The sequence below is a fragment of the Burkholderia pseudomultivorans genome (genome assembly GCF_902499075.1).
Lineage (GTDB): Bacteria > Pseudomonadota > Gammaproteobacteria > Burkholderiales > Burkholderiaceae > Burkholderia > Burkholderia pseudomultivorans.
In genome coordinates, this window is the sequence record NZ_CABVPP010000053.1 from 1 (window position 1) to 51759 (window position 51759).

Sequence of the window (51759 nt, forward strand, 5' to 3'; positions counted from 1 at the left end):
GGCCGCGGCGTCGAACGCGATGACGGTGCCGCGGCGCGGCGTGCCGTCGCGACGACGACCGCGCCACGCGAAGCGGGTTTCGCGAGGCGGCGTGCTCATGCGTCCGGTGTCGCGGCCAGTGCTTCCGCGACGCTCGTCGTGCCGTCGCGCACGCGCGCGAGCGCGGCGTCGCGCAGCGTGCGCACGCCTTCGGCTGCCGCGCATCGCGCGAGTTCGCCGACGCTGGCGCGCGCGACGATACGCTCCGCCAGTCCCGGCGAAACCGGCATCGTCTGGTGCAGGCCGATGCGGCCGCGATAGCCGATCCCATGACACGCGGGGCAGCCGCGCGCGACGAACGGCCGCCACCCCGATTCGAGCGCCGACCCGTCGCAGCCGGCTTCGCGCAGCGCGCGCGGCGGCGCGTCCGAATGCGTGCGGCACGCAACGCACAGGCGCCTGACGAGGCGTTGCGCGGTCACGAGGCGCAGCGCGGCCGCGAGATTGTAGGGTGCGACGCCGATGTCGAGCAGTCGCGCGACGGCGGCCGGTGCGTCGTTCGTATGCAGCGTCGACAGCACCAGATGGCCGGTCTGCGCGGCCTTGATCGCGACGTCCGCGGTTTCCGCATCGCGAATCTCGCCGACCATGATGACGTCCGGGTCCTGCCGCAGCAGCGCGCGCAGCGCGGTGGCGAACGTGAGCCCGGCTTTCTCGGCGACGCCGACCTGGTTGATGCCGTCGAGCTGGATCTCGGCCGGGTCCTCGACCGTGCAGACGTTGTGCGCGTCGCGATCGAGCATCTGCAGCGCGCAGTAGAGCGACAGCGTCTTGCCGCTGCCGGTCGGTCCGGTGACGAGCACGAGGCCGTGCGGCGCACGTATCGCGGCTTCCATCGCACGGGCCTGCTGCGCGTCGAAGCCGAGGCGTTCGAGCGTGAGATCGGGCGGCAGCGTTTCGAGCCGGCGCAGCACCAGTTTTTCGCCGAACAGCGTCGGCAGCGAACTGACGCGGTAGTCGCCGCGCGTGCCGCCGTCGAGCGCGATGCGCAGCCGGCCGTCCTGCGGCAGCCGGCGTTCGGCGATGTCCATCCGCGCGAGTACCTTGATCCGCGTGACCAGCGCGTCGCGCAGGTGAGCGGGCGGCCGCGCGTGCTCGTGCAGCACGCCGTCGATGCGCACGCGAATGCGCCAGCCGGTCTCGAACGGTTCCACGTGAATGTCCGATGCGTCGCGCGCGTCTGCCGCGTGCAGCGTATCGGTCAGCAGCCGTACGGCCGGCGCATCGTCGAGCTGGGCGGCATCGAGCGAGCGGGATGCCGCGGCATCGGCGAGGGTGGGCGGTTGCGTGTGCAACGGCGCCCCTGGAGCGGAAAAGTGCATGTGAGCCGGCGCGTCGGCCGCCTGTTGAGCGTGACCCGTCCATGGTCGCGCGTCGCGGGCGGCGTGGGCAGTCGGCCGTTCGGCTATGGCCCCGTTAGCGGCGGGAGAGGGCCTTCATGCGCGGTGCCGTGCCGCGCGGCTTGAACAGCTTGACGGTGCGCACCGCCTGATCGTCGCTGCGCATCACTTCGAGCATCACGTCGCCGATCTTCAGGCAGACGTCGTCTTCGGGGATTTCCTCGAGGATTTCGAGGATCAGGCCGTTCAGCGTTTTCGGGCCGTCGGTCGGCAGCTTCAGATGCAGCCAGCGGTTCAGTTCGCGCAGCGGCATGCTCGCCGCGACGATGCATTCGCCGTTTTCGTCCCAGCCGCCCGCGCGCTCGCTGCGCGGCATCGACGTCGTGAATTCGCCGATCAACTCCTCGATGATGTCCTCGGGTGTGACGAGCCCTTCGAGTTCGCCGTACTCGTTGACGACCAGCGCGGTGCGTTGCCGGCTCTCCTGGAAGTACTGAAGCTGCTGGACGACCGGCGTGCCCGACGGCACGTAGTATGGCTCGGCGAGCAGCGCGCGCAGCGTGTCGCGGTCGAAGTCCTGGTTGTGCAGCGCGGTCAGCGTCTTGCGCACGTGCAGCACGCCGAGCACCTTGTCGATGTCGCCCTCGTAGACGACCAGGCGGTTGTGATAGCAGGTTTCGAGCTGGCGCAGCACGTCGTCGAGCGGCGCGTGGAAGTTCAGCGATTCGATCTGGCGGCGCGGCACCATCACGTCGTCGACAGTGATGTTCTCGAGGTCGAACAGGTTGAGCAGGATGCTGCGGTGCTTGGTCGGCATGAAGCTGCTCGACTCGAGCACGATGGCGCGCAGCTCGTCCGCCGACATCCGCTGGTCGCGCCCCTTCTTCGTGTTGATGCGCAGCACCCACAGCACGCCGTTCGCAAGCGCGTTGACGAACCACACGACCGGCTTGAACACGCGCATCAGCGGTGCGATCACGAGGCTCGCGGGCAGCGCGATGCGCTCGGGGAACGTCGCACCGACGATCTTTGGCGCGATTTCCGCGAACACGATGATCAGGAACGCGACGATGCCGGTCGCGATCGACAGCGCGAGATTGTTACGGCCGAACGTATGCAGCGCGAGCGACGTCGTCAGGACCGGGATGATCGTGTTGAACAGGTTGTTGCCGATCAGGATCACGCTGAGCAGCAGGTCGGTCCGCGCGAGCAGGCCCTGGGTGGTTTTCGCGCCGAGCGCGCCCTGGCTTGCGAGATGCTTGAGCCGATGGCGGTTGAGCGCCATCATCGCGGTTTCGGAAATCGAAAAGAAGCTGGAACAGAGGAGAAGCAGGAAGACGGCGCCGATTTGCGCCCATAAGGGAATTTGGTCCACGCGTCGGAAAGGGCAGTGAAGGACAGGGATGGGGGGAATATAGCAGAGGCCGGCGGCGGGGATGTGTCGCCCCCGGTCGGGCGGATGCTGCGAACGGACAAGAAGCGGACGAAAAAAAACCGTGCACGTCGTGCACGGTTTTTTGCAAATCTGGTCGGGGTGAGAGGATTCGAACCTCCGGCCTCTACGTCCCGAACGTAGCGCTCTACCAGGCTAAGCTACACCCCGATTTGGACTCTTCCGATTTCGCCGTCTTCTTCAAGACCGCTGCGTCGTCGAGCAAGAACATAACTATAACAGCGCTTTTTCGAAAAAGGAATACTTTGTTGAAGAAATTTTTTCGAGACGGGTGCGATACGCCGATGGCTGCCGCTTATGACTGCCGCGACGTCGAATACGAGCACAGCCCGAGCAGGCTTTCCTTGTAGATCGAATCCGGGAACGCGGCAATCGCGCTCGCCGCGGCCTGCGCTTCCTGGCGCGCGCATTCGAGCGTATGGTCCAGCGCACCCGAGCGCGTGATCGCGTCGAAGATCGTGTCGAAGCGGTCGGTGCCGCCCTGTTCGATCGCCTCGCGCGCCAGCGCCGACTGCTCGGGCGTGCCGCGCTCGATCAGATAGATGAGCGGCAGCGTCGGCTTGCCTTCGCGCAGGTCGTCGCCGGCATTCTTGCCCATCGCCTCGGCGGTGCCCGCATAGTCGAGCCAGTCGTCCATGATCTGGAAGGCGGTGCCGATCCGGCGGCCGTATTCGGCCGCGGCGGCTTCGGTCGGCGCGTCGGCGCCCGCGAGCACCGCGCCCAGCCGCGCCGATGCCTCGAACAGCTTGGCAGTCTTGTAGCGGATCACCTGCATGTAGCGCGTCTCGTCGACGTCGGCGTCGTGCATGTTGAGCAGCTGCAGCACCTCGCCTTCGGAAATGATCGTGGTCGCTTCGGACAGGATTTCCATCACACGCATCTTGCCCACGCCGACCATCATCTCGAACGAGCGCGAATAGAGGTAATCGCCCACCAGCACGCTCGCCGCGTTGCCGAACAGCGCGTTGGCCGTCTGGCGGCCGCGGCGCAGCTCCGATTCGTCGACGACGTCGTCGTGCAGCAGCGTGGCCGTGTGGATGAACTCGACGACGGCGGCCAGCACGTGCCGCTGGTGCGAGGTCTCGCCGAGCGCGCCGGCGACGAGCAGCAGCAATGCCGGACGCAGCCGCTTGCCGCCCGCGCCGATGATGTACTCGGCGATCTGGTTGATCAGCAGCACGTCGGACGCGAGGCTTTGCCGGATAACGCGATTCACCTGCTCCATGTCGCTGGCGATCGGGGCGAGCAGGTGGGCGGCGCTGAGGGTGGGGGAGGCGGTGGACGACGACATGATGATGGAATTGGGTGATGCCGCGGATTATAAGTCGAATCCGCCATATTCCGGTCTGCCGCACGTTCCGGACCCGCGATTTTGGCCGTCCGGCCGAGGCCTGCGCGCGGCAATCGTCAATCGGCTTTGACTTCGATGCTAACTCTCTGTATAATCACGCCTTTTCCGCGCGTGGTGTGCGGAAAAATGGATCCAGAGTGAGGTTCTCAATGTACGCGGTCATAAAAACCGGCGGCAAGCAGTACAAGGTTGCCGTTGGCGAAAAACTGAAAGTAGAACAGATACCGGCTGACATTGACGCTGAAATCACGCTCGACCAGGTTCTCGCAGTGGGCGAAGGCGAATCGATTAAGTTCGGTACGCCGCTGGTCAGTGGGGCTTCCGTCAAGGCCACCGTTGTGTCGCACGGTCGTCATGCCAAGGTCACCATCTTCAAGATGCGTCGCCGGAAGCACTACCAAAAGCACGGCGGCCACCGCCAGAACTACACTGAGCTGCGCATCGACGCGATCAACGCGTAAGCGCCTCGGTAAAGGAGCAATCAGATGGCACACAAAAAGGCAGGCGGCTCTTCCCGGAACGGCCGCGACTCCGAGTCGAAACGTCTCGGCGTGAAAGTGTACGGCGGCCAGGCGATCAACGCCGGCGGCATCATCGTGCGTCAGCGCGGCACGCGCATGCACGCTGGCGATAACGTCGGCATGGGCAAGGATCACACCCTGTTCGCGCTGGTCGACGGCCACGTGAAGTTCGCGACCAAGGGCGCGGACAAGAAGCATACGGTCATCGTCGTCCCGGCGGCTGCCTAAGTTCAGGCACCCACGGGCTTCGTAGCCGAAAGGCCCCGCAGTCTTCGCGGGGCCTTTTTTATTTGGCCGGCGGTCGCGTGCGCGTGACCGCCGGTTGCGCGCGTCCGCGCTCGATCGGCCGAACGGCAGATTGTTCAAGCACGCGGGCGCGCGGCACAATAGCGGAAATACTGGGCGGAGTGACGAATGAAGTTCATTGACGAAGCACGAATCGAAGTCATCGCCGGGGACGGAGGTGATGGCAGCGCGTCGATGCGCCGCGAGAAATTCGTTCCGTTCGGCGGACCGGACGGCGGTGACGGCGGCCGGGGCGGCAGCGTTTACGCGATCGCCGACCGCAACATCAACACGTTGATCGACTACCGTTACGCGAAGAAGCATCTCGCGCGCAACGGCGAGAACGGTCGCGGCTCGGATTGCTACGGCAAGGGCGGCGACGACATCACGCTGCGCATGCCGGTCGGCACGATCATCACCGACATGGATACCGGCGAGCTGATCGCCGACCTGACCGAGCACGACCAGCAGGTGATGCTCGCGAAGGGCGGCGCCGGCGGCCTCGGCAACCTGCATTTCAAGTCGAGCACGAACCGCGCGCCGCGCCAGAAAACCGACGGCAAGCCGGGCGAGCGGCGCATGCTGAAGCTCGAGCTGAAGGTGCTGGCCGACGTCGGCCTGCTCGGCATGCCGAACGCGGGCAAGTCGACGTTCATCTCGTCGGTGTCGAACGCGAAGCCGAAGATCGCGGACTACCCGTTCACGACGCTCGCGCCGAATCTCGGCGTCGTGCGCGTCGGCCCGAGCAAGAGCTTCGTGATTGCCGACATCCCGGGGCTGATCGAGGGCGCCGCCGAAGGCGCGGGCCTCGGCCATCAATTCCTGCGGCACCTGCAGCGCACCGGCGTGCTGCTGCATCTCGTCGACCTCGCGCCGTTCGATGAATCGGTCGATCCGGTCGCGGAAGCAAAGGCGATCGTCGGCGAGCTGCGCAAGTACGACGAGGCGCTCTACGAGAAGCCGCGCTGGCTCGTGCTGAACAAGCTCGACATGGTGCCGGAAGACGAGCGCGAAGCGCGCGTCGACGATTTTCTCGAGCGTTTCGGCTGGGACGGCCCGGTGTTCGAAATCTCGGCGCTGACGGGCCAGGGCTGCGAGGCGCTGTGCTACGCGATCTACGACTACTTGGCCGAGCATTCGGACGCGCACCGCGCGGCGGAGGCGGAAGACCTGGCCGCGGACGTGCGCTTCCGCGACGCGCCGTCTGCCGGCGGCGAGGCGCCGGGCGACGACGCCTGAGCGGCGCCGACACGGCTCCGAAGCGCGCCGGACCTGCGTCCGGCGCCGGAATTCAATCGCGCCCGGCCGGGCAGGCATCAGATACAGGAGACAGCGCACGATGCGTTCGATCATCGCGGATTCGAAGCGATTGGTGGTGAAGGTGGGTTCCAGCCTCGTGACCAACGACGGCAAGGGGCTCGATCATGCTGCGATCGGCCGCTGGGCCGCGCAGATCGCTGCGCTGCGCGCGCAGGGCAAGGAAGTCGTGCTCGTCAGCTCGGGTGCGATCGCCGAAGGCATGCAGCGGCTCGGCTGGAGCAAGCGGCCGCGCGAGATCGACGAGCTGCAGGCGGCCGCCGCGGTCGGCCAGATGGGGCTCGCGCAGGTCTACGAGAGCCGCTTCACCGAGCACGGCATCCGCACCGCGCAGATCCTGCTCACGCATGCCGACCTCGCGGATCGCGAGCGCTACCTGAATGCGCGTTCGACGCTGCTCACGCTGCTGCGGCTCGGCGTCGTGCCGATCATCAACGAGAACGACACGGTCGTGACCGACGAAATCAAGTTCGGCGACAACGACACGCTCGGCGCACTCGTCGCGAACCTGATCGAAGGCGATGCGCTGATCATTCTCACCGATCAGTCGGGATTGTTTACCGCGGATCCGCGCAAGGACCCGTCCGCGACGCTGGTCGCGGAGGCGAACGCGGGCGCGCCGGAGCTCGAGGCGATGGCGGGCGGCGCGGGCTCGAGCCTCGGCCGCGGCGGGATGCTGACGAAGATTCTCGCGGCGAAGCGTGCGGCCCATAGCGGCGCGAACACCGTGATCGCGAGCGGTCGCGAAGCCGACGTGCTCGTGCGTCTTGCCGGCGGCGAGGCGATCGGCACGCAGCTGATCGCGCGCACCGCGCGGATGGCGGCGCGCAAGCAGTGGATGGCCGACCACCTGCAGGTGCGCGGGCACGTCGTGATCGATGCGGGTGCGGTCGAGAAGCTGACGGCCGGCGGCAAGAGCCTGCTGCCGATCGGCGTGACCGACGTGCAGGGCGCGTTCGCGCGCGGCGAGGTGATCGCGTGCGTCGGCCCCGACGGGCGCGAAGTAGCGCGCGGCCTGACGAACTACAGCAGCGCCGAAACCAAGCTGATCCATCGCAAGCCGAGCGGCGAGATCGAAACCGTGCTCGGTTACATGCTGGAGCCCGAGCTGATCCATCGCGACAACCTCGTGCTGGTGTGATCGCGCGGTCCTGCATCGGCTCGCTGATATGAAAAAGCCCGCAGCTGCGGGCTTTGTTTCGAACGGCAAGCCGGCGGCGCAGGGCCGCGAGGCGCCGTACTCAGCGCATCTGGCTCATCGCGGTGCGGTGAAAGCGGATGTTCTCGAGGATCTGCTGGGTCGTGCCCTGCGGCATCTTGTTCGAGCACAGGTAGTCCTGGTACAGCGCCGAGTGGTAGGCGTTCAGCTCGCCGTTCTCGATGCGCCGCCAGTCGTTCTCGACCGTGCGGTCCCACGCGTCGTGATCCGAATTCAGGCCCGCGTACTGGCGCCATTCGTAGGTGTCGCAGCGGATGCCTTCGTAGTTCACGTTGCGCGCGCCTGCGGGGCTCGTGATGACGACCGTGTAACGCACGACGCCGTCGCTGCCGACCGCGAGCGACTTCGCATCGACGAAAAATTTCAGCGGCGTATTCTGCGACACGTTGAACGGCAGCAGGTCGGCCGTCTGCGGCAGCGCGGGCAGCGTATCGACCGCGTTTTCCTTCCAGTTGCCCTGGCGGTCCAGCAGATACACGAATGCGCTGTCATCCTTGTTGGTCGGTGCCTTCGAATTCGCGCAGCCGGCCAGTGCGGCCGCCGCGGCGATCGATGCGAGCGCGAGAGCAATCGCTTTCAATATGCATTCCTCGTAAAAAAAGGGCGCGACACCATGGTCGCGCCCGGTCATGCAGTTCGATTCGTCACTTGCCGACGATCACGCGGGGCGGCATCTCGTCGAGCGTGCTCGCCTCCACTTCGATCTCGGAACAGACCACCGATGTGTCGACAATCGTCAGCGTCTGCTGGGGCTGGGCGCCGACGACGCGCGGATAGCGCGACAGACGCGGCCCGCGCGGCTTTTCGGCTCGCTGCGCCGGGCGGCGCAGGAAGCGCGACAGTTCCGTCAGCGCCAACTGATAGACATCCCGCTTGAACTCGATCACCGCGTCGAGCGGCACCCAGTACTCGTTCCAGCGCCACGCATCGAACTCCGGGTGATCGGTCGCGCGCAAGCAAATGTCGCAATCGCGTCCGACCATCCGCAGCAGGAACCAGATCTGTTTCTGGCCGCGGTAATGGCCGCGTACTTCACGCTTGATGAACTTGTCAGGCACCTCGTAACGCAACCAGTCGCGTGTGCGGCCGATTATCTTGACGTGTTCCGGATGCAGCCCGGTTTCCTCGTGCAATTCCCGGTACATCGCCTGCATGGGGGTCTCGCCGTACTTGATCCCACCTTGAGGAAACTGCCAGGAGTGCTCGCGGAGCCGTTTGCCCCAAAACACCTCGTTGCGCGCGTTCAAGAGGATGATGCCGACGTTCGGGCGAAAGCCTTCACGATCCAGCATACAACCACCTTCGAATCCTTTAAAATTGCTTTGATTATAAACAGATAACGGGCGCTGCGCACCGTGCCGGAGCGAATCCGCGCGGGGCGTGCCGGCTGAATTGTCCCTGATTTGTCTGCTAAGTCATCTGCGCCATTGCCGTTCGCCGCGCGCAGCTTTTTCACCTTGAATCTTTTTCGGGCGCCCCGCCTGGGGGCGCCGTTTTTGGAACCGTCCGCATGAAAGCTTCCCGTTTCTTTATCGGCACCCTGAAAGAGGCACCCGCCGACGCAGAGATCGTCAGTCACAAGCTGATGGTGCGCGCCGGCATGATCCGTCGCGTCGCCGGCGGCATCTACAACTACCTGCCGGTCGGCCTGCGTTCGATTCGCAAGGTCGAGGCGATCGTGCGCGAGGAAATGAACCGGGCGGGCGCCCTCGAACTGCTGATGCCGGCCGTGCAGCCGGCCGAGCTGTGGCAGGAATCGGGCCGCTGGGAGCAGTACGGTCCCGAGCTGCTGCGCTTCAAGGACCGCAAGGACAACGACTTCGTGATCGGGCCGACGCACGAGGAAGTCGTCACCGACATCGCGCGCAACCAGATCAAGAGCTACCGGCAGATGCCGGTGAACTTCTATCAGATCCAGACGAAGTTCCGCGACGAGATCCGCCCGCGCTTCGGCGTGATGCGCGGCCGCGAATTCATCATGAAGGACGCGTACTCGTTCGACAAGGATGCCGAAGGCCTCAACGAGTCGTATCGCAAGATGTACGACGCGTACGTGCGCATCTTCACGCGCCTGGGTCTCGAGTTCCGCGCGGTCGCGGCCGACAGCGGTTCGATCGGCGGCAACTTCTCGCACGAGTTCCACGTGATCGCCGATACGGGCGAGGACGCGATCGCCTATTGCCCGACCTCCGAGTTCGCGGCGAACGTCGAGGCCGCCGAAGCGCTGTCGCTGATCGCCGAGCGCGCAGCGCCGGCCGAAGCGATGGAGAAGGTCGCGACGCCCGGCAAGGCGAAGTGCGAGGCGGTTGCCGAACTGCTCGGCATTCCGCTCGAGCGCACCATCAAGTCGATCGTGCTGGCAACCGACAACGAGGGCGCCGAGCCGACGATCTGGCTCGTGATGCTGCGCGGCGACCACGACCTGAACGAGATCAAGGTATCGAAGCTGCCGGGGCTGAAGAACCACCGCTTCGCGACCGAGCAGGAAATCGTCGAATGGTTCGGCACGCCGCCGGGCTATCTCGGCCCGGTCGGCACGAAGAAGCCGGTGAAGGTGATCGCGGATCGCACGGTCGCGAACATGAGCGACTTCGTGGTCGGCGCGAACGAGGTCGACTATCACATCGCGGGCGTGAACTGGGGCCGCGACCTGCCGGAGCCGGAGGTCGCCGACGTGCGCAACGTGCAGAAGGGCGATCCGTCGCCGGACGGCAAGGGCGTGATCGACATCTGCCGCGGCATCGAGGTCGGCCACGTGTTCCAGCTCGGCACCAAGTATTCGGAAGCGATGGGCGCGACGTTCCTCGACGAGTCGGGCAAGCCGCAGCCGATGCTGATGGGCTGCTACGGGATCGGCGTCACGCGCATTCTCGGCGCGGCGATCGAACAGAACTTCGACGACAAGGGCATCATCTGGCCCGAGTCGATTGCGCCGTTCGAGGTCGTGCTGTGCCCGATGGGCTATGACCGCAGCGACGCGGTGCGCGAAGCGGCCGACAAGCTGTACGCGGAGCTCAGCGCGGCCGGCATCGACGTGATCCTCGACGATCGCGGCGAGCGTCCGGGCGTGATGTTCGCCGACTGGGAACTGATCGGCGTGCCGCATCGCGTCGTGATCGGCGAGCGCGGGCTCAAGGAAGGCAAGATCGAGTACCAGGGCCGCCGCGACGCCGAAGCGACGCTGCTGCCGGCGGATGCCGTCGCGGCGACGGTCGCGGAAAAGATCCGCGCGGCGCTCGCCCACTAAGCGCACCGACCGGGGAACACGGTGGAATACACCTTTCTGTCGGCCACCGTGCTTCTCGTGCTGATCACCGATCCGCTCGGCAACATCCCGCTGTTCATCTCGGCGATGCGCGACGTGCCGCGCGAGCGGCGCGTGAAGCTGATCCTGCGCGAGGTGGGGATCGCGTTCGTGATCCTGCTGTTCTTCATGCTGGTCGGCGACCGCTTCCTGCGGATGATGAGCCTGACCGACCTGTCGCTGCGGCTCGGCGGCGGGATCGTGCTGTTCCTGATCGCGCTGCGGATGATCTTCCCGCACCCGGACGGCGCGCTCGGCAACGATCCGCGCGCGGGCGGCGAGCCGTTCATCGTGCCGCTCGCGATTCCGGCGCTCGCGGGGCCGTCTGCGCTCGCGACGGTGATGCTGCTGACGTCGCAGGCGCCCGGCAAGATGCTCGAGTGGGTCGGTGCGCTGACGGTCACGATGATCGTCTGCGCGGTCACGCTGGTGCTGGCCGAGCGGATCCAGCAGTGGATCGGCGAGCGCACGGTCGCGGCGTTCGAGCGGCTGATGGGGCTCGTGCTGGTCGCGATCTCGGTCGAGATGATGCTGGGCGGCATCCGCGCGTTCGTCCACCAGCTGTAGGGCAGCCGCGGCACGAACGGATGAAAAAAAAGCGGCGCTCCGGGCAACCGGGCGCCGCTTTCTTCTTTATGTGCTGCGAAGCGGGGCGATCAGACGTTCGCGGTCAGCGCGCGGATCGTCGGCAGGTTGCGCCAGTAGCCCTTCGCGTCCATCCCGCAGCCGAACACGTAGCGGTCCGGCACCGAGAAGCCGCAGAAGTCGGGATGCAGCGGCTTCGCCTTCGCGAGCGTCTTCTCGCACAGCACGGCCGACATGAAGCGCTTCGCGCCCATGTCGAGGATGCGGTCGCGGATCGCGGCCATCGTCTCGCCTTCGTCGAGGATGTCGTCGAGCACGAGCACGATCCGGTCCTTCACCGATTCGCGCGGCGCGACGCGCCAGTGCATTTCCGGGCTGCCCTGGGTCGTGTTGCGGTAGCGCGTCAGGTGGATGTAGTCGAATTCGAGCGGGAAATCGAGATGCGGCAGCAGCATCCCGGTAAACACCGCGGCGCCGCCCATCACCGAGAGCACGAGCGGGAACGCGTCGCCGATCTCGGCGCGGATCGCGTCGGCCATCCGGGCGATCGACGCGTTGACGGCGTCCGCCGAGACGATCTCTTCGGAGTGGTCGAAAATATGGAGGGCTTCTTCGCGGTTCATGTGTTCTGGCGGGCAGTCGGTATACAAATAAGAATGAAGCAGAACGGGCGGCGCGCGCTACAGCACAAACCCGCGCGCCGACCGTCGGGCGAAATCAGCGCAGGCCGGGCATCATGCCCTTCAGGCCGCGCATCATCTTCTGCATGTTGCCCCCCTTCAGCTTCTTCATCATCGTACGCATCTGGTCGTACTGGTTCAGCATCCGGTTGACTTCCTGCACCGGCACGCCCGCGCCGGCTGCAATGCGGCGCTTGCGCGTCGCCTTGATGATCTCGGGTTTCGCGCGCTCGGCGGGCGTCATCGAGCTGATGATCCCCTCCATCCGGCGGATCTGCTTCTCGGCCTGGCCCATGTCGGCGCCGGCCGCGGCCTGCTGGAACTGCGCGGGAAGCTTGTCCATCAGCGACGACAGGCCGCCCATGTTCTTCATCTGGGAGATCTGTGCGCGGAAATCGTTCAGGTCGAAGTCGCCGCCTTTCTTCACCTTGTCGGCGAGTTTCTGCGCGGCCTGCACGTCGACGCCGCGCTGCGCTTCCTCGACGAGCGCGAGGATGTCGCCCATGCCGAGGATCCGGTTCGCCATCCGGTCCGGGTGGAACACCTCGAGGCCGTCGAGCTTCTCGGCGACGCCGACGAACTTGATCGGCTTGCCCGTCACGTGCCGCACCGACAGCGCGGCGCCGCCGCGCGAATCGCCGTCGAGCTTGGTCAGCACGACGCCGGTGAGCGGCAGCGTGTCGTTGAACGCCTTCGCGGTGTTGACCGCATCCTGGCCGAGCATCGCGTCGACGACGAACAGCGTTTCGGCCGGCTTCAGCACGCCGTGCAGCGCGGCGATTTCCTGCATCATCGCCTCGTCGATGCCGAGACGACCGGCCGTGTCGACGATCAGCACGTCATGGTAGTGGCGCTTCGCCCAGTCGACGGCCGCGAGCGCGATGTCGACGGGTTTCTGCTCGGGCGTGGACGGGAAGAAGTCGGCGCCGACCTGTTCGCTCACCGTTTTCAACTGCATGATCGCGGCCGGGCGATACACGTCGCACGACACGGTCAGCACTTTCTTCTTGTACTTCTCGCGCAGCAGCTTCGCGAGCTTGCCGACCGTCGTGGTCTTGCCCGCGCCCTGCAGGCCGGCCATCAGGATCACGGCGGGCGGCGCGACCGCGAGGTTCAGCTCGGCGGCCTTGCCTTCGTAGTCGCCGCCGATCACGGCGGTCAGTTCCTTCTGGACCACGCCGACGAGCGCCTGGCCCGGCGACAGGCTGCTGATCACCTCCTCGCCGAGCGCCTTTTCCTTGACCTTGGCGATGAATTCGCGGACGACCGGCAGCGCGACGTCGGCCTCGAGCAGCGCGAGACGCACCTCGCGGAGCATCTCCTGCGTGTTCGCCTCGGTGAGCCGGGCCTCGCCGCGCAGCGTCTTGACGACGCGCGCCATCCGTTGAGTGAGATTGTCGAGCATGGGGAGCGATGGACAGTGGGGCCCGAAGGCGCAGCGGACCGAACAACGGAGCCGTCGCGGGAAGGGGGCCTAGTGTAAACTTCGAACATGGATATTGTACTGTATGCCCTCACCGCGTTCCTGTATGGCGGCCTCGCCGTCGCAGGCTGGCGCACGCACCGCCAGGGCGCGACGCCGCCGCTCGTCGCGAGCGTGCCGGCCGTGCCGGTTCCGGCGTCCGCCGCGTCCGGGATGAGCGGCGCCGGCCGCGCGCTGCTGGGCGCCGCGCTCGTCGCGCACGGCGTGCTGCTGCACATGACGATCTTCCCGCACGACGCGATGATCTTCGGCTTCGCGTTCGCGCTGTCCGCGATGTTCTGGCTCGGCGCCGGCATCTACTGGATCGAGAGCTTCTTCTTCCCGCTCGACAGCCTGCGGCTGCTCGTGCTGCCGCTCGCCTGCGTCGCGTCGCTGCTGCCGCTCGTGTTCGGCGGCGTGCGGGTGCTGCCTTATGCCGCAGCGCCGCTGTTCAAGCTGCACTTCCTGATCGCGAACATCGCGTACGGCCTGTTCGCGATCGCGGCGCTGCACGCGATCCTGATGCTGATGGTCGAGCGGCGTCTGCAGTCGCTGAGAAGCGGCGGGCGCGACGGCTCGACCGGCTGGATCGCGAGCTGGCTCGAGACGCTGCCGCCGCTGCTCACGCTCGAGAAGCTGCTGTTCCGCCTGATCGGCGCGGGCTTCGTGCTGCTCACGCTGACGCTCGCGTCGGGGATCCTGTTCAGCGAGCAGGTCGATGCGCGCGCGCTGCGCCTCGATCACAAGACGGTGTTCGCGATCCTGTCGTGGCTGATGTTCGGCGGCCTGCTGGTCGCGCGCAGGACCTCGGGCTGGCGCGGACGCGGCGCCGCACGCTGGGTGCTCGTGTCGTTCGCCGCGCTGCTGCTCGCGTATGTCGGCAGCCGCTTCGTGTTCGAGGTGCTGCTGCACCGTTCCGTGGTTTGACCGGCAGGTTTTCGATGCGACAGATTCTTCTCCTGATCCTCCTGTTCTTCGCCAGTTCGTGGGTCGCGCGCAAGCTGCGCCGGGCCCAGGAGCAGGCGCGCAGCGAGCGCGGCGCGGCAGGCCCCGGCGCGTCCGGCTACGGCGGCCGTGCGAACGGCGACGCGCGTGCGCTGCCCGAGCCGATGGTGCGCTGCGCCGAGTGCGGCGTGCATGCGCCGCAGGGCGACGCGGTCGTCGCGGGCGGCCAGTATTTCTGCAGCACCGAGCACGCGCAGCGTCACGCGGCACGCGCCGGCGGCCAGGACGCGCGATGAGCGACGCGGTGCTGCTGTCGGTCGACGCGCACGGCTGGGTGCGCGAGGCGCGCCACGCGCCGTCGCCGAATGTCGAGGCGCGGCCCGCGGGCGCGGTGCCGACGCTCGTGGTCGTGCACAACATCAGCCTGCCGCCCGGCGAGTTCGGCGGCGACGCGATCGAGGCGCTGTTCCTGAATCGTCTCGACTGCGACGCACACCCTTATTACGAGAGCCACCTGCGCGGCGTGCGCGTGTCCGCGCACTTCCTGATTCGCCGCGACGGCGAACTCGTGCAGTTCGTGTCGTGCGACGAGCGCGCGTGGCATGCGGGCGCGTCCGAATTCTTCGGCCGCACGCGCTGCAACGACTTCTCGATCGGCATCGAGCTCGAAGGCGCGGACGACGTGCCGTTCGAGGCCGCGCAGTACGCGACGCTCGCGGCCCTCGCGCGCACGCTCGCGGCGCGCTATCCGGTCGACGCGTTCGCGGGGCACGCGGACGTCGCGCCGGGCCGCAAGACCGACCCGGGCCCGCATTTCGATTGGCAACGCTTCGCGAGCGATGCCGGCTTTTCCGCCGAATACTTTCCTTTCCGTCAGCACTGAGCGCGGGGTTTTTTGAGCGGAGAATCTTTTTTCTCCGACCAATGCCTTGTCGTGTCTGCGCGCGAGCGATGTCAAGACCTTCGCCGCAAATTATCCGTTTGGACGTCGTCCGAATGTCCACTATACTTGGTGCCGGTTGAGTAGTTCTGCACTAGATATAGTGTGTGTCGCAGGGGAAACCCGAGCGGCACCGGCCGGCGGCCAACGCCGGCGGACAGCGTTCCCAGGGCGGCGCGCCGGGCCGGACGGTCCGGGCGCCGCGATCGGCGCAGCGAACTTCGACGGGGCGGGGTATACATGACGAAGCACACGACCGGATCGGTTGTCGCGCATCGACGGATCCGGTTTCCCCGGCGCATCGCTCGCCTCTTACCGCTCGCGCATCGCGTTGCGCGGCGTTCGTTTTAATCCGCGGATCTCTCCGCACCATCCAACACCAGGAGCTTTGCACATGCAAACCACCGACAACGCGACGTCCCAGTACGAGAGCGCTTCGAGCCGTCCTCTCGGCGGGGCCGCACAAGGCGCGCCGGCGCTCGCGCCGCAGGCAACGTTCGCCGACTACAAGGTGATCCGCCGCAATGGCAGCGTGGTGTCGTTCGAGCCCTCGAAGATCGCGATCGCGGTGACCAAGGCTTTCCTGGCCGTCAACGGCGGGCAGGGCGCGGCGTCGGCGCGCGTGCGCGAGCTGGTCGACCAGCTCACGCACAACGTCGTGCGCGCGCTCGTGCGCAGCCGCCCGAACGGCGGTACGTTCCATATCGAAGACATCCAGGACCAGGTCGAACTCGCGCTGATGCGCGGCGGCGAGCACAACGTCGCGCGTGCGTACGTGCTGTATCGCGAGAAGCGTCACCTGGAGCGTCAGCATGCAGGCGAGGAAGCGGCGGTGGCGGGCGGCGAGACGGCCGGCGGCGTGATCAACGTCGTCGACAACGGCGTGACGCGCCCGCTCGACCTGAACGCGCTGCGCGCGCTGGTGGTGTCGGCATGCGACGGTCTCGGCGCTGCGGTTAACCCTGACCCGATCGTCGCGGAGACGGTGAAGAACCTGTACGACGGCGTGCCGATGAGCCAGGTCTACGACTCGGCGATCCTCGCGGCGCGCACGATGATCGAGAAGGACCCCGCATACAGCCAGGTCACGGCTCGCATCCTGCTGCACACGATCCGTCGCGAGATCCTCGGCGAGGAAGTGGTCCAGGCCGAGATGTCGACCCGCTACGCGGAGTATTTCCCGCAGTTCCTGAAGCGCGGCGTCGACGCCGGCCTGCTCGACGACAAGCTGCTGCAGTTCGACCTGAAGCGCCTCGGCGACGCGCTCGACGCGAGCCGCGACCTGCAGTTCGGCTACCTCGGCCTGCAGACGCTGTACGACCGCTACTTCCTGCACGTCGGCGGTACCCGCATCGAAATGCCGCAGGCATTCTTCATGCGCGTCGCGATGGGCCTGTCGCTGAACGAGATCGACCGCGAAACGCGCGCGATCGAGTTCTACAACGTGCTGTCGAGCTTCGACTTCATGAGCTCGACGCCGACGCTGTTCAACTCGGGCACGCACCGCTCGCAGCTGTCGTCGTGCTACCTGACGACGGTCGCGGACGATCTCGACGGCATCTATGAAGCGCTGAAGGAAAACGCGCTGCTGTCGAAGTTCGCCGGCGGCCTCGGCAACGACTGGACCCGCGTGCGCGCACTCGGCTCGCATATCAAGGGCACGAACGGCAAGTCGCAAGGCGTGGTCCCGTTCCTGAAGGTCGTCAACGACACGGCCGTCGCGGTCAACCAGGGCGGCAAGCGCAAGGGTGCGGTCTGCGCGTACCTCGAATCGTGGCACCTCGACATCGAGGAATTCCTCGAGCTGCGCAAGAACACCGGCGACGATCGTCGCCGCACGCACGACATGAACACGGCGAACTGGATTCCCGACCTGTTCATGAAGCGCGTGATGGAAGGCGGCGAATGGACGCTGTTCTCGCCGTCGACCTGCCCGGACCTGCACGACAAGTTCGGCGCGGAGTTCGAGGCGGCTTACACGGCTTACGAAGAGAAAGTCGCGCGCGGCGAGATCAAGCTGTTCAAGAAGATTCCGGCGCAGCAGCTGTGGCGCAAGATGCTCGGCATGCTGTTCGAGACGGGCCACCCGTGGATCACGTTCAAGGATCCGTGCAACATCCGCTCGCCGCAGCAGCACGTCGGCGTCGTCCACTCGTCGAATCTGTGCACGGAAATCACGCTGAACACGAGCGACACCGAAATCGCGGTGTGCAACCTCGGCTCGGTGAACCTCGTCGCCCACCTGGTCAAGCAGGCAGACGGCAGCTACGCGCTCGACCACGACAAGCTGAAGCGCACGATCAGCGTCGCGATGCGCATGCTCGACAACGTGATCGACATCAACTACTACGCGGTGCCGAAGGCGCGTAACTCGAACCTGAAGCACCGCCCGGTCGGCATGGGCATCATGGGCTTCCAGGACTGCCTGCATCTGTTGCGCACGCCGTATGCGTCGGAGGCGGCGGTCGAGTTCGCCGATCGCTCGATGGAAGCGGTCTGCTACTACGCGTACTACGCGTCGACCGAGCTGGCCGAGGAACGCGGCCGCTACTCGAGCTACCGCGGCTCGCTGTGGGATCGCGGCATCCTCCCGCAGGACACGCTGAAGCTGCTGGCGGAAGCACGCGGCGGCTACGTCGAGGTCGACTCGTCGGAATCGCTCGACTGGACGGCGCTGCGCGCGCGGATCGCCGCGCACGGCATGCGCAACTCGAACTGCGTCGCGATCGCGCCGACGGCGACGATCTCGAACATCATCGGCGTGTCGGCGTGCATCGAGCCGACCTTCCAGAACCTGTACGTGAAGTCGAACCTGTCGGGCGAATTCACGGTGGTCAACGAGTACCTCGTGCGCGACCTGAAGGAACGCGGCCTGTGGGACGAGGTGATGGTCGCCGATCTGAAGTACTTCGACGGCATGCTGTCGCGCATCGACCGCATTCCGGCCGACCTGCGCGCGATCTACGCGACCGCGTTCGAAGTCGATCCGACGTGGCTGGTCGAAGCCGCATCGCGTCGCCAGAAGTGGATCGACCAGGCGCAGTCGCTGAACATCTACATGGGCGGCGCATCGGGCAAGAAGCTCGACGAGGTCTACAAGCTCGCATGGCTGCGCGGCCTGAAGACGACCTACTACCTGCGCACGATGGCAGCGACGCACGTCGAGAAGTCGACGGTCGCGCACGGCGCGCTGAACGCGGTGCCGACGAGCGGCGGCGCGGGCAGCGGCGGCGCGCAAGGCGCAGCGGGCGGCTTCGGTGCGGCAGGCGGCGCAGCGTCGTCGTCGGGCGCGGTCGATGCGGCGCCGGCACTCGCACCGGTCGAGGCCGATGGTCCGGTGTGCACGATGCGTCCGGGCGACCCGGGCTTCGACGAGTGCGAAGCGTGCCAGTAACGCGGCGCGCCTGACCCGAAGCAGTGCCGGGCGGCGCGCGCGACAACCGATCGAGGTTGAAGTGCGCGCCGCTCTCTACTAAAAAAATGATAAGGAATCTGTAACGCGGCACGATGCGTTGCAGGCAGTGACGAGCGATCGAAACACCCCCGACGACGTCGCGTTTCGATCAGCGTTCGATGCGTCGAGCGCACCTCGCGATACGAGCGCGACATGCGTCGCGCACTGCATGACCGACGATGCGTTGCTCAAAGTGTTGTATCGAGGTCGCAACGCGAATCGAAAAAAGGATTTTTCGTGAGCGAACCCTTTTATCGCTCAGGAAAAGATGGTACAAACCGTTCTAAATTGATGGTGAGAATTTATGCTCAACTGGGATGACGAGATGACCGCCGTAACTCCCGCGAGCGGGGCGCAGCAAAACGCGATGCGCACCTCCGCCGGGATGGCTGTCGGAATGCAGGCTGCGTCGCCTGCCGCCCATCAGGTCCGCGACATTTTCGAAGGCGATCTTGCGGTGCCGCCGCAAGCATCGGCTGTTCCCGCCGGCGGTTCGGAAGCGCGGGTCAATGTCGCCGACAAGCGCATCATCAACGGCCAGACTGACGTCAATCAGCTGGTGCCGTTCAAGTACAAGTGGGCGTGGGAAAAGTATCTGGCCGGTTGCGCGAACCACTGGATGCCGCAGGAAATCAACATGTCCCGCGACATCGCGCTGTGGAAGGACCCGAACGGGCTGACCGAGGACGAGCGTCGCATCGTCAAGCGCAACCTCGGCTTCTTCGTGACGGCCGACTCGCTCGCCGCGAACAACATCGTGCTCGGCACGTACCGCCACATCACGGCGCCCGAGTGCCGCCAGTTCCTGCTGCGCCAGGCGTTCGAAGAGGCGATCCACACGCACGCGTATCAATACATCGTCGAATCGCTCGGCCTCGACGAAGGCGAGATCTTCAACGCGTACCACGAAGTCCCGTCGATCCGCGCGAAGGACGAATTCCTGATCCCGTTCATCCATACGCTGACGGATCCGGCCTTCAAGACCGGCACGCTCGAAGCCGATCAGAAGCTGCTGAAGTCGCTGATCGTGTTCGCGTGCATCATGGAAGGCCTGTTCTTCTATGTCGGCTTCACGCAGATCCTCGCGCTCGGCCGCCAGAACAAGATGACGGGTGCTGCAGAGCAATATCAGTACATCCTGCGCGACGAGTCGATGCACTGCAATTTCGGCATCGACCTGATCAACCAGATCAAGCTCGAGAACCCGCATCTCTGGACCGCGGAATTCCGCGCGGAGATCCGCGAGCTGTTCAAGCAGGCTGTCGAACTCGAATACCGCTACGCCGAGGACACGATGCCGCGCGGCGTGCTGGGTTTGAACGCGTCGATGTTCAAGAGCTATCTGCGCTTCATCAGCAACCGCCGCTGCCAGCAGATCGGCCTCGATCCGCTGTTCCCGAACGAGGAAAACCCGTTCCCGTGGATGAGCGAGATGATCGACCTGAAGAAGGAACGCAACTTCTTCGAGACGCGTGTGATCGAGTATCAGACGGGTGGCGCGCTGTCCTGGGAATGACCCGCAGCAGCGAATCCGTGACACGATGGAGCAGCCGGCGGCCTCTCGGCCCCGGCTCAAGGTTTAGGAGCAAGAACGCCTGATGCAAAGCATGCCCGGTGCCTTAACGGCCCAACGACACGACAGGCACTTTGCGAACCCTTCAGTGGGATGGGCAAACTTCCCTCCGGAAAAAGCGGACGGCCGTGTGGCGGTCCGCTTGATCAAGCGATTAGGGGTAGCGGCGCGAGGTGCGCCGGCTACCGACTTGATTTGGCGCGCGAGGCCGGGTGGCCACGCGCGCCATACCGTATTCATTAGCGTAAGCGTGCGGTATCCGCGTACGCCGATGAATAGCCCGCTTCGAAGCGCACGTCCTGAACAGCGTCCGCGGGAAGCGGGTTTTGACGAAGGGTGTAGTTTGAACTGACTCTCATCTGAACCTGAAGGAGAACAACATGGCTACTGCCAAGAAGAAACCGGCTGCTAAGAAGGTCGCTGCCAAGAAGACCGTTGCGAAGAAGGCTGCTGCGCCGGCGAAGAAGGCCGCTGCAGTGAAGAAGGTTGCTGCGAAGAAGGTCGCGGTGAAGAAGGTTGCCGCGAAGAAGGCAGCACCGGCGAAGAAGGCCGCAGCGAAGAAGGTTGCAGCGAAGAAAGTCGCCGTGAAGAAGGTTGCTGCGAAGAAGGCAGCACCGGCGAAGAAGGCCGCAGCGAAGAAAGTCGCAGCCAAGAAGGTCGCAGCCAAGAAGGTCGCAGCCAAGAAGGTCGCGGTGAAGAAGGTTGCTGCGAAGAAGGCCGCACCGGCGAAGAAGGCCGCAGCGAAGAAGGCCGCACCGGCGAAGAAGGCTGCTGCGAAGAAGGCCGCACCGGCGAAGAAGGCTGCCGCGAAGAAGGCCGCGCCTGCGAAGAAGGCTGCTGCGAAGAAGGCCGCGCCTGCCAAGAAGGCTGCCCCCGCTGCGAAGAAGGCCGCTGCTCCCGCTGCAACGAAGGCCGCGCCTGCGAAGAAGGCTGCTGCGCCGAAGAAGGCCGTCGTGAAGAAGGCTGCTCCGGCAACCACCGCGTCGACCGCATCGGTCGCGCCGGCATCGGGCGTGAAGACCGCGCTCAACCCGGCAGCGGCATGGCCGTTCCCGACCGGCAGCCGTCCGTAATCGCGGTTGACCAGCACCACCCGGACACGCATACGGTGTCCGTGGGTTGAGTAGCGCTACTCAATCGATCCCGCCATCTGGCTCAGGTGGCGGGATTTTTTCGTTCCTGCGCGGGCAGCCGCTGCGGATGCGCGAAAAAAAACGCATGTGCAGTTTCGCACATGCGTTCGACCGCGGCTTGCGCCGCGCGCTGAGGTACCGGTTAGTGCGTGACGCGCGTGACGCCACCGCTCGACAGCAGCCGCACGCGTTCGCCGGCGCGGAACACTTCGCCGCTCGCCGCCTGCGTGATCGAGCGCAGGTCGCCGTTGTCGAGGCGCACGGTGATTTCGACACCGTTCGCCGTGCTGAGGTTTTCGCCGACCGCGTTGCCTGCGACCGCGCCGACGAGACCGCCGGCGATCGCCGTCAGGATCGAACCCTTGCCGCCGCCGATCGCGCTGCCCGCGACCGCGCCGAGTGCGCCGCCGCCAAGCGTGCCGATCGCGCTGCCGCCGCCGTCGGACTGGATCCGCACCGCGCGCACGCTCTCGACGACGCCCATGCGCACCGTCTGTTCGCGCTGCGCCTGGCCGACGCTATAGACATCGGCGGAGCCGGGCGGCGTGAAGCAGCCGGCGAGGCTCAGCGTGGCGGTCAGCATTGCCGCAAGCGTGAGGTTCTTTTTCGTCAACATCTTTGCTCTCCCACAATGTTCATTTGAGACTGTAACCGAATGCAGTCTCGAAGCGCGCGTCGATGTCGGCGCGCGTCAGTGCGTAAGTCTGGGGCCCTTGATGGGCGATCTTGAGCGAGCCCATCAGGCTGGCGAGACGTCCGGTGGTTGCCCAGTCGAGGCCGTTCTCGATGCCGTACAACAGGCCGCCGCGGAAGGCATCGCCGCAGCCGGTCGGATCGACCACACGCTCGGCGCGCACGACGGGAATCTGTTCTTCGCCGTTTTTGTGAAGAATGGTGGAGCCGTGCTCGCCGCGCGTGATGATCAGCGCCTGGACCCGGCTGGCGATTTCCTGTTCGGACCAGCCCGTCTTGTCGCTGACGAGCTTGCCTTCGTAGTCGTTGACCGCGACGAAAGTCGCGAGTTCAATGATGCGTCGCAGCGTCGCACCGTCGAACAGCGGCAGGCCCTGGCCCGGATCGAAGATGAACGGAATGCCGGCCTTCGCGAATTGTTCGGCGTGCTGGACCATCCCGTCGAAGCCGTCCGGCGCGACGATGCCGAGCTTCACGCCCGGCACTTCGTCCGCGCGGTTCAGGTGCGACTGCATCATCGCGCCCGGGTGGAATGCGGTGATCTGGTTGTTGTCGAGATCGGTCGTGATCATCGCCTGCGCGGTGTGCGTATCGGGCACCACGCGCACGCTGGCCTTCGACAGGCCGAGGCTGTCGAGACGCTCGAGATAGCGGTCCGCGTCGTTCGCGCCGACCGTCGCCATGATGCGCGCGTCGCCGCCGAGCATGTGCAGCGCGTAAGCGATGTTCCCCGCGCAGCCGCCGAATTCGCGTCGCATCGTCGGCACGAGGAAGCTCACGTTGAGAAGGTGAACCTGGTCGGGCAGGATGTGCTCGCGAAACCGGCCCTCGAAAGTCATGATGTTGTCGTAGGCGAGCGAGCCGCAAATCAGCGTAGTCAAGGCGTGCGTTCCTGTAGAGAGCAAAGGGAGGCTGCCGCCCGGCCGGCGCGCGACAGGCCCGTCGGGCAGCACGCGGGCAAGGCCGGGCGGCGGCGGATTACTTCAGCGCGGCGAGCGCTGCGTCGTAGTTCGGCTCGTCCTTGATCTCGCCGACGAGCTGCGCGTGGAGCACCTTGTCCTGTGCGTCGAGCACGACCACCGCGCGTGCGGTCAGGCCGTTCAGCGGGCCGCTCGTCACGTCGACGCCGTACGCGTTCGCGAACGCGCGGCCGGTGCGGAAGGTCGAGGCCGTCACGACGTTCTCGAGGCCTTCGGTCGTGCAGAAGCGCGACGCCGCGAACGGCAGGTCGGCCGACACGACGATCACGACCGTGTTGTCGAGCGACGACGCGGCTTCGTTGAACTTGCGGGTCGACGTTGCGCAGGTCGGCGTGTCGAGACTCGGCACGATGTTCAGCACCTTGCGCTTGCCGGCGAAGCTGGCGAGCGACAGATCGGCGAGATCCTTGCCGACCAGCTTGAAGTCGGGGGCTTGCGAGCCGACGGCCGGGAACGTGCCGGCGAGATCGATCGGGTTGCCACCCAGCGTAACTTTGCTCATGTTCGTGCTCCGAAATAGCGCGCCGCTGCGGCGCGCGGGTTGAGACGGGCGCGCGTGCGCGCGCCGCGATGCGTCACGGATAAAAGATCTGGACGCGGAAATTCGATGCGGGCGTGCCGTTCGTGTCGACGCGGACGATCATCGTCTGCGTGGTGCCGGGCGCGAGTCCCGCGTCGATCGGCGTGCCCGGGCGCACGTACTCGCGCGGCGCGAGCACGCGGCGCGCGGTCACGCGATTGGTGTCGTCGAGCAGGGTCAGTTCGAGCGACGGATAGGCGAGCGCGACGCGGTAGCGGTTCGTCAGCGGCGCCTTCAGTTCGAGCACGCGCGGGCCGTCGATCTGGCGCAGGTCGGTCGCGTCGAGCCGCAGGCCGTCGATCGCGCGCGGCGGCGCGACCTTGCAGCCGAGCGGCGCGCAGGCCTGCCGGAACCAGCTCAGCGTGACCGGCCAGTGGATCATCAGCGCCTCGCGCTGCCACCACGCGAGCTGCGCGACCAGCAGCACCGTGAGCGCGGCGGCGACGAGCCCGCCGAAAAAGCCGCCGAGCACGCCGCGGCGCTGCGGCGCGCGCGTTTCCCGCGTGACGGTGAAAGGCGCGCGGTCGTCGTCGGACAGCGTGGCTGCGAACGGTGCGGCAGGCGAGCCGGTGTCGGCGACTTGCGCGTCGCGCATCGCGGGTTCCCGCGCGGCAGGCGCGGCGACGGATGCCGCGTCGGGCGCAAAGCGCGGTTCGCGCGGCGCGGCGCGATCGTCCTGCGACGCGGCGAAGCGCGCATGCGCGTCGACCGGTTCGGTCGTGTCGATGCCGGCGTCAATCGGTACGTGGGCAATGAAGCGGGGTTCGCGCGGATCGGCGTCAACGGGCGCCGTGCGTTGCGGCGGCGCTGCGCTGGTTTCGTGCGACGGCGCGGGAGTATCGGCAGGCAGGGCGGCGGTATCGGCCGGATGCGTGTCCGTATCTGCATCCGCGGCAGCTGGCGCGATCGGTGCGGGCGTGCCGCTCAGGTGTACGACGCCGGCCTCGATTGCCGGGAGCGCCAGCGGCACCAGCGGCTCGGTGCGAACCGTCTGCATGCTGTGCTGCAGCGACGGATCGACGCCGCCGTCGAGCCACGGTGCCCACATGTCCCAGCCTTCCGGCTTGTAGTCGGCGCGCGTCGGCGCATCGGCGCGGGCGGGCGAGGCGGCATCGGCGAACAGTCGCGCGGGCGCGGCCGGTTGCGCCGCGTCGCCGGCGCGGGGTGCGGCGACGGCGGCTTCGGCCGACGATGCGGTTTCGGTCCGGGTTTCGGTTCCGGTCAGCGCCGGTTCGGCCGGTTGCGCATGCTCGGCAACGAGCGACTGCGACGCATCGAACACCTGCCCGCAATGCCCGCAGCGCACGAGCCCTCGATGCAGCGCGAGCTGTTCCTGCTGCAGCCGGAAGACGGTGTCGCAATGAGGGCAGCGCGTCGCAAGAAACATGTCGAGCCGGGCGGCCTGCTGGCCAGAGTGAAGGACAGCGCTATTCTAATGGCTTTCGCGCCGGGTTCCGGCGAGGCATACCCAGCCTTCGTGTTCGCGCCAGACCGAGATGTCGACGTAGCGCGCATAGACGGCCGCGACTTCGTCCGCCTGGCGCGCAAGCACGCCCGACAGCGCGATGCGTCCGCCCGGTTTCACCTTCGACGCGAGCATCGACGCCATCAGCTTCAGCGGGTTCGACAGGATGTTCGCGACGACGATGTCGAATTCGCCGGCCGGGCACGCGTCGGGCAGCCCGTACGTGACGTCCGCGCGATTGCGCTCGCTGTTCTGCCGCGCCGATTCGACGGCCTGCGGATCGATGTCGATGCCGACCACGGGGTTCGCCCCGCATTTCTTCGCGAGGATCGCGAGGATCCCCGAGCCGCAGCCGTAGTCGAGCACCGACTGGCCGGGCCGCACCGACTGCTCGAGCCATTCCATGCACAGGCGCGTGGTCGGGTGGCTGCCGGTGCCGAATGCGAGGCCCGGGTCGAGTTCGAGGATCAGCGCGTCGGGATCGGGCGCATCGTGCCACGACGGCACGACCCAGATCCGCTCGCCGACCGGAATCGGGTCGAACTGCGATTGCGTGAGCCGCACCCAGTCCTGCTCCTCGACTTCGCGCACTTCGAACTTCGGCAGCTCGGCCACGCCGATCTCGTTTGCGGCGGCCGCGAGCAGCACGGCCGGCTCGTGGTCGGGCGACAGCAGTGCGACCACGCGCGAGTGCTGCCATGCGGTGCGCTCGGGCACGAGGCCCGGCTCGCCGAAGAGCGGCTGTTCGTCGGGCGTGTCGGCATCGGCGTCTTCGACCGAGACCGACAGCGCGCCGAGTTCGAGCAGCGCGTCGGAGAGTTCCTCCGCGTGCTCACGGGCCAGTTCGACGACGAGTTCGCGATAGCTCATGCTTACGCTTCTTCCGGTGCGACGGCCTGCTTCTGCGCGAGCCGGTTTTCGAGGTAGTGGATGCTGGTGCCGCCTTCGACGAACTTCGAGTCGATCATCAGCTCGCGGTGCAGCGGGATGTTGGTCTGGATCCCTTCGACGACCATTTCCGACAGCGCGATGCGCATCCGGCGGATCGCCTGGTCGCGGGTCGCGCCGTAGGTGATCAGCTTGCCGATCATCGAATCATAGTTCGGCGGCACGAAATAGCCATTGTAGGCATGCGAGTCGACGCGCACGCCGGGGCCGCCCGGCGTATGCCACGACGTGATCCGGCCCGGCGACGGCGTGAACTTGAACGGATCTTCCGCGTTGATCCGGCACTCGATCGCGTGGCCGCGGAACTGGATGTCGCGCTGGCGCAGCGTGAGCTTTTCGCCGGCCGCGATGCGGATCTGTTCCTGCACGATGTCGACGCCGGTGATCATTTCCGAGACCGGGTGCTCGACCTGCACGCGCGTGTTCATCTCGATGAAGTAGAACTCGCCGTTTTCGTACAGGAATTCGAACGTGCCCGCGCCGAGGTAGCCCATCTTCTTGCACGCGTCCGCGCAGCGGTCGCCGATGCGGTCGATCAGGCGGCGCGGAATGCCGGGCGCCGGCGCTTCCTCGATCACCTTCTGGTGGCGGCGCTGCATCGAGCAGTCGCGCTCGCCGAGCCAGATCGCGTTCTTGTACGCGTCGGACAGCACCTGGATCTCGATGTGGCGCGGGTTCTCGAGGAACTTCTCCATGTACACCTGCGGGTTGCCGAACGCACGGCCGGCTTCCTCGCGGGTCATGTTGACCGCGTTCACGAGCGCGGCTTCGGTGTGCACGACGCGCATCCCGCGGCCGCCGCCGCCGCCGGCGGCCTTGATGATGACCGGATAGCCGATCGCGCGCGCAATCTTCACGATCTCCTTCGGATCGTCCGGCAACGCGCCTTCCGAACCCGGCACGCACGGCACGCCGGTCTTGATCATCGTCTGCTTCGCGGTGACCTTGTCGCCCATCAGGCGGATCGTTTCCGGGCGCGGGCCGATGAACGTGAAGCCCGATTGCTCGACGCGCTCGGCGAAATCGGCGTTCTCCGACAGGAAGCCGTAGCCGGGGTGGATCGCCTCGGCATCGGTGACTTCCGCAGCGCTGATCAGCGCCGGCATGTTCAGGTAGCTCAGGTTCGACGGGGCCGGGCCGATGCAGACGGCTTCGTCCGCGAGGCGCACGTACTTGGCTTCCTTGTCGGCTTCCGAGTAGACGACCACCGTCTTGACGCCGAGCTCGCGGCACGCGCGCTGGATGCGCAGCGCGATTTCACCGCGGTTGGCAATGAGGATTTTTTCAAACATAGCGAATATTCGTCTCTTCGAGGGGCGCGCGAACGGCGCCTTGAGAGCATCGGCGGCGCGCGGCCGGCGTGGCCGCGCGGCGGGCTTAGCCGATCACGAAAAGCGGCTGGCCGTATTCGACGGCCTGGCCGTTCTCGGCGAGGATTTCCTTGATCACGCCGGCCTTGTCCGACTCGATCTCGTTGAGCAGCTTCATCGCTTCGATGATGCAGAGGGTCTGGCCTTCCTTGACCGTGTCGCCGACCTGGACGAACGGGTCCGCGCCCGGCGACGGCGCGCGATAGAACGTGCCGACCATCGGCGACGTCACGACGTGGCCCTGCGGTGCGGCGGCGGCCGCCGGTGCGGCAGCGCCTGCGGCCGGCGCGGCTGCGCTTTCGGCCGGCTGCGGCGCCGCCTGCGCGACGTTGACCTGCGGGGCATACCCGCCCGTCGGCTGCACGTAGACCGGCGGTGCGTTCTTGACGATGCGCACCTTGCCTTCGCCTTCCGTCACTTCCAGCTCGGAGATGCCGGATTCGGAGACGAGGTCGATCAGAGTTTTCAGCTTACGAAGATCCATCGGGAATTCCCCTTTCAATACGTGAAAGCGCCGGTTGGGACCGGCGCTGAATCTAGACTCGCGGAATCAGCCGCGCGGCGCGCCTTGCAGCTTGTCCAGCGCGTATTCGAGCGCGTACAGATAACCTTTCCAGCCGAGTCCGCAGATCACGCCTTCGGCCTGGTCGGAAAAGTAGGAGTGGTGCCTGAACGCTTCGCGGCGATGCACGTTCGACAGATGCACCTCGACGAACGGGATGCCGACGCCGGCGAGCGCATCCCGGATCGCGACGCTGGTATGCGTATACGCGGCGGGATTGATCAGGATGAAATCGGTCTGTTCCTCCCGCGCGGCCTGGATGCGGTCGACGAGCGCGCCTTCGTGGTTGCTCTGGAACGACGCCAGTTCGACGCCGGCTTCCTGCGCCCGAGCGGCCAGCGCCTGATCGATCTGCGCCAGCGTGACGCGGCCGTACACCTCCGGTTCCCGGGTGCCGAGAAGGTTCAGGTTGGGGCCGTGCAGCACCAGCAATCGTGTCATGGTCGCTTCTAATTCTGCGGAATTGCGCGCACTTTAGCGCTAATTAGAGAAATTTGTCTAGTTTTGCCGAACGTGTGCACGAACCGGACCTGCAAGAATTACCGGCATGGATTCAAAGTATCGGCGAATTCACGCGAAATTGCGGCGATCGATCCGTAAATCGCCGCCAACGTGCACATCGTCGTTCAGCCAGCTCACAAGGCGTCGAGGGTCTTTTTCAGCTCGGCCGGTTGGATTTGTCCCAATTTTGTCTCGCGAATCTTGCCCGTTTCGTCGATCACGACGGTAAAAGGCAGTGCGCCGGCCGTATTTCCGAAATTACGGGCCAGATCGGCACCCGCATAACCGCTGACGAAGACCGGATAGTCGACCTTCACCTTCTGCAGGAAGTTCTTCACGTTCTGCTCGGAATCGACGCCGATCCCGACGAAACGGATCCCTTTCTGCTTGTACTGGTGCGACAGCGTGACCAGCTCGGGCATCTCCTCGACGCACGGGCCGCACCACGACGCCCAGAAATTGACGACGACCTTCTGGCCCTTGAAGGCGGCCAGCGTGGCCGGCTTGCCGTCGATGCCGGTCAGCGACGCGGTCCACAGCCGGTCGACCGGGCTGCCCTGCGTGGCGGGCGCCGCGACGGCGACGCCGTCGTCGCTGCCGCGGAACCAGTGGCCGGCGGAGATCCCGCCGGCGACGGCGGCGGCCGCGACCACCGCGAGCGCCAACATGCGTTTCATCATCATCGTTGAATCATTCCGGTTCGGAAGGGGCGTTGGCCGCGTCGACCAGCGCACGCAACGCGGCGGCGTCCGCGCGGGCGACGCGGCCGCGCGCGTCGGCCTTGACCGCGCCGCGCAGATCGTCGCTCGCATACAGCGCCACGTGGATGCCGATCGCGTCCATGTCGCGGCGCGGGCGCCACAGGAAGCTCAGCGTCTCGACGTCGCCGCGGCCCGCGAAGTGCCGCGTCTCCGAGACGTCGTACTGGACGTTCTGGTTCAGCAGGTAGATCGCGACGTCCTTCGGGTTGTCGGTAAAAGTCTGCAAATGAATGTCCGAATGCGCGTTCGCAGTGCCGTTCAGCACGGCGCCCGTCACATACGGATTGAATTCGGCGAGCCGGCGCATCCAGTCGAGCGCGATTTCGCGCAGGTCGCGCAGCTCGTCCGGCTGCGTATCGCTCTGGAACAGCGCCAGGTATTCGCGCAGTTCTTCCTCGATCAGATCGTTATCGGGCAGCCATTCGCCGGCAACGCGCGAATCGCCGAGCAACTGGCGCGCGGCCTTGCGCTTCGCGGCGGCGTAGTCCAGCCCGTCCTCCGCGATCAGGCGTGCGGCGGACTGGGCGATTTCCTCGCGGACGCGCCGCGGATCGACAAGGGGTTTGCGAGACATGATCCGGCAATCATACTCGATCGCTGCGGCGCCCGAATGCGCTGCGGCCACGCGTCGCCCGGCGCGCCGGCGGCGCTCGCGCGCAGTGTTCGGGCCGCCGGGCACGGCAGGCCGTCAGTTACAATGGCGTTCTTTGTGTCGCGGCGAACGTCGTGGGCCGGTGCCGGCCGCGCGGCCTGTCCGGCGCGGCGCAGACCATCCTTTCCGAATCGACGGCGCCCGGCGGCGCGAAAGCATTCATCTATGCACATCCACATTCTAGGCATCTGCGGCACCTTCATGGGCGGTCTCGCCGTACTCGCGCGCGAGGCGGGCCACACGGTGACGGGTTGCGACGCGGGCGTCTATCCGCCGATGAGCACGCAGCTCGAGGCGCAGGGCATCACGCTGATCGAGGGCTACGGCGCCGAGCAGATCGACCTGAAACCCGACCTGTTCGTGATCGGCAACGTCGTCACGCGCGGCAACCCGCTGATGGAAGCGATCCTCGATCGCGGCCTGCCGTACGTGTCGGGCCCGCAATGGCTCGGCGAGCACGTGCTGGCCGGCAAGTGGGTGCTGGCGGTCGCCGGCACGCACGGCAAGACGACCACCTCGTCGATGCTCGCATGGCTGCTGGAGGACGCCGGTCTGAATCCGGGTTTCCTGATCGGCGGCGTGCCGCTGAATTTCGGCATATCGGCGCGGCTCACCGATTCGAGCTTCTTCGTGATCGAGGCCGACGAGTACGACACCGCGTTCTTCGACAAGCGCTCGAAGTTCGTGCACTACCGGCCGCGCACCGCGGTGCTGAACAACCTCGAATTCGATCACGCCGACATCTTCCCCGATCTCGCTGCGATCGAGACGCAATTCCACCACCTCGTGCGCACCGTGCCGGGCGTCGGGCGGATCGTCACGAACGGCCGCGCGGACGCGCTCGAGCGCGTGCTGGCACGCGGCTGCTGGAGCGAGGTCGAGCGTTTCGGCGTCGACGGCGGCTGGCAAGCGCTGCCGGCCGAGGACGGCGTGCCGGTCGACGAGCGCTTCGCGGTGTATGCGCAGGCCGAGCGTGTCGGCGAGGTCGTCTGGCAGGTGCAGGGCGAGCACAACCGGATGAACGCGCTCGCGGCGATCGCGGCCGCGCGTCACGTCGGCGTGCCGCCCGCGCAGGCCGCCGCGTCGCTCGCGGCGTTCCGCAACGTGAAGCGGCGCATGGAAGTGCGCGGCAGCGTCGACGGCGTGACCGTCTACGACGACTTCGCGCACCATCCGACCGCGATCGAAACCACGATCGCCGGCCTTCGTGCGCGTATCGGTCGTCAAAACACCCGCATTCTCGCCGTGCTCGAGCCGCGTTCGAACACGATGAAGCTCGGCGTGATGAAGTCGCAGCTGCCGGCGAGCCTCGCCGACGCCGATCTCGTGTTCGGCTACGGTGCGCCGTCGGGGCGCGACGCGCTCGGCTGGAATCTCGGCGACGCGCTCGCGCCGCTCGGCGACAAGGCGCAGGCGTTCGACGACCTGCACCTGCTGGTGAAGGCCGTCGTCGAAGCCGCGCGCCCGGGCGACCAGGTGCTCGTGATGAGCAACGGCGGCTTCGGCGGCGTGCACCAGAAGCTGCTCGACGCGCTCGGGAGCCGCGCGTGATCCTCTATCTGCACGGTTTCCGGTCGTCGCCGGCGTCGCAGAAGTCGCAACTGCTCGCCGCGCGCATGGCCGCGCTCGGCCGCGCGGACGAATGGCGCTGTCCGTCGCTGTCGGTGTCGCCGCTCGAGGCGGTTGCGCTGGCCGAGGCGCAGGTCGCGGGCGCGCAGGACGTGACGGTGATCGGCAGCTCGCTCGGCGGCTACTACGCGACCTGGCTCGCGGAAAAGCATGGCTGGAAGGCCGTGCTGCTGAATCCGGCGATCGTCCCGCAGCGCGATCTCGAGCAGTATCTCGGCGAACAGCCGCTGTACCACGGCGGCGGCTCGATCGTCGTCGAGCGCCGCCACCTGCACGAACTCGACGCGCTGCGCGTGCCGGCGATCACGCGCGCCGAACGCTACTATCTGTTCGCGGCGACCGGCGACGAAGTGCTCGACTATCGCGAGATGCTCGCCCATTACCCCGGCGCGAAAACGCGCGTGATCGAAGGCAGCGATCACGGCATCAGCGAATTTGCCGACTATGTCGACGACGTTCTCGCATTCTGCGACGAAAAGACGACATGATCCGGCCACCGGCCGATCGAATTCCCATCATCATGCGGCGCCGCCGAAGCGGCGTCCGGCAGTCTGAACGAGAGTACTGAGTGAACGTTTTCTTCGAGGAATCGGGCAGTTTCAAGGCGGGCAGCGTGCTGTCGCGCCAGGGCGACGCGTTTCAGGTCGAGTTGCCCGGCGGGCGGCGCGCGAAGGTGCGCGCGAAGGACGTGCTGATCGAATTCGAGAAGCCGGCCGCGAGCGAGCTGATGCAGGAGGCCGATGCGGCCGCGCAGCAGATCGATCTGGATTTCCTGTGGGAATGCGCGCCGGCCGACGAATTCGCGTATACGGCGCTGGCCGAAGAGTATTTCGGCGCGACCTACGGCCCGGTCGAGCGCGCGGCGCTCGTGCTGCGGCTGCACGGCTCGCCGGTCTACTTCCGTCGCAAGGGGCGCGGCCAGTACCAGCGCGCGCCGGAAGAGCAGCTGAAGATGGCGCTCGCGTCGCTCGAGCGCAAGCGCCAGCAGGCGCTGGTGCAGGCGCAGTACGAGGAAGAGCTGAAGGCCGGCAAGCTGCCGGAGGCGTTCGCGGGCAAGGTGCTCGGCCTGCTGACGCGGCCGGACAAGAACGCGATCGAATACAAGGCGATGGAAGCGGCGGCCGGCGCGCGCGGCGTGTCGCCGGCGCGGCTGATGCTCGACTGCGGCGGCATCGAGTCGCCGCGCGCGCTGCACGAGGCGCGCTTTCTCGCCGAATTCTTCCCGCACGGCACCGGCTTTCCGCCCGTCAGCGTCGGCCCGCTGCCGGACGACCTGCCGCGCGCGGACGTCGAGGCGTTCTCGATCGACGACATCACGACCACCGAAATCGACGATGCGTTCTCGGTCGAGCACCTGTCCGACGGTCGCGTGCGGATCGGCGTGCACATCGCGGCGCCGGCGCTCGGCATCGTGCGCGGCGACGCGGTCGACGCGATCGCGCGCGCGCGCCTGTCGACCGTCTACATGCCGGGCGACAAGATCACGATGCTGCCGGACGACGTCGTCGACGTGTTCACGCTGAAGGAGGGCGACTATCGCCCGGCGCTGTCGCTGTACATCATCGTCAACCGCGACACGCAGGAGATCGTCGCGAACGAGACGCGCGCCGAGCTCGTGTACGTGAAGAACAACCTGCGCCACAACACGCTCGACGAACTCGTCACCGAGGAGACGCTCGCGGCCGGCACCGGCGACTATCCGCACAAGGACGACATCGCGGTGCTGTGGCCGCTCGCGCAGGCGCTGTTCGAAAAGCGCCAGCAGGCGCGCGCGGGCTACGGGCTCAAGCGCGAGGTGCAGCGCAACACCGACTACAACTTCTACGTCGAAGGCGAGCACGTGACGATCACGCCGCGCCGCCGCGGGTCGCCGCTCGACCTGATCGTGTCGGAGCTCGCGATCCTCGCGAACTCGACCTGGGGCGCGTTTCTGCACGATCACACGGTGCCCGGCATCTATCGTTCGCAGCGCGGTTTCGGCACGCCGGGCCCGAAGCGCACGCGGATGCAGACGACGGCCGCGCCGCACGAAGGCCTCGGCGTGCCGCAGTATGCGTGGAGCACGTCGCCGCTGCGCCGCTACGTCGATCTCGTGAACCAATGGCAGCTGCTCGCGTGCGTGCAGCACGGCGTCACCGCGAAGCTGGCCGCGCCGTTCAAGCCGAAGGATGCGGACCTGTACGCGGTCGTACAGGGCTTCGACGACACGTACTCCGCGTACGCCGACTATCAGCGCCGGATGGAGTACTTCTGGTGCCTGCGCTGGCTCGCGCAGGAGCAGAAGAAGCAGGTCGTCGCGAGCGTCGTGAAGGGCGATCTCGTGCGCCTCGAGGAGATTCCGCTGCTGCTGCACGTGCCGGGACTCGGCGTGCATGCGCGCGGCACGCGCGTGCTGCTCGACGTGATGTCGCTCGACGAGCTGACGATCGAGGCGTCGGTGCGGCTGCTGAACGTGCTCGATGCGCCGACCGTGACGAGCGGCGACGCGGCCGACGACGAAGAGGAAGCCGAAGGCGGCGACGACACGCTGATCGACGCACCGGACGATTCGGCGCAAGCCGAGGCCGAAGCGCTGGCCGAATCGGACGATGCGCCGGCAGGCGACGGCGGCGACGCCGCGAACGGCAACCCGCAGGAGCGCGCATCATGAGCACGGTCGCGTCGACGAGCGGCGCCGACCGCTACGTGGTATTCGGCAATCCGGTGGCGCACAGCAAGTCGCCGTTCATTCACGCGCAGTTCGCCGCGCAGACGGGCGAGTCGATCGAGTACACGCACCGGCTTGCGCCGCTCGACGGGTTCGAGGCGGCCGTGCGCGCGTTCGTCGCCGAAGGCGGGCGCGGCGCGAACGTGACGGTGCCGTTCAAGCTCGAAGCGCACGCGCTTGCCGACACGCTGTCGCCGCGCGCGGCGGCCGCGGGTGCGGTGAATACGCTGCGCATCGACGCCGACGGCCGCATTTACGGCGACAACACCGACGGCGTCGGTCTCGTGCGCGATATCGAGTCGAACCTCGGCGTGTCGCTCGCGGGCGCGCGCATCCTGTTGCTCGGCGCGGGCGGCGCCGCGCGCGGCGTGGTGCTGCCGATGCTCGATCGCGCGCCGCTGTCGATCACGATCGTGAACCGCACGGCGGAAAAGGCCGAGGCGCTGGTCAGCCAGTTCATGCAGGCCGCGCACGATGCGGGCTGCACGCTCGCGGGCGGCGGCCCGGGCGAAGTGCGTGCGGCGCCGTACGACGTGATCGTCAATGCGACGGCCGGCAGCCTCGACGCGGCGCTGCCGGAGTGCGACCCGGCCGCGTTCGGCGCGGGCACGCTCGCGTACGACATGATGTACGGCGCGCAGCCGACCGTGTTCATGCAGCACGCGGCCTCGCTCGGCGCGCGTACTGCCGACGGGCTCGGGATGCTGGTCGAGCAGGCGGCCGAATCGTTCCTCCTGTGGCGCGGCGTGCGGCCCGACGGCGCGCCCGTGCTCGCGGCGCTGCGCCAGGCGCTCGCGGCGAGTTGAGCGGAGCGCGGCAGTGGTGGCGGTCGGCGGTGCGGAGCGCACGCGCAGGGTCAGCCTGACGCGTTGGGTCGTCTATGCGGGCTCGGTGTTCGCGGGCGCATGGCTCGCGACACAGCTGTTCTATATCGCGCAGATCGCCCTGTGGTCGGTCGTGAACCCGGGTTCGACCGCGTTCATGCGCACCGACGCATGGTGGCTGTCGCGCGACAATCCGCCCGCGCGCATCCAGCATCAATGGGTGCCGTACGACCAGATCTCGCGCAACCTGAAGCGCGCGCTGATCGCGTCGGAAGATTCGACCTTCGCGACCAACAACGGCTACGACGTCGACGCGATCCTGCAGGCGTGGGAGAAGAACAAGGCGCGCGGACGGATCGTCGCGGGCGGCTCGACGATCACGCAGCAGCTCGCGCGCAACCTGTTCCTGTCGCGCGAGAAGAGCTACATCCGCAAGGGGCAGGAGCTGATCATCACGTGGATGCTCGAAGCGCTGCTCGACAAGGAACGGATCTTCGAGATCTACCTGAATTCCGTCGAATGGGGGCGCGGCGTGTACGGCGCCGAGGCCGCCGCGCGCTATTACTACAAGATTCCCGCGAGCCGGCTCGGCGCATGGCAGTCCGCACGTCTCGCGGTGATGCTGCCGAAGCCGCGCTGGTTCGACGCGCATCGCGGTTCGGCCTATCAGGCGCAGCGCGCGGCCGTCATCGCGCGCCGGATGGGCGCGGCCGCGCTGCCGCAGTCCGAATGAGCGGGCGGCGCGTCCGCGCCGCCGCATTGCCCGTTTCTCTGCCCGCGCGTCGTTGGTGCGCTGCAGCGCATTCGTGTCGCGCGCATATGGGGCCACATTCTTTAGACGAAATCGTCTATTTCGTTTTGCCAAGCAATATCGACGACCGTGCGATTTTCTTGACCGAAACCCGCTGAAAGCGCGGGATTTTTAGTTTCGGCGAATAAACATCGGCGTCTGCGAAAGCTATTTGAAATATGTTGTTTCGGCATTCGAAGCATTTCTGTAAGGTGTGCGCCGCACCGACGTCCGCGCAAATATTTCAAAATTTTTCAAAGCCGACGCGCTCCCGTATATTGGCCCTGCCTCGGCCTATCGGCCGTGACATCGAGGCGGGGGGCGGCTTATCGAGCCGCTCGACACGACAACATCCAAGAACAAGGAAAGCAACGATGCCGAAGCGCAAAGCGAAGCTGTTGTTGGGCGTGGTGTTTTCTTCGCTGATCCTGACGGCCTGCAACGACGACGTGACGTCGTCCGCGACGAGCGCCGACAACTCAGCGGATCCCGCCGCACAGGCGGACAAGCCGTACAACGATCCGAACAGTTATTCGTCGAGCGGGAGCGCGTCGCTCGATCCCGCCGCCGCGGTCGAGAAGGCCGCCGTCACCCATCACCAGATCACGCTGAACGGCCAGACGATCCGCTACACGGCCACGGCCGGTCACCTCGTCGCGCGCAATCCGCAGACGGGCGCGCCCGAGGCGTCGTTCTTCTACGTCGCGTATACGGCCGACAACCAACCCGCCGCGAAGCGGCCGGTCACGTTCCTGTACAACGGCGGCCCCGGCTCCGCATCGGTGTGGCTGCATCTCGGCTCGTTCGGCCCGAAGCGGATCCAGACCGGCGACCCGAACGCGGGCACCGCGACGTTCCCGTTCGTCGACAACGCGGAAAGCCTGCTCGACACGACCGATCTCGTGTTCGTCGATGCGATCGGCACCGGCTATTCCGAAGCGATCGCGCCGAACACCAATCAGACGTTCTGGGGCGTCGACCAGGATGCCGGCGCGTTCCGCGATTTCGTGGTGCGCTACCTGAGCGTGAACCAGCGCAACGACTCGCCGAAATACCTGTTCGGCGAATCGTACGGCACGCCGCGCACCGACGTGCTCGCGAACCTGCTCGAGACGGCCGGCGTGAAGCTCGCGGGCATCGTGCTGCAGTCGTCGATCCTCGACTACAACGTGAACTGCGACATGGCGAGCGACTATATCGGCAACTCGAACAACGGTTCGAGCCCGGTCAGCTGCGCGGGCTTCGTGCCGTCGTACGGTACCGTCGGCGCGTACTATCAGCTCGACAATCCGAATCCGCCGAGCCTGCCGCCGTATGCGGACCAGATGCGCCTGCTGACGGCCGGCAGCTACGTGCCGGCAGTGAACGCGTATCTGGCGAGCCATACGCCGCCGTCGCCGAGCCTCGTGACGACGATGACGAACGCAACCGGCGTGAAGGCGTCGCTGTGGAACGCCGACTTCAACGTGGTCCCGACCTTCTTCGACAACAGCTTCCAGCTGTCGTTGGTTCCCGGCACGCTGATCGGCCGCTACGACGCGCGCGTGAACGTGCCGCTGTCGAGCCCGCTCGCGGCGGACGGCGACCCGTCGAGCACCTACATCACGAAGCCGTTCACCGACACGATCGGCAGCTATCTGCCGAACCAGCTGAAGTACAGCGCGCAGTCGGCCTACTCGGTCAGCAGCAACGCGATCAACACCTGGGACTGGAGCCACGACGGTCTCGCGATGCCCGACACGATTCCTGATCTCGCCGCGGCGCTGACGCTGAATCCGTCGCTGAAGGTGCTGTCGCTGAACGGCTATCACGACATCGCGACGCCGTTCTACCAGACCGAGCTCGACCTCGCGCGGCTCGGCTCGCAGCCGAACCTGACGATCAAGGACTATCAGGGCGGACACATGGTCTATCTCGACGATACGTCGCGGCCGCAGGAGAAGGCGGACCTCGCGACCTTCTACAACACGGCCGCGCACTGATGCAGCGCTGCGCCGGCCACGGCGGCCTTCGGGCGACATGCGCCCGGCGGCGCCGCGGGCCGGCCGTCGACGACCTCATTCCAGACTGGAGCCTGACATGAACCAACGTTTCATCGTCGCTGCCGTCGCGCTCGCAGGCGCGGCCGCCGCCTTTTCCGCCTCCGCGTTTGCCCAGGCGAGCGACGCCGCCGCGCCGCAGCGTGCACGCCAGGCGCAGCTCGGCGATCCGTACGTGCCGCCGGCCGCACGCCGGCCGACCGCCGGCACGCAGACGACCGGCGCCGCGCTGCACGCGCAGGTGGTGCGCAAGCTCGCGCGGCAGTTCGGCGCGGCCGATACGCAGAACACCGGTTCGATCACCGAAGCGCAGGCGCGCGCGGCCGGCCTCGGCTATGTCGCGAACCACTTCCGGCAGATCGATGCGAGCGGCAGCGGCCGCGTGTCGTTCGCCGACGTACAGCGCTACATGCAGGCGCGCAGTACGAGCCAGCAGTAACGTCGGCGCGCGGCGCGCATGAACAAACGGGGGCGGAACCTGCGGCGAGCGCGGGTTCCGCCCCCGCGCGCATCGCGGGCCTGCCGCCGGCCCGCCGCGCCGCGCGTGCCGCCGATTTCGGCAGTTTTCTCATTATCTGGGCAACGCATTCAAATATTGGAGGCGAGTGCGTGCGCTCCTACAATCCGAAGCACATCGACAGCTTCGGACCCACGCATCGCGCGGCGCCCGACGCACACGGAGACACATTCCATGACGTTTGCCGGGCGCTTCCCTCGGTGCCTCGACCGCCGCGTTGCCGCGACGCCGGACCTTGGCCCGGCGCGCGCGAATGCGGCTTCACCGATTTCGCTGAAGAAGCCCGCACCATGACCAAGATGCCCGTATCCCTAGCCCTCGAAAGCCGGCGCGCGGCGCCGGCGGACGCGCCGCTCACCGACAGCATCGGCGCGACCAGCACGCCGCTCGATCTCGCGGCACAGCAGGCCGGCACGCAGACGCTGCTGCGCGGCCTCGCGATCCTCGAAGCGATCGCGAACGGCGCGCGCGACATGCGCGCGATCGGCGCCGCGCTCGGCACGACGCGCAGCACGACGCACCGTCTCGTCAGCAGCCTCGTGCAGGCGCGCTACCTGCGCCAGGTGCAGGGCGGCTATCTGCTCGGCCCGAAGCTGATCGAGCTCGGCACGATCGCGCTCGAGCAGATGCCGCTGACCGCGGTCGCGCGTCCGCATCTCGAAGCGCTCGCCGAAGCGACGCTCGACACGATCCATCTCGGCGTGCGCGACGGCGACGACGTGCTCTACATCGACAAGATCCCCGGCACGCGCGGCCTCGAGATGCGCTCGCGGGTCGGCCACCGGATGCCGCTCGCGTCGACCGGCATCGGCAAGGCGATGATGCTCGACCTCGATCCCGAGATGTGGCGCTCGCTGTTCGAGGCCGCGCGGCGTGCGCTGGCCGGCGTGAATTTCAAGCCGGACAACCGGCCCGATACGGGCGCGTTCCTGCAGCGCATGGCGCACTACGCGGCCGGCGGCTACACGTTCGATCTCGAGGAGAACGAAGCGTCGATCCGCTGCGTGGCGGCGCCGATCCGCGATGCGTCGGGCGCGGTCGTCGCGGCCGTGTCGGTCGCGAGCACGATTCCGTACATGCCGCACGACCGGATGGACGAACTGATTCCGCTCGTGCAGCGCGAAGCACGGGCCATTTCCGCGGAACTGGGCTGGAGCCCGCCGCAGGGTACCCGCAGGATCAAACGATGACGAACCCGACCCGGACCGTTCCGGATGCCGCCACCGCGACGCCGTCGCTGATCGCGCTCGACTGGGGCACGACGTCGCTGCGCGCGTACCTGTTCGACGCGCGCGGCACCTTGCTCGAGACGCGCAGCCGCGCGGCGGGCGTGATGCATGTGCCGGCCGGCGGCGCGCACGCGTTCGACGCGGTGTTCGAGGGCGCCTGCGGCGACTGGCTCGATCGCACCGGCCCCGTGCCGGTGCTCGCCGCCGGCATGGTCGGCAGCGCGCAGGGCTGGCGCGAGGCGCCGTATGTCGCGGTGCCGGCCGGCGCCGACGCGCTCGCCGCGGGCCTCGTCACCGTGACCACGTCGCGCGGCGCGACGGTCTCGATCGTGCCGGGCGTGATCGCGACGGGCGACCTGCCCGACGTGATGCGCGGCGAAGAAACGCAGATCTTCGGCGCACTCGCCGCCGATCCGATGCTTGATGCCGATCGTTCAGGGGTGCTGATCGGCTTGCCGGGCACGCATGCGAAATGGGCATGGGTGAAGGACGGGCTGATCGAGCGCTTCCAGACTTACATGACCGGCGAGCTGTTCGCCGCGCTGCGCGACCACACGATCCTCGGCCGCACGATGCGCACGCCCGCGTCGCCCGATCGCGCGGCGTTCGTGCGCGGCGTGTCGGTCGCGCGCGGCGCGCAGCGCGCCGGGCTGCTCGCGACGATCTTCAGCACGCGCACGCTCGGGCTGACCGACCGGCTCGCGCCCGATGCGCAGGGCGATTACCTGTCCGGGCTGCTGATCGGCCACGAGCTGAACGCGCTTGCGGCGATGCTCGGCGAGCGCGGCGCGGCGCTCGCGAACCAGCCGCTGCTGCTGATCGGCGACGACGGCCTGTGCGCGCGCTACGTCGATGCGCTGCAGGTGTTCGGCTGCACGCATGCGCGCGTCGTCGCGCACGCGACCGAACGCGGGCTGTGGCGGATCGCGTCGCGCGCCGGGCTCGTGCGCGCGGAGGACGGCACGCCCGTCCATGCGAATCAATGAACCGAACCGATTGCGGAGGAATCCTGTCATGCCGTCCGAACTTACGCTGCCCGCGCCCTATACGCCGCACGCCGCGCTGACGCGCGCGTTCGACGCGTGTCCGCTGATCGCGATCCTGCGCGGGATCACGCCGGCCGAAGCGGCCGAGCACGGCCTCGCACTCTACGAAGCCGGCTTCCGGATCGTCGAGGTGCCGCTCAATTCGCCGGCGCCGTTCGACAGCATCGCCGCACTGCGCCGCGCGCTGCCCGACGATGCGATCGTCGGCGCGGGCACCGTGCTGCGCGCCGAATACGTCGACCGCGTGCAGGATGCCGGCGGCGCGCTGATCGTGATGCCGCACAGCGACGCGGCCGTGATCCGGCGCGCGCGCGAGCGCGGCCTGGCGAGCGCGCCGGGCGTCGCGACGCCGACCGAAGCGTTCGCGGCGCTCGCGAACGGCGCCGACGTATTGAAGATGTTCCCGGCCGAGCAGCTCGGCGTGCCGGTCGTGAAGGCGTGGCGCGCGGTGATCGACCGCGCGGTGCCGCTGATTCCGGTCGGCGGGATCGCGCCCGACAACATGCAGCCGTTCCTCGCGGCCGGCGCGAACGGGTTCGGGCTCGGTTCGGCGCTGTACCGGCCCGGCCAGCCGGCCGACGCGACCGCGAATAACGCGCGCGCGTTCCAGGCCGGCCTGCGTGCGGCGCGCGGCGGAGCCGCATGATGGGCCGTCTCGCGGGCAAGGTCGCGATGGTGACGGGCGCGGGCCGCGGCATCGGCGCTGCGATCGCCGGCGCGTTTGTTCGCGAGGGCGCGGCCGTCGCGCTCGTCGATCTCGATCTCGCGCAGGCGCAGCAGACCGCCGCCGCGATCGCGCGCGACGTCGACGGTGCGCGCGCGCTGGCGCTGCACGCGGACGTTGCGCAGCAGGCGTCGGTGCGCGATGCGCTCGTGCAGGCGGAAGCGGCGCTCGGCCCGCTCGACGTGCTGGTGAACAACGCGGGCATCAACGTGTTTGCGGATCCGCTGACGATGACCGACGACGACTGGCGCCGCTGCTTCGCGGTCGACCTCGACGGCGTGTGGCACGGCTGCCGCGCGGCGCTGCCGGGGATGGTCGAGCGCGGCCGCGGCAGCATCGTGAACATCGCGTCGACGCACGCGTTCCGGATCATCCCGGGCTGCTTTCCGTATCCGGTCGCGAAGCATGGCGTGCTGGGCCTCACGCGCGCGCTCGGCATCGAATACGCGGCGCGCAACGTGCGCGTGAATGCGATCGCGCCGGGCTATATCGAGACGCAACTGACGCGCGACTGGTGGGACGCGCAGCCCGATCCGGCCGCCGCGCGCGCCGAGACGCTCGCGCTGCAGCCGATGAAGCGGATCGGCCGGCCCGAAGAAGTTGCGATGACGGCGGTGTTTCTCGCGTCCGACGAGGCGCCGTTCATCAATGCCGCGTGCATCACCGTCGATGGCGGGCGCGCGGCGCTGTACCACGACTGACACGACGATTAGACAGACCGCAGCTGCGACGGCCGCGCGCACGCTGCGTCGAAACCAACAAGCGGTCGCATCCTGTTCGATGAAGACAAGGAGACACTGGAGATGAAACGCAGAACGTTCGTCACGCTGGCCGCTGCGGCCGCGGTGCTGATGGGAAGCCCGGTTGTGCACGCGGCGGACCCGGTCAAGATCGGCTTCCTGGTGAAGCAGCCCGAGGAGCCGTGGTTCCAGGACGAGTGGAAGTTCGCCGAGATCGCCGCGAAGCAGAAGGGCTTCACGCTCGTGAAGATCGGTGCGCCGTCCGGCGAGAAGGTCATGAGCGCGATCGACAACCTGGCCGCGCAGAAGGCGCAGGGCTTCATCATCTGCACGCCCGACGTGAAGCTCGGGCCGGGCATCGTCGCGAAGGCGAAGTCGCACAACCTGAAGATGATGACGGTCGACGACCGCCTCGTCGACGGCGCGGGCAAGCCGATCGAGTCGGTGCCGCACATGGGGATCTCCGCGTACAACATCGGCAAGCAGGTCGGCGACGGCATCGCGGCCGAGATCAAGAAGCGCGGCTGGGACATGAAGGACGTCGGCGCGATCGACATCACGTACGAGCAATTGCCGACCGCGCACGACCGCACCACCGGCGCGACCGACGCGCTGGTCGCCGCCGGCTTTCCGAAGGCGAACGTGATCGCGGCGCCGCAGGCGAAGACCGACACCGAGAACGCGTTCAACGCCGCCAACATCGCGCTCACCAAGAACCCGCAGTTCAAGCACTGGGTTGCCTACGGCCTGAACGACGAGGCGGTGCTCGGCGCGGTGCGCGCGGCCGAAGGGCGCGGCTTCAAGGCCGACAACATGATCGGCATCGGCATCGGCGGCTCCGACTCGGCGCTCAACGAGTTCAAGAAGCCGCAGCCGACCGGCTTCTACGGCACCGTGATCATCAGCCCGAAGCGCCACGGCGAGGAAACCTCGGACCTGATGTACGCGTGGATCACGCAGGGCAAGGCACCGCCGCCGCTGACGCTGACCACCGGCATGCTCGCGACGCGCGACAACGTGACGAAGGTGCGCGACGAGATGGGGCTTGCCTCGAAGTAAGCGGCCCGCGCGGCTGCCGCAGCGATGCGGCAGCCGGCGGTCGATCGATTCGACAGTGGAGAAGCAACGTGTCAGCGGCACTGCGGTTTGACAATATCGGCAAGGTCTTTCCCGGCGTGCGCGCACTCGACGGCATCTCGTTCGACGTGCGGGCGGGCGAGGTGCATGGCCTGATGGGCGAGAACGGCGCGGGCAAGTCGACGCTGCTGAAGATTCTCGGTGGCGAATATCAGCCCGATGCGGGCAGCGTGCTGATCGACGGCCAGCCCGTGCATTTCGCGAATGCGGCCGCGTCGATCGCGGCCGGCATCGCGGTGATTCATCAGGAACTGCAGTACGTGCCCGACCTGACGGTCGCGGAGAACCTGCTGCTCGGCCGCCTGCCGAATGCGTTCGGCTGGGTGAGGAAGGGCGACGCGAAGCGTTTCGTGCGCGAGCGGCTCGCCGCGATGGGCGTCGATCTCGACCCCGATGCGCGGCTCGGGCGGCTGTCGATCGCGCAGCGGCAGATGGTCGAGATCTGCAAGGCGCTGATGCGCAACGCGCGCGTGATCGCGCTCGACGAGCCGACGAGTTCGCTGTCGCATCGCGAGACCGAGGTGTTGTTCAAGCTCGTCGACGACTTGCGCGCGCAGGGCCGCGCGCTGATCTACATCTCGCACCGGATGGACGAGATCTACCGGCTGTGCGACGCGTGCACGATCTTTCGCGACGGGCGCAAGATCGCGTCGCACGAATCGCTGAACGACGTGCCGCGCGACCGGCTCGTCGCCGAGATGGTCGGGCGCGAGATCTCGGATATCTATCATTACGCGCCGCGCGCGCTCGGCGACGTGCGCTTCGCCGCGGAAGGGATCGACGGCGCCGCGCTGCGCGAGCCCGCGAGCTTCTCGGTGCGCGCCGGCGAGATCGTCGGCTTCTTCGGGCTGGTCGGCGCGGGCCGCAGCGAACTGATGCGGCTCGTGTACGGCGCGGACCGCCGGCGCGCGGGCGTGCTGACGCTCGACGGCAAGCGCATCGACGTGAAGCGCACCGGCGACGCGATCCGCCACGGCATCGTGCTGTGCCCGGAGGACCGCAAGGAGGAAGGGATCATCGCGATCGCATCGGTCGCGGAGAACATCAACATCAGCTGCCGCCGCCATTCGCTGCGCGCGGGGCTGTTCATCGACCGCAAGACCGAGAACGACACGGCCGACCGCTTCATCCAGCGGCTGAAGATCAAGACGCCGAACCGGCGCCAGAAGATTCGCTTCCTGTCGGGCGGCAACCAGCAGAAGGCGATCCTGTCGCGCTGGCTCGCGGAGCCCGACCTGAAGGTCGTGATCCTCGACGAGCCGACGCGCGGCATCGACGTCGGCGCGAAACACGAAATCTACGACGTGATCTACCGGCTCGCGGAGCGCGGCTGCGCGATCGTGATGGTGTCGTCGGAGCTGCCGGAAGTGCTCGGCGTGTCCGACCGCATCGTCGTGATGCGCGAGCGCCGCATCGCGGGCGAGCTGACGCGCGCGCAGGCGAACGAGCACGCGGTGCTGAGCCTCGCGTTGCCGCAGGCGAGCGCAGTGCAGGCGGCGTGACGCCGCCGGGAACCGGATACGAATCGATAGCGCGCGGCGCGGGCCGCGCGATGCAGGAGCAGGAGACACAATCATGCAAGTCAACGAAAACCTCTCCAGCGCGGCCGTGAAGCCTTCGGCCGATGCGCTGGTGCCGCAGGGCGATCGGCAGAAGTGGTGGCAGCACCTCACCGAATACAGCCTGATCGCGATCTTCGCGGTGATGTTCATCACGATGTCGCTGACGGTCGATCACTTCTTCTCGATCGACAACATGCTCGGCCTCGCGCTGTCGATCTCGCAGATCGGCATGGTCGCGTGCACGATGATGTTCTGCCTTGCGTCGCGCGACTTCGACCTGTCGATCGGCTCGACCGTCGCGTTCTCCGGCGTGCTGTGCGCGATGGTGCTGAACGCGACCGACAACACCTTCGTCGCGATCGTCGCGGCGGTCGCGGCCGGCGCCGCGATCGGCTTCGTGAACGGCGCGGTGATCGCGTACCTGCGCATCAACGCGCTGATCACGACGCTCGCGACGATGGAGATCGTGCGCGGGCTCGGCTTCATCGTGTCGAAGGGGCAGGCGGTCGGCGTGTCGTCGGATACGTTCATCGCGCTCGGCGGCCTCACGATGTTCGGCGTGTCGCTGCCGATCTGGGTCACGTTGCTGTGCTTCATCGGCTTCGGCGTGCTGCTGAACCAGACCGTATACGGCCGCAACACGCTCGCGATCGGCGGCAATCCGGAAGCGTCGCGGCTCGCGGGGATCAACGTCGAACGCACGCGCGTCTACATCTTCCTGATCCAGGGCGCGGTGACCGCGCTCGCGGGCGTGATCCTCGCGTCGCGCATCACGTCGGGCCAGCCGAATGCCGCGCAGGGCTTCGAGCTGAACGTGATTTCCGCGTGCGTGCTCGGCGGCGTGTCGCTGATGGGCGGCCGCGCGACGATCTCGGGCGTCGTGATCGGCGTGCTGATCATGGGCACCGTCGAGAACGTGATGAACCTGCTGAACATCGACGCGTTCTACCAGTACCTCGTGCGCGGCGCGATCCTGCTCGCGGCGGTGCTGCTCGACCAGCTGAAGAACCGCGGCGTACGCGACTGAGCCGATTCCACGGAGACGACCCGCATGAACATCGACCCTTCCGCGCCGGACCTCGACGCCGCGCGCTATGCGCGCTATCCGAGCCTCGAGGATCGCGCGGTGCTGATCACGGGCGGCGCCACCGGCATCGGCGCGTCGTTCGTCGAGCATTTCGCGGCCCAGGGCGCGCGCGTCGCGTTCGTCGACCTCGACGCGGCGGCGGGCGCGGCGCTGGCCGAACGTCTCGCGCACGCGCGCCACGCGCCGCTGTTCATCGCGTGCGACCTGACCGACATCGACGCGCTGCGCCATGCGATCGACGCGATCCGCGCACGGATCGGCGCGATCGCGGTGCTCGTCAACAATGCGGCGAACGACGCGCGCCACGCGATCGGCGACGTGACGCCCGCATCGTTCGACGCGGGCATCGCGGTCAACCTGCGCCACCAGTTCTTCGCCGCGCAGGCCGTGATCGACGACATGAAGCAGCTCGGCGGCGGCGCGATCGTCAATCTCGGCTCGATCAGCTGGATGCTGAAGAACGGCGGCTATCCCGTCTACGTGATGGCGAAGGCGGCCGTGCAGGGCCTCACGCGCGGGCTCGCGCGCGACCTCGGCCCGTTCGGGATCCGCGTGAATTCGCTGGTGCCCGGCTGGGTGATGACCGACAAGCAGCGCCGGCTGTGGCTCGACGACGCCGGCCGCGCGGCGATCAAGGCCGGCCAGTGCCTCGACGCCGAGCTGCTGCCGGCCGATCTCGCGCGCATGGCGCTGTTCCTCGCGGCCGACGACAGCCGGATGATCACCGCGCAGGACGTGATCGTCGACGGCGGCTGGGCCTGATTCGCCGCCCGCACCGACCCGTATCGTTTCTTCGACGAAGCAAAGGAGTTCATCATGACCGCCACGTCCGCGCGCGCATCGTCGTCCACCAGCCAGTCGCGCCGTGCGCGGCTGGCGGCCGCCGCCCAGCCGGTCAGCCCGGGCCCGCAGACCGCCGCGTTCGCGCAGGGCGTCGGCGCCGCGCAGGCGGCGGCCGTCACGCTGTCGAACGCGGCGCTGCGGCTCGACGTGCTGCCGCATCTCGGCGGCGGCATCGCGCGCTTCGACTGGCGGCGCGACGACGGCGCGCTGATACCGGTGTTCCGCCGCTGCGCGCACCCGGAAACGGCGGCGGACCCGAACGAGCTCGCGTGCTATCCGCTGCTGCCGTACTCGAACCGGATCGGCGGCGCGCGCTTCGAATGCGACGGGCGCAGCGTCGCGGTGCCGCGCAATCGCCGCGACGAGCCGCTGCCGATTCACGGCGACGGCTGGCTGGCGGCGTGGCAGCTCGACGATGCGACCGACACGACGCTGCAGTTGTCGCTCGATCGCGCGAGCGGCGCGCCGTACGCGTATCGCGCGATCCAGTCGTTCGAACTCGACGATACGACGCTGTCGATCGCGCTGACGATCGAGAACGCGGGCCGCGCGCGCCTGCCGTTCGGGCTCGGCGTGCATCCGTTCCTGGTGCGCGACGACGCGACCGAGCTGGCCGCGGCGGCGGGCGGCCTGTGGCTGTCGGGCGCGGACTTCCTGCCGGTGCGGCACGTGAGCGTGCCGCCGGCCTGGCAGTTCGGCGTTGCGTATCCGCTGCCGGCGACGCTCGTCAATCACGCGTTTACCGGCTGGGGCGGCCACGCGACGGTGAGCTGGCCGCGTCGCGGGCTTGCGCTGACGATCTCGGCCGACGCCGACGCGTACGTGCTGTATACGCCGCCCGGCGAGGATTTCTTCTGTTTCGAGCCGGTCGATCATCCGATCAATGCGGTGAACCTGCCGGGCGGCGCGGCCGCGCACGGGATGACGCTGCTCGCGCCGGGCGAACGGCTGACGCGGCGCTTCGCGTTCACCGTCGGGCGCGCCGATCCGCGCAACGGCGCCGCCGCGCGCGAGGGGCGCCGGCGACGCGGGTAAAATACGCGGTCTACCAACGGTTTGCCGCGAGTATCCGCCATGTCTTCCCCGCTTACTTTCATCGAATCGCTGCGCGCCGCGTGGCAACGCACGAATTCGCTGCTGTGCGTCGGCCTCGATCCCGAGCCGACGCGCTTTCCCGTGCAGTTCGACGGCCAGCCCGATGCGATCTTCGAATTCTGCCGGCAGATCGTCGACGCGACCGCGCCTTATGCGAGCGCGTTCAAGCCGCAGATCGCCTATTTCGCCGCGCATCGCGCGGAAGACCAGCTCGAACGGCTGATCGCGCACATCCACCTGCAGCATCCGGGCCTGCCGGTCATCCTCGACGCGAAGCGCGGCGACATCGGCAGCACCGCCGAGCAATATGCGCGCGAGGCGTTCGAGCGCTATCGCGCGGACGCGGTCACGGTGAACCCGTACATGGGCTACGACTCGGTCGAGCCGTATTTCGAGCACGAAGGCAAGGGCGTGATCGTGCTGTGCCGCACCTCGAACCCGGGCGGCTCCGACCTGCAGTTCCTCGAGACGAACGCAGCCGGCCATCCGGGCCGGCCGCTGTACCAGGTCGTCGCGGATCTCGCGGCGAACAAGTGGAACGCGAAGAACGGCCAGCTCGGCCTCGTGGTCGGCGCGACGTTCCCGAAGGAGATCGAGATCGTGCGCGGCATCGTCGGCGACATGCCGCTGCTGATCCCCGGCATCGGCGCGCAGGGCGGCGACGTGCAGGCGACCGTCGGCGCGGGCCGCACGACCGACGGCACCGGGATGATGATCAACTCGTCGCGCGCGATCCTGTACGCGAGCAAGGGCGAGGACTTCGCCGAAGCCGCGGCGCTCGCCGCGCAGAAGACCCGCGACGCGATCAACGCGCATCGCTGATCGGGGCAGGGCCGTCCGCCGGGGCGGCCTTGCTGGTGTCCCCGGCTGGTGTCTCGTCTCGACGCCAGCGGGCGCATCTCGGCGCGCCCAACCGCGCCGCTCTTTCCTTCCGCCGAATTCCGCCGCGCTGGCGCGCGCGGACAATTTCCCGTCGCTTCCGCACCGCATGCCCGCGCGGCAATCGCGCGATGCTGCCGCTTGTCATCGATCCGTCATCAAAATGTCAAGAAAGGAGCGACGCCATGCCCAAGCTGTTTCCCCGACTTCTGACCGCGTTCGCCGCGTCGCTGTGCATGACGGTCGCCCACGCGGCGGATCTCGCGCACTGGCCGGCCGACAGCGCGAAGGCGCTGAACGCGATGATCGCCGCGCACGCGCATCGCGGCGACTACGCGGTGTTCGACGCCGACAACACGACCTACCGCTACGACCTCGAGGAATCGCTGCTGCCGTATCTCGAGAACCGCGGCGTGCTGACGCGCGACACGCTCGATGCATCGCTGAAGCTGATTCCGTTCAAGGACTCGGCCGACTACAAGGAATCGCTGACGAGCTATTACTACCGGCTCTGCGAGATCGACGACCTGGTCTGCTATCCGTGGATCGCGCAGGCGTTCGCGGGGCTGTCGCTCGCGGACCTGAAGCGTCACATCGACGCGATGCTCGCCGACGGCAAGCCGATTCCGATCCGCTACTGGCAGGGCGACAAGGTCGTCGACGGCGCGGTGAACCCGCCGCGCTTCTTCCGCGGGATGCAGGAGCTGTACAACGCGCTGCGCGAGAACGGCATCGACGTCTACGTGATGACGGCCGCGCACGAGGAACTCGCGCGGCTCGTGCTGTCCGACCCGAAGTACGGCTACAACGTGAAGCCGGAGCACGTGATCGGCGTGACGACGCTGCTGCGCAATCCGGCGACCGGTGCGCTGACGACGTCGCGGCTGCAGATCAAGGCCGGCAAGTACGACGAGGCCGCGAACCGCAGCCTGGTGATCACGCCGTTCCTGATGAATCCGATGACGTGGTACGAAGGCAAGCTCGGCTCGATCGTCGGCTGGATCGACCAGTGGAAGAAGCCGGTGCTGGTCGCGGGCGACACGCCGACATCCGACGGCTACATGCTGCTGAACGCGACCGACGTCGCGCGCGGCGGCGTGCGCGTGTGGGTGAACAAGAAGGACAAGCAGATGGCGCAGATCCGCGCGTGGTCGGACGAATCGGCGGCGCAGCAGAAGTCGCTCGGGCTGCCGGTGACGGCCGACAAGAACTGGATCGTCGTGAAGCCCGACGCGATTCAGTAGGCCGGCATCCCGTGCGTCAGCCCTCGCGTTCGTCGAGCAGCTTCAGCAGGCCGCGCAGCGCATGCGCGGCCGCCTGCGTGCGGATCTGCTCGCGATCGCCCTTGAACACGAGCGTCTCGACGTCGGTATGTAGCCGGTTGCTCCACGCGAACGACACGGTGCCGACCGGCTTTTTCTCGCTGCCGCCCGCGGGGCCCGCGATGCCGGTGACCGACAGCGCGACCTGCGCGCGGCTGTTGCGCAGCGCGCCTTCGGCCATTGCGCGCGCGACCGGCTCGCTGACCGCGCCGTGCTTTTCGATCAGGTCGGGCGGCACGCCGATCATTTCGCTCTTGGCCTGGTTCGAGTACGTGACGAAGCCGCGCTCGAACCACTGGCTGCTGCCGGAGATATCGGTGATCGCGGCGGCGATCATCCCGCCCGTGCAGGATTCGGCGGTGGCGAGCATCAGGTGCTCGTCACGCAGCTGGTTGCCTGCGCGGATCGCAAGCTGGTGGACGACGGAATCGGTTGGCATGCGCGTCGGGAAACGAAAGTGGGAAATCGGTCGGGTCAGCCGACGACCGAGCGCCACAGCGCGATCACGAGCAGCGTCATGAACGCGGCGACGAGGTCGTCGACCATGATGCCGAGCCCGCCTTTCAGTCGACGGTCGACATAGCGGATCGGCGGCGGCTTGAGCATGTCGAAGCAGCGGAACACGACGAACGCCCACAGCTGGCCGACGAAGGTCGCGGGCGTGACGAACAGCATCACGAGCCAGATCGCGACGATTTCGTCCCAGACGACCGGGCCGGGATCGGCGGTGCCCATCCTGCGTGCGGTGAAACCGGTGAGCCACGTGCCGGCGACGAAGCCGAGCGCGATCAGCGCCCACCATTCGGGCACCGTCAGATAGCGATTGAGCGCGACGAAGCTTAGCCAGCCGAGCAGCGAGCCGAAGGTGCCGGGCATCAGCGGCGCGAGCCCGCTGCCGAAGCCGAGCGACACGAGATGCGCCGGATGCGACAGCATGAAGCGCACGGTCGCGCGCTGCGGCGCGGGCTGCGCTGCGCCGGGCTCGTGCGCCTGCGCGGGCGTCGGGTCAGTCTGCATGGAAGTGGTCGAAGCCGTGCAACGTGAGGGCCAGGGGCGCGCCGGCAGCGTCGCGCCACGCGATCGCGGGCCGCTCCGACGGCGCGGACAACGCGCGTATTGTACCGATTCGCGTGACCGCGACGCCGGCCTGCGCGCCGGCCGCCTCGACCGCCGCGCGGGCCGCGGCCGGCGCGGTGAAGCACAGCTCGTAGTCGTCGCCGCCCGCGAGCGTGCAGCGCCGCTGCACGTCGGGCGGCAAGGTCGCGAGCGCGGCCGAGCGCGGCACCGCGTCGGCATCGATCTCGGCGCGCACGTTCGAGCGCGTCAGGATGTGCTGCAGGTCGCCGGCGAGGCCGTCCGAGATGTCGAGCGCCGCATGCGCGATGCCCGCGAGCGCGAGGCCGAGCGCGACGCGCGGCTCGGGGCGCTCGAGCGCCTGCCGGAACGCGGCCGCCTCGCGTGCGCCGGCGCGCCATT

Annotated in this window: 51 protein-coding genes and 1 tRNA gene; 31 read left to right on the forward strand and 21 right to left on the reverse strand. The window is 67.4% G+C overall.

Annotated elements, in window-relative coordinates; all coding sequences use genetic code 11:
• Positions 1-95: 95 nt before the first annotated feature.
• From BST28156_RS26700 to BST28156_RS26715, 4 genes are all read right to left on the reverse strand, one after another.
• Positions 96-1361 carry a GspE/PulE family protein gene (locus tag BST28156_RS26700; RefSeq protein ID WP_174903787.1) on the reverse strand — a complete coding sequence of 422 codons (1266 nt, stop codon included), beginning with the start codon at positions 1359-1361 and terminating at the stop codon, positions 96-98.
• A 94-nt stretch (positions 1362-1455) separates the two neighbouring features.
• On the reverse strand, positions 1456-2754 hold the full coding sequence (locus BST28156_RS26705) for an HlyC/CorC family transporter (RefSeq protein ID WP_060244823.1): 1299 nt from the start codon (positions 2752-2754) through the stop codon (positions 1456-1458).
• A 151-nt stretch (positions 2755-2905) separates the two neighbouring features.
• A tRNA-Pro gene (locus tag BST28156_RS26710) sits at positions 2906-2982 on the reverse strand.
• Between the two features lie 145 nt (positions 2983-3127).
• The gene (locus BST28156_RS26715) at positions 3128-4123 is read right to left on the reverse strand and encodes a polyprenyl synthetase family protein (protein ID WP_060244826.1); all 996 of its coding nucleotides are present in this window, start codon (positions 4121-4123) and stop codon (positions 3128-3130) included.
• 209 nt (positions 4124-4332) lie between these two features.
• Here BST28156_RS26715 and rplU point away from each other — a divergent pair, with 209 nt between their 5' ends.
• The 4 genes from rplU (at position 4333) to proB (ending at position 7447) form a co-directional block, all read left to right on the forward strand.
• Complete coding sequence (gene rplU / locus BST28156_RS26720) at positions 4333-4644, forward strand: 50S ribosomal protein L21 (protein WP_006025184.1); 312 nt, start codon at positions 4333-4335, stop codon at positions 4642-4644.
• 24 nt (positions 4645-4668) lie between these two features.
• A complete protein-coding gene (rpmA, locus tag BST28156_RS26725) occupies positions 4669-4932 on the forward strand; it encodes a 50S ribosomal protein L27 (protein ID WP_038709050.1) in 264 nt (87 codons plus the stop codon).
• 186 nt (positions 4933-5118) lie between these two features.
• Complete coding sequence (cgtA, locus tag BST28156_RS26730) at positions 5119-6228, forward strand: Obg family GTPase CgtA (protein ID WP_040126597.1); 1110 nt, start codon at positions 5119-5121, stop codon at positions 6226-6228.
• 100 nt (positions 6229-6328) lie between these two features.
• On the forward strand, positions 6329-7447 hold the full coding sequence (gene proB / locus BST28156_RS26735; protein WP_174903788.1) for a glutamate 5-kinase: 1119 nt from the start codon (positions 6329-6331) through the stop codon (positions 7445-7447).
• Positions 7448-7547: 100 nt separating this feature from the next.
• On the opposite strand, the gene BST28156_RS26740 is transcribed toward proB, so the two are convergent.
• Together BST28156_RS26740 and BST28156_RS26745 are read right to left on the reverse strand one after the other, a co-directional pair.
• Positions 7548-8156 (reverse strand): CNP1-like family protein, encoded by a 609-nt coding sequence (locus BST28156_RS26740; RefSeq protein WP_060244831.1) that lies wholly within the window; start codon positions 8154-8156, stop codon positions 7548-7550.
• A gap of 13 nt (positions 8157-8169) precedes the next feature.
• Positions 8170-8817 (reverse strand): RNA pyrophosphohydrolase, encoded by a 648-nt coding sequence (locus BST28156_RS26745; RefSeq protein ID WP_009688455.1) that lies wholly within the window; start codon positions 8815-8817, stop codon positions 8170-8172.
• A 218-nt stretch (positions 8818-9035) separates the two neighbouring features.
• Here BST28156_RS26745 and BST28156_RS26750 point away from each other — a divergent pair, with 218 nt between their 5' ends.
• Complete coding sequence (locus tag BST28156_RS26750) at positions 9036-10772, forward strand: proline--tRNA ligase (RefSeq protein ID WP_060244833.1); 1737 nt, start codon at positions 9036-9038, stop codon at positions 10770-10772.
• A gap of 21 nt (positions 10773-10793) precedes the next feature.
• On the forward strand, positions 10794-11396 hold the full coding sequence (locus BST28156_RS26755) for a MarC family protein (RefSeq protein WP_040126599.1): 603 nt from the start codon (positions 10794-10796) through the stop codon (positions 11394-11396).
• Between the two features lie 89 nt (positions 11397-11485).
• Here BST28156_RS26755 and BST28156_RS26760 read toward each other — a convergent pair whose 3' ends face one another.
• Both BST28156_RS26760 and ffh read right to left on the reverse strand, forming a co-directional pair.
• On the reverse strand, positions 11486-12037 hold the full coding sequence (locus BST28156_RS26760) for a hypoxanthine-guanine phosphoribosyltransferase (protein WP_009688452.1): 552 nt from the start codon (positions 12035-12037) through the stop codon (positions 11486-11488).
• A 94-nt stretch (positions 12038-12131) separates the two neighbouring features.
• The gene (gene ffh, locus BST28156_RS26765; protein WP_009688451.1) at positions 12132-13499 is read right to left on the reverse strand and encodes a signal recognition particle protein; all 1368 of its coding nucleotides are present in this window, start codon (positions 13497-13499) and stop codon (positions 12132-12134) included.
• A gap of 87 nt (positions 13500-13586) precedes the next feature.
• On the opposite strand from ffh, the gene BST28156_RS26770 reads away from it, so the two are divergent.
• The 7 genes from BST28156_RS26770 to BST28156_RS26800 all read left to right on the forward strand — a co-directional run bounded on the left by BST28156_RS26770 (position 13587) and on the right by BST28156_RS26800 (position 21541).
• A complete protein-coding gene (locus BST28156_RS26770) occupies positions 13587-14483 on the forward strand; it encodes a cytochrome C assembly family protein (RefSeq protein WP_060244837.1) in 897 nt (298 codons plus the stop codon).
• A 14-nt stretch (positions 14484-14497) separates the two neighbouring features.
• Positions 14498-14797, forward strand: coding sequence for a PP0621 family protein (locus BST28156_RS26775; RefSeq protein ID WP_174903789.1), 300 nt, complete (start codon positions 14498-14500; stop codon positions 14795-14797).
• A complete protein-coding gene (gene ampD / locus BST28156_RS26780) occupies positions 14794-15384 on the forward strand; it encodes a 1,6-anhydro-N-acetylmuramyl-L-alanine amidase AmpD (RefSeq protein ID WP_060244841.1) in 591 nt (196 codons plus the stop codon). Before BST28156_RS26775 ends, ampD begins: the two co-directional genes overlap by 4 nt.
• A 451-nt stretch (positions 15385-15835) precedes the next feature.
• Positions 15836-18835, forward strand: coding sequence for a ribonucleoside-diphosphate reductase subunit alpha (locus BST28156_RS26785; protein WP_060244842.1), 3000 nt, complete (start codon positions 15836-15838; stop codon positions 18833-18835).
• Positions 18836-19199: 364 nt separating this feature from the next.
• Positions 19200-20411 carry a ribonucleotide-diphosphate reductase subunit beta gene (locus BST28156_RS26790; RefSeq protein ID WP_060244844.1) on the forward strand — a complete coding sequence of 404 codons (1212 nt, stop codon included), beginning with the start codon at positions 19200-19202 and terminating at the stop codon, positions 20409-20411.
• Positions 20412-20493: 82 nt separating this feature from the next.
• Positions 20494-20820 carry a hypothetical protein gene (locus BST28156_RS26795; protein ID WP_080292839.1) on the forward strand — a complete coding sequence of 109 codons (327 nt, stop codon included), beginning with the start codon at positions 20494-20496 and terminating at the stop codon, positions 20818-20820.
• 28 nt (positions 20821-20848) lie between these two features.
• Positions 20849-21541, forward strand: coding sequence for a histone H1-like DNA-binding protein (locus BST28156_RS26800; RefSeq protein ID WP_174903790.1), 693 nt, complete (start codon positions 20849-20851; stop codon positions 21539-21541).
• Positions 21542-21743: 202 nt separating this feature from the next.
• On the opposite strand, the gene BST28156_RS26805 is transcribed toward BST28156_RS26800, so the two are convergent.
• From BST28156_RS26805 to BST28156_RS26850, 10 genes are all read right to left on the reverse strand, one after another.
• On the reverse strand, positions 21744-22217 hold the full coding sequence (locus BST28156_RS26805; protein ID WP_060244848.1) for an outer membrane lipoprotein: 474 nt from the start codon (positions 22215-22217) through the stop codon (positions 21744-21746).
• Positions 22218-22236: 19 nt separating this feature from the next.
• A complete protein-coding gene (locus BST28156_RS26810) occupies positions 22237-23175 on the reverse strand; it encodes a carbohydrate kinase family protein (protein ID WP_060244850.1) in 939 nt (312 codons plus the stop codon).
• Between the two features lie 97 nt (positions 23176-23272).
• Positions 23273-23776: a thiol peroxidase gene (gene tpx / locus BST28156_RS26815; protein WP_040126604.1), complete on the reverse strand. Its 504-nt coding sequence runs from the start codon at positions 23774-23776 to the stop codon at positions 23273-23275.
• Between the two features lie 73 nt (positions 23777-23849).
• On the reverse strand, positions 23850-25241 hold the full coding sequence (locus tag BST28156_RS26820; protein ID WP_174903791.1) for a DUF3426 domain-containing protein: 1392 nt from the start codon (positions 25239-25241) through the stop codon (positions 23850-23852).
• 45 nt (positions 25242-25286) lie between these two features.
• Complete coding sequence (prmA, locus tag BST28156_RS26825) at positions 25287-26189, reverse strand: 50S ribosomal protein L11 methyltransferase (RefSeq protein WP_174903792.1); 903 nt, start codon at positions 26187-26189, stop codon at positions 25287-25289.
• A gap of 2 nt (positions 26190-26191) precedes the next feature.
• Positions 26192-27559 carry an acetyl-CoA carboxylase biotin carboxylase subunit gene (accC, locus tag BST28156_RS26830; RefSeq protein ID WP_060244857.1) on the reverse strand — a complete coding sequence of 456 codons (1368 nt, stop codon included), beginning with the start codon at positions 27557-27559 and terminating at the stop codon, positions 26192-26194.
• A gap of 85 nt (positions 27560-27644) precedes the next feature.
• Positions 27645-28121: an acetyl-CoA carboxylase biotin carboxyl carrier protein gene (gene accB / locus BST28156_RS26835; RefSeq protein WP_174903793.1), complete on the reverse strand. Its 477-nt coding sequence runs from the start codon at positions 28119-28121 to the stop codon at positions 27645-27647.
• Between the two features lie 66 nt (positions 28122-28187).
• A complete protein-coding gene (gene aroQ, locus BST28156_RS26840) occupies positions 28188-28640 on the reverse strand; it encodes a type II 3-dehydroquinate dehydratase (RefSeq protein WP_060244860.1) in 453 nt (150 codons plus the stop codon).
• 194 nt (positions 28641-28834) lie between these two features.
• On the reverse strand, positions 28835-29383 hold the full coding sequence (locus tag BST28156_RS26845; RefSeq protein WP_060244862.1) for a TlpA family protein disulfide reductase: 549 nt from the start codon (positions 29381-29383) through the stop codon (positions 28835-28837).
• A gap of 7 nt (positions 29384-29390) precedes the next feature.
• Positions 29391-30035 (reverse strand): hypothetical protein, encoded by a 645-nt coding sequence (locus BST28156_RS26850; RefSeq protein ID WP_060244864.1) that lies wholly within the window; start codon positions 30033-30035, stop codon positions 29391-29393.
• A gap of 243 nt (positions 30036-30278) precedes the next feature.
• Between BST28156_RS26850 and mpl the strand changes: the two genes are divergently transcribed.
• The 18 genes from mpl to BST28156_RS26940 all read left to right on the forward strand — a co-directional run bounded on the left by mpl (position 30279) and on the right by BST28156_RS26940 (position 50205).
• Complete coding sequence (gene mpl / locus BST28156_RS26855; protein ID WP_060244866.1) at positions 30279-31664, forward strand: UDP-N-acetylmuramate:L-alanyl-gamma-D-glutamyl-meso-diaminopimelate ligase; 1386 nt, start codon at positions 30279-30281, stop codon at positions 31662-31664.
• Entirely contained in the window at positions 31661-32230 is a 570-nt protein-coding gene (locus BST28156_RS26860) for a YqiA/YcfP family alpha/beta fold hydrolase (RefSeq protein WP_060244868.1), read from the forward strand. The genes mpl and BST28156_RS26860 overlap by 4 nt, the downstream gene beginning before the upstream one ends.
• An 80-nt stretch (positions 32231-32310) precedes the next feature.
• On the forward strand, positions 32311-34392 hold the full coding sequence (locus BST28156_RS26865) for a ribonuclease catalytic domain-containing protein (protein ID WP_174903794.1): 2082 nt from the start codon (positions 32311-32313) through the stop codon (positions 34390-34392).
• On the forward strand, positions 34389-35255 hold the full coding sequence (aroE, locus tag BST28156_RS26870) for a shikimate dehydrogenase (protein ID WP_060244872.1): 867 nt from the start codon (positions 34389-34391) through the stop codon (positions 35253-35255). Before BST28156_RS26865 ends, aroE begins: the two co-directional genes overlap by 4 nt.
• A 13-nt stretch (positions 35256-35268) precedes the next feature.
• Positions 35269-36006: a monofunctional biosynthetic peptidoglycan transglycosylase gene (gene mtgA, locus BST28156_RS26875; RefSeq protein ID WP_060244875.1), complete on the forward strand. Its 738-nt coding sequence runs from the start codon at positions 35269-35271 to the stop codon at positions 36004-36006.
• A gap of 431 nt (positions 36007-36437) precedes the next feature.
• Positions 36438-38045: a S10 family peptidase gene (locus BST28156_RS26880; RefSeq protein ID WP_174903795.1), complete on the forward strand. Its 1608-nt coding sequence runs from the start codon at positions 36438-36440 to the stop codon at positions 38043-38045.
• A gap of 97 nt (positions 38046-38142) precedes the next feature.
• The gene (locus tag BST28156_RS26885; protein ID WP_174903796.1) at positions 38143-38541 is read left to right on the forward strand and encodes an EF-hand domain-containing protein; all 399 of its coding nucleotides are present in this window, start codon (positions 38143-38145) and stop codon (positions 38539-38541) included.
• 368 nt (positions 38542-38909) lie between these two features.
• Positions 38910-39809: an IclR family transcriptional regulator gene (locus BST28156_RS26890; RefSeq protein ID WP_060244880.1), complete on the forward strand. Its 900-nt coding sequence runs from the start codon at positions 38910-38912 to the stop codon at positions 39807-39809.
• On the forward strand, positions 39806-40834 hold the full coding sequence (locus tag BST28156_RS26895) for a 2-dehydro-3-deoxygalactonokinase (RefSeq protein WP_174903797.1): 1029 nt from the start codon (positions 39806-39808) through the stop codon (positions 40832-40834). The genes BST28156_RS26890 and BST28156_RS26895 overlap by 4 nt, the downstream gene beginning before the upstream one ends.
• Before the next feature lie 28 nt (positions 40835-40862).
• The gene (locus BST28156_RS26900; RefSeq protein WP_060244884.1) at positions 40863-41540 is read left to right on the forward strand and encodes a 2-dehydro-3-deoxy-6-phosphogalactonate aldolase; all 678 of its coding nucleotides are present in this window, start codon (positions 40863-40865) and stop codon (positions 41538-41540) included.
• The gene (locus BST28156_RS26905) at positions 41540-42319 is read left to right on the forward strand and encodes an SDR family oxidoreductase (RefSeq protein WP_174903803.1); all 780 of its coding nucleotides are present in this window, start codon (positions 41540-41542) and stop codon (positions 42317-42319) included. The genes BST28156_RS26900 and BST28156_RS26905 overlap by 1 nt, the downstream gene beginning before the upstream one ends.
• Positions 42320-42421: 102 nt before the next feature.
• A complete protein-coding gene (locus tag BST28156_RS26910; protein WP_174903798.1) occupies positions 42422-43417 on the forward strand; it encodes an arabinose ABC transporter substrate-binding protein in 996 nt (331 codons plus the stop codon).
• 68 nt (positions 43418-43485) lie between these two features.
• On the forward strand, positions 43486-44997 hold the full coding sequence (gene araG / locus BST28156_RS26915; protein WP_174903799.1) for an L-arabinose ABC transporter ATP-binding protein AraG: 1512 nt from the start codon (positions 43486-43488) through the stop codon (positions 44995-44997).
• 73 nt (positions 44998-45070) lie between these two features.
• Positions 45071-46084, forward strand: a complete 1014-nt coding sequence (gene araH / locus BST28156_RS26920; RefSeq protein ID WP_040126622.1) for an L-arabinose ABC transporter permease AraH — start codon at positions 45071-45073, stop codon at positions 46082-46084.
• Positions 46085-46108: 24 nt separating this feature from the next.
• Positions 46109-46906 (forward strand): SDR family NAD(P)-dependent oxidoreductase, encoded by a 798-nt coding sequence (locus tag BST28156_RS26925; RefSeq protein ID WP_060244892.1) that lies wholly within the window; start codon positions 46109-46111, stop codon positions 46904-46906.
• Positions 46907-46960: 54 nt separating this feature from the next.
• Positions 46961-48022 carry an aldose 1-epimerase gene (locus BST28156_RS26930; protein WP_174903800.1) on the forward strand — a complete coding sequence of 354 codons (1062 nt, stop codon included), beginning with the start codon at positions 46961-46963 and terminating at the stop codon, positions 48020-48022.
• A gap of 39 nt (positions 48023-48061) precedes the next feature.
• Entirely contained in the window at positions 48062-48904 is an 843-nt protein-coding gene (pyrF, locus tag BST28156_RS26935; protein ID WP_060244896.1) for an orotidine-5'-phosphate decarboxylase, read from the forward strand.
• A gap of 242 nt (positions 48905-49146) precedes the next feature.
• The gene (locus BST28156_RS26940; RefSeq protein WP_174903801.1) at positions 49147-50205 is read left to right on the forward strand and encodes an HAD family hydrolase; all 1059 of its coding nucleotides are present in this window, start codon (positions 49147-49149) and stop codon (positions 50203-50205) included.
• A gap of 16 nt (positions 50206-50221) precedes the next feature.
• Here BST28156_RS26940 and BST28156_RS26945 read toward each other — a convergent pair whose 3' ends face one another.
• The 3 genes from BST28156_RS26945 to BST28156_RS26955 form a co-directional block, all read right to left on the reverse strand.
• A complete protein-coding gene (locus BST28156_RS26945) occupies positions 50222-50722 on the reverse strand; it encodes a CinA family protein (RefSeq protein WP_060244900.1) in 501 nt (166 codons plus the stop codon).
• A 35-nt stretch (positions 50723-50757) separates the two neighbouring features.
• On the reverse strand, positions 50758-51300 hold the full coding sequence (locus BST28156_RS26950; protein WP_174903802.1) for a phosphatidylglycerophosphatase A family protein: 543 nt from the start codon (positions 51298-51300) through the stop codon (positions 50758-50760).
• Positions 51290-51759 (reverse strand): AIR synthase-related protein (locus BST28156_RS26955; RefSeq protein ID WP_254596428.1); only part of this gene is annotated, 470 nt, incomplete at its 5' end. The genes BST28156_RS26950 and BST28156_RS26955, both read right to left, overlap by 11 nt.

Bases quoted from the DNA above. Each gene is read 5' to 3' on its own strand.
- BST28156_RS26785 (WP_060244842.1), top strand. From the start codon at position 15,836: ATGCAAACCACCGACAACGCGACGTCCCAGTACGAGAGCGCTTCGAGC.
- BST28156_RS26770 (WP_060244837.1), top strand. From the start codon at position 13,587: ATGGATATTGTACTGTATGCCCTCACCGCGTTCCTGTATGGCGGCCTC.
- BST28156_RS26945 (WP_060244900.1), bottom strand. From the start codon at position 50,722: ATGCCAACCGATTCCGTCGTCCACCAGCTTGCGATCCGCGCAGGCAAC.
- ampD (WP_060244841.1), top strand. From the start codon at position 14,794: ATGAGCGACGCGGTGCTGCTGTCGGTCGACGCGCACGGCTGGGTGCGC.
- BST28156_RS26790 (WP_060244844.1), top strand. From the start codon at position 19,200: ATGCTCAACTGGGATGACGAGATGACCGCCGTAACTCCCGCGAGCGGG.
- BST28156_RS26905 (WP_174903803.1), top strand. From the start codon at position 41,540: ATGGGCCGTCTCGCGGGCAAGGTCGCGATGGTGACGGGCGCGGGCCGC.
- accB (WP_174903793.1), bottom strand. From the start codon at position 28,121: ATGGATCTTCGTAAGCTGAAAACTCTGATCGACCTCGTCTCCGAATCC.
- BST28156_RS26700 (WP_174903787.1), bottom strand. From the start codon at position 1,361: ATGCACTTTTCCGCTCCAGGGGCGCCGTTGCACACGCAACCGCCCACC.
- BST28156_RS26880 (WP_174903795.1), top strand. From the start codon at position 36,438: ATGCCGAAGCGCAAAGCGAAGCTGTTGTTGGGCGTGGTGTTTTCTTCG.
- BST28156_RS26925 (WP_060244892.1), top strand. From the start codon at position 46,109: ATGAACATCGACCCTTCCGCGCCGGACCTCGACGCCGCGCGCTATGCG.
- BST28156_RS26930 (WP_174903800.1), top strand. From the start codon at position 46,961: ATGACCGCCACGTCCGCGCGCGCATCGTCGTCCACCAGCCAGTCGCGC.
- accC (WP_060244857.1), bottom strand. From the start codon at position 27,559: ATGTTTGAAAAAATCCTCATTGCCAACCGCGGTGAAATCGCGCTGCGC.
- BST28156_RS26820 (WP_174903791.1), bottom strand. From the start codon at position 25,241: ATGTTTCTTGCGACGCGCTGCCCTCATTGCGACACCGTCTTCCGGCTG.
- BST28156_RS26760 (WP_009688452.1), bottom strand. From the start codon at position 12,037: ATGAACCGCGAAGAAGCCCTCCATATTTTCGACCACTCCGAAGAGATC.
- rpmA (WP_038709050.1), top strand. From the start codon at position 4,669: ATGGCACACAAAAAGGCAGGCGGCTCTTCCCGGAACGGCCGCGACTCC.
- BST28156_RS26890 (WP_060244880.1), top strand. From the start codon at position 38,910: ATGACCAAGATGCCCGTATCCCTAGCCCTCGAAAGCCGGCGCGCGGCG.
- BST28156_RS26795 (WP_080292839.1), top strand. From the start codon at position 20,494: ATGCAAAGCATGCCCGGTGCCTTAACGGCCCAACGACACGACAGGCAC.
- BST28156_RS26895 (WP_174903797.1), top strand. From the start codon at position 39,806: ATGACGAACCCGACCCGGACCGTTCCGGATGCCGCCACCGCGACGCCG.
- BST28156_RS26900 (WP_060244884.1), top strand. From the start codon at position 40,863: ATGCCGTCCGAACTTACGCTGCCCGCGCCCTATACGCCGCACGCCGCG.
- BST28156_RS26845 (WP_060244862.1), bottom strand. From the start codon at position 29,383: ATGATGATGAAACGCATGTTGGCGCTCGCGGTGGTCGCGGCCGCCGCC.
- BST28156_RS26910 (WP_174903798.1), top strand. From the start codon at position 42,422: ATGAAACGCAGAACGTTCGTCACGCTGGCCGCTGCGGCCGCGGTGCTG.
- pyrF (WP_060244896.1), top strand. From the start codon at position 48,062: ATGTCTTCCCCGCTTACTTTCATCGAATCGCTGCGCGCCGCGTGGCAA.
- aroQ (WP_060244860.1), bottom strand. From the start codon at position 28,640: ATGACACGATTGCTGGTGCTGCACGGCCCCAACCTGAACCTTCTCGGC.
- araH (WP_040126622.1), top strand. From the start codon at position 45,071: ATGCAAGTCAACGAAAACCTCTCCAGCGCGGCCGTGAAGCCTTCGGCC.
- tpx (WP_040126604.1), bottom strand. From the start codon at position 23,776: ATGAGCAAAGTTACGCTGGGTGGCAACCCGATCGATCTCGCCGGCACG.
- BST28156_RS26750 (WP_060244833.1), top strand. From the start codon at position 9,036: ATGAAAGCTTCCCGTTTCTTTATCGGCACCCTGAAAGAGGCACCCGCC.
- BST28156_RS26805 (WP_060244848.1), bottom strand. From the start codon at position 22,217: ATGTTGACGAAAAAGAACCTCACGCTTGCGGCAATGCTGACCGCCACG.
- BST28156_RS26745 (WP_009688455.1), bottom strand. From the start codon at position 8,817: ATGCTGGATCGTGAAGGCTTTCGCCCGAACGTCGGCATCATCCTCTTG.
- rplU (WP_006025184.1), top strand. From the start codon at position 4,333: ATGTACGCGGTCATAAAAACCGGCGGCAAGCAGTACAAGGTTGCCGTT.
- BST28156_RS26850 (WP_060244864.1), bottom strand. From the start codon at position 30,035: ATGTCTCGCAAACCCCTTGTCGATCCGCGGCGCGTCCGCGAGGAAATC.
- prmA (WP_174903792.1), bottom strand. From the start codon at position 26,189: ATGAGCTATCGCGAACTCGTCGTCGAACTGGCCCGTGAGCACGCGGAG.
- BST28156_RS26885 (WP_174903796.1), top strand. From the start codon at position 38,143: ATGAACCAACGTTTCATCGTCGCTGCCGTCGCGCTCGCAGGCGCGGCC.
- aroE (WP_060244872.1), top strand. From the start codon at position 34,389: ATGAGCACGGTCGCGTCGACGAGCGGCGCCGACCGCTACGTGGTATTC.
- BST28156_RS26950 (WP_174903802.1), bottom strand. From the start codon at position 51,300: ATGCAGACTGACCCGACGCCCGCGCAGGCGCACGAGCCCGGCGCAGCG.
- BST28156_RS26800 (WP_174903790.1), top strand. From the start codon at position 20,849: ATGGCTACTGCCAAGAAGAAACCGGCTGCTAAGAAGGTCGCTGCCAAG.
- cgtA (WP_040126597.1), top strand. From the start codon at position 5,119: ATGAAGTTCATTGACGAAGCACGAATCGAAGTCATCGCCGGGGACGGA.
- proB (WP_174903788.1), top strand. From the start codon at position 6,329: ATGCGTTCGATCATCGCGGATTCGAAGCGATTGGTGGTGAAGGTGGGT.
- BST28156_RS26740 (WP_060244831.1), bottom strand. From the start codon at position 8,156: ATGACCGGGCGCGACCATGGTGTCGCGCCCTTTTTTTACGAGGAATGC.
- BST28156_RS26715 (WP_060244826.1), bottom strand. From the start codon at position 4,123: ATGTCGTCGTCCACCGCCTCCCCCACCCTCAGCGCCGCCCACCTGCTC.
- BST28156_RS26775 (WP_174903789.1), top strand. From the start codon at position 14,498: ATGCGACAGATTCTTCTCCTGATCCTCCTGTTCTTCGCCAGTTCGTGG.
- ffh (WP_009688451.1), bottom strand. From the start codon at position 13,499: ATGCTCGACAATCTCACTCAACGGATGGCGCGCGTCGTCAAGACGCTG.
- BST28156_RS26940 (WP_174903801.1), top strand. From the start codon at position 49,147: ATGCCCAAGCTGTTTCCCCGACTTCTGACCGCGTTCGCCGCGTCGCTG.
- mpl (WP_060244866.1), top strand. From the start codon at position 30,279: ATGCACATCCACATTCTAGGCATCTGCGGCACCTTCATGGGCGGTCTC.